Here is a 47,194-nt window from a genome sequence, read left to right as displayed (position 1 = left end):
GGTCTGTTTTCGGACCGGGCCTGTCCAGGGGGGGGAACTCCCCGGTGGTGGCCCGTCCTCCTTCCTCGTTCGCCGCGTGGGGGGACGGGACTCCCCCCCCCCCCGCGGGGGGGGCCGGGCCAGTCCCGGTGGTGACGCGGATCAGGCGTCGACGTCGGCGGACGGAGCGGGCTCCGCCGAGGCGGCCTTCTTCGTCGCCTTCTTGGCCGTCGTCTTCTTCGCCGTCGTCTTCTTGGCGACGGTCTTCTTGGCCGTCGTCGTCTTCTTCGCGGCGGCCTTCTTCGCCGGGGCCTTCTTGGCCGCCGTCTTACGGGCCGTCTTCTTGGCCGGAGCGGCCTCCTCGGCCGGGGCTTCCGCCTCGGCCTCGGGCGCCGCGGACGGCTCGGCCGCAGCCGCGGGCTCGGACTCGGCCGGGGCCGCCTCGACCACCAGCACCGCAGCCTCCGCGCCCGCCGGGGAACCGGCCGGAGCGGTGGCCTTGCGGGTGGCACGGCGCCGCGGACGGGCCGGTGCGGCCTCCGCCGCCGGAGCCTCGGCAACCGGGGCCTCGGCAACGACCGGGGCCTCGACCTCGACGGCCTCCGCCTCGGGGGCCTCGACCGACGCGGCCTCGGCGACCGGGGCGACCGGCTCGGGCTCGGCCACGACGGCCGGCTCCGGCTCGGCGGCCGGCTGCGGCTCCACGGCCGGGGCGGTCGCCTTGCGGGTGGCACGGCGACGCGTACGGCCCTTCGGCGCTGCCTCCTCGGCCACCGGAGCGGGGGCGGCCTCGACCGTCTCCGCCGCGGCCACGGCCTCGGCGACGGCCTCGGCGGCCGGCTCCAGGACCGTGTCGGCCGGCTCGGTGACCGGCTCGGCCTCGACCTCGACCACCGGCACCGGGGCCGGGGCCTCGACCGGGACGGCCTCCACCGCGGCAGCGGCACGCGGGGCGCCCGCCGCTGCGGTCGCCTTGCGGGTGGCGCGGCGGCGGTTGCGACGGCCGCTGATGCCGGATGCCGCGGCCTCCGCCTCGGCCGCGCTGCCGTAGAGCTCCTCGTCCGGGGCGAACGCCGGCTCGGGCAGCGCCACGGGCGCAGCCAGCTCGGCGGCCACCTCGGCCTCGGTCTCCACCTCGGTAGCGGCCTCGACGACCTCGACCTCGTGCTCGTGCTCGTGACCGCGGCCGCCGCGGCGCTTGGCCCGCTTGCCGCCGTTGCCGGCCGTGGTGGCCGTGTCCATGTGCACGATCACACCGCGCCCGTTGCAGTGGACGCAGGTCTCGGAGAAGGACTCCAGCAGGCCCTGGCCGACCCGCTTGCGGGTCATCTGGACCAGGCCCAGCGAGGTCACCTCGGCGACCTGGTGCTTTGTACGGTCGCGGCCCAGGCACTCCAGCATCCGCCGCAGGACCAGGTCGCGGTTCGACTCCAGGACCATGTCGATGAAGTCGACGACGACGATGCCACCGAGGTCGCGCAGCCGCAGCTGGCGCACGATCTCCTCGGCCGCCTCCAGGTTGTTGCGGGTGACCGTCTCTTCGAGGTTGCCGCCCTGACCGGTGAACTTGCCGGTGTTGACGTCGATGACGACCATCGCCTCGGTCTTGTCGATCACGAGGGAGCCACCGGAGGGCAGCCACACCTTGCGGTCGAGCGCCTTGGCGAGCTGCTCGTCGATCCGGTACGTCGCGAAGACGTCCACCTCGGAGGTCCAGCGCTGCAGCCGGTCGGCCAGGTCCGGGGCGACGTGCGAGACGTAGCCGTGGATGGTCTCCCAGGCGCTGTCACCGCTGACGATGACCTTGGAGAAGTCCTCGTTGAAGATGTCGCGCACGACGCGGACGGTCATGTCCGGCTCGCCGTACAGCAGGCTCGGCGACGAGGTCGTGATCTGCTTCGACTTCTTCTGGATGTCTTCCCACTGCGCCTGCAGGCGCTCGACGTCGCGGCGCAGCTCGTCCTCGCTCGCGCCCTCGGCGGCGGTGCGCACGATGACGCCCGCGTCCTCGGGGACGATCTTCTTGAGGATGCTCTTCAGACGCGCGCGCTCGGTGTCGGGCAGCTTGCGGCTGATGCCGGTCATCGAGCCCTCGGGCACGTAGACCAGGTAGCGGCCGGGCAGCGAGACCTGGCTGGTCAGGCGGGCGCCCTTGTGGCCGATCGGGTCCTTGGTGACCTGGACGAGCACGGACTGGCCGGACTTCAGGGCGGACTCGATGCGGCGCGGGCCGTTGGCCAGGCCGAGCGCCTCGAAGTTGACCTCGCCGGCGTACAGGACCGCGTTGCGGCCCTTGCCGATGTCGATGAAGGCGGCCTCCATCGACGGCAGCACGTTCTGGACCTTGCCCAGGTAGACGTTGCCGACGTACGAGGTGGCCTCTTCCTTGTTGACGTAGTGCTCGACGAGCACGTTGTCCTCGAGGACGCCGATCTGGGTGCGCTCGCCGGACTGGCGGACCACCATCACGCGCTCGACGGCCTCACGACGGGCCAGGAACTCGGCCTCGGTGATGATCGGCACGCGGCGGCGGCCCTGCTCGCGGCCCTCGCGGCGGCGCTGCTTCTTCGCCTCCAGGCGGGTCGAGCCCTTGATGGACTGGACCTCGTCGGAGGACTCGGCCTTCTCGCGGGCCGGGCGCGGCTCGCGGACCTTGACGACGGTGCGCACGCCGTCCTCTTCGGCGGCCTCGGCCTCGACGACCGCGTCACCGGTACGACGGCGACGGCGACGGCGACGGCGGCTGGAGCTGGTGCCGAGGGCGCCGGCCTCGTCGGCCTCCGACTCGTCCTCGTCCTCTTCCTCCTCCGCCTCGGCGGCCTCGGCCTCTTCCTCGGCGGTCTCGTCGAGGTCGGCGGCCTCACCGCGGCGGCGGCGACGGCCACCACGGCGGCGGCGGCGCGAGGGGCGCTCACCGGACTCGTCGGTCTCGTCCTCGTCGAAGTCGGCGGCCTCGGCCTCCGGCTCCTCCTCGGCGGGCTCCGCGGCCGGCGCCTGCGGCGCGGCCTCGTCGAACTCGGCGGCCTCACCGCGGCGGCGGCGACGGCGACGGCCGGACGGACGCTCGGCAGGGGCCTGGACGGCCTCGGCCTCGGCGGCGAGCTCGTCCTCCTCCTCGGCCTCCTCTTCGGCGAGGGCCTCGGCGCGGGCGGCCGCGGCGGCGAGCGCGGCGGTCTCCGGGGTCTGGAACATCGGCTCGGTGAAGACCGGGGCCTGGAACACGGCCACGGCGGGGCGCGTGGCGCGGCGGGAGCGGGCCGGGGCGGCGGGCGCCTCGGCCTCGGCGGGGGCCTCCGGCTCGGCGGCCGCGGCCGGGGCGGCAGCGCGGGTGGCGCGGCGGCGGCCGCGCCTCGGGGCGTCGATGGCGTCGGCGACGGTGAAGGCGGCGGCCTTGGGAGCCTCGGCCTTGGGAGCTTCGGCCTGGGGGGCCTCCTCCTCGACCGCGGTCTCGGCAGCCGGAGCCTCGACGACCGGCGCGGCAGCGGCACGGGTGGCACGGCGGCGGGTACGCGGCGCCGGAGCAACCGGCTCCTCCGCAACCGCAGCTGCCTCTACGACGGGGGTCTCGGCAGCCTCGGCGGCCGGAGCCTCGACGACCGCGGCGGCCTCGACCGGGGCGGCCTCGGCGACCGGGGCGGACACGGCACGGGTGGCACGGCGACGGGTGCGCGGCGCCGGAGCAGCCGGCTCCTCCACGACCGCAGCGTCCTCGGACACCGCAGCGGCCTCGACGGCCGGGGCCTCGGCGACCGGAGCGGCAGCGGCGCGGGTCGCACGGCGGCGGGTGCGCGGCGCCGGAGCAGCCGGCTCCTCCGCGACCGGAGCCTCGACCGCGGCGGCCTCGACGACGGCCGGGGCCTCGGCGACCGCAGGGGACACGGCACGGGTGGCACGGCGGCGGGTACGCGGCGCCGGAGCAGCCTGCTCCTCGGCGACCGGAGCCTCGACCGGGGCGGCCGCGGCCTCGGCGACCGGAGCGGCAGCGGCACGGGTGGCACGGCGGCGGGTACGCGGCGCGGGAGCAGCGGCCTCCTCCGCTACCGGAGCGACCGGAGCGGCCGGGGCCTCCACGACGGCCGGGGCGGCGGTCTCGGCCGGGACCTCGGCGGTGGGGGCGGAGACGGCGCGCGTCGCGCGGCGGCGCGATCGGGCGGGGGCGGCGCTCGGGGCTTCCGCGACGGAGGCGGCGGCCGGGGCGGTCTCGGCCGGAGCCTCGGTGGCGGCTTCGACGGCGGTCGCGCCGGGCGGGCCGGCCGGCCGCGACGCGGCGCGGCGACGCCTGCGCGGGGGCAGGTTGTCGCTCGGGCTGCCGTTGTCGATGCCATCGGCGGTGGTCTTGTTTTCGTTGTCGAGCATGCGGGCGGTTCTCCCGTCACGCTCCCGGGCGCCGCGGCTGACGTCCGGTCCGGCACGGCTCCGCACGATCAGCGCGGAGCCGGCCTCCGGGGCGCGTTCGCCACACGGGAGCTGTAGTCCATGGCCGCCGGTTCCGTACGCCTTGTCCGTACGGCCTGGCGGAAGTCTTCAGGTGGGTGCGCTGCCCGACCCAGGTGGCTCCCGAGTGCCAGGGCGGCGCGGCGACGGCGTTCCCTACGCGGCGGGACCTTCCGGCGCCGTCGCGTCGGCGGTCACGGCGGCCGTGGGTGCAGCGGCCGTGTCAGCCTCGCGGTCGGGCGCGAGCGGGTCGGTCACCGTGCCGGACTCCTCGTCGAAGAGCCCCTGCGCCAGCCTGGTCACCGCTGCGGGGACCGGCGGCGCCAGGTCGGCCACAGCTCGGAGACCGGACAGGACGTCGTCGGGTCGTACGGCAGGTGTCAGATGCCGAACAACCAGCCGCAGTATCGCACAGGCATTGTCCGGCGTCCTATCAGCCGGGACCGGAAGGACCTCCAGGTGCGCGACGGCCCCGCGGGTGTCGAAGGTGCGCATGCCGTTCTTGGTGCGGCGCTGGACCTCGACCGTGTCGGCGGCGAGGTAGGTCTCGACCGCACGGGCGGCCTCGGCGCTGTCCACGCCGTCGAGGCGCAGCTCCCACACGGAGGCGGTGAGCCGGTCCGCCAGCCCGGCGGTGCGGGCCTCGACCGCGTCGATGATGTCGAGGCCGACGGGCATCGACTCGTCGAGCAGCTCACGGAGCTTCACCGGGTCGCGGTGAGCGGTGAGCGCGATCTCCAGGTACTCGGCCTCGCTGCCGGTGCCGGTCGGCGCGGCGTTCGCGTACGAGACGCGGGGGTGGGGCGTGAAGCCGGCCGAGTACGCCATGGGCACCTCGGCGCGGCGCAGGGCGCGCTCGAACGCGCGCTGGAAGTCCCGGTGGCTGGTGAACCGGAGGCGGCCGCGCTTGGTGTAGCGCAGTCGGATGCGCTGTGCCACCGGTGCGGGGGGCGGGCCTTCGGGCTGTCGCTTGCCCAGTGGTTCTTCTCCTTGTGCGGGGCGGCGCGGCTCGCGCGCCGCCCTGAGGTTCGGGGGGCCTGTGGGCGGTGCCGCGCCCTCCGGCTCGTCCCTGCCGGGTGTGCAGGGAGCGCTCGGGGGCGGCATGCGGCCCAGGCTGTCGTACTACCCAGAGTACGCGCCCGTGACCTCCGTGGTTCCCGGGGCCGGTCACCCCAGGAGGGCCCGCCGCACCTCGGCGCGGACCTGCCGCACGGTGGCCCGGACCGTGCGCCAGGCGTCCCGCAGGACGTGCCCGACGGGGGTGAGGACGTGCCGGTAGGCCTGCGCGCAGGGCCACACGATCAGGGCCCGCCACACCAGGGCGATCCCCCGCCCCAGGGCCTTCACGATCCGCCCGGCCACGTGCCAGGCCCAGAGCAACAGCCTCCCGACCGGTGTGAGCAGGTACGCGTACACCCCGCGCGCCAGCCGGACGAAGGCGCTGCCCACGGGCACGAACACCCACCGCCACACGGCCGCGGCGGTCCACGCCAGGGCCCGCCCCACCGGCACGGCCCCCCATCGCCACACCGCGACGACGACCCACACCGCAACCCGCCCGACGGGCACGAACACCCACCGCCACACCGCCGCGACGGACCACACCACAGCCCGCCCCACCGGCACGAACACCCACTGGTACGCGGCCCGGGCCACCCACGCGACGCCGAGCCCGAGCGGCACGAGGCCGTACCGGTGCACGGCGGTGACCAGCCAGGCCGCACCCTGACCCACCGGCCGCAGCAGCCACTGGTAGACCGCCGAGGCCAGCCACCCCAGGCCGCGCCCGACCGGCACGAGCAGGTGCGCGTACGCGCCCCGGGCCAGCCACGCCGCTCCCTGCCCGGCGGGCCGGAGCACGTACCGCCACAACCCCACCCAGGGCCAGACGAAGACCAGCTTGAACAGGACGGCCAGTACCCATCCGATCCCGCGGAGCAGCGGTTCGAGGACACGGGTCCACAACGGCCCGAGGACGTGTCGGTGCGCGGCCCGGCCGAACGCGGCGAGCAGGTCCCAGACCACCCGTACGGGCAGCACGACCAGCACCGCCACGATCTTGACGGGGACCCGGAGCACCCCGGTGAGGCAGCCTTCGCCCTGGCCGGCGCGCTGTTCGTCGAGTTCCATGCCCTTAAGGACACACAAAGGCCCCGAGCCGTTGCGGCGGGGGCCTTGCGGGTTCAGTCGATGGAGCCGGGCTCGGCGAGCCAGCGGGTGCGCAGGTCGATGTGCTTGGCGAGCGTCTCGAAGTCCCGGTCGTAGTGCAGCACCGTGAGCCGGTGCCGGACGGCGGTCACGGCCACGACGAGGTCCACCACGCCCGCCGAACGTAGGCACCCGGCTTCGGCCAGGACGCCCTGGGCCTCAAGGACCCTGGCCCACACGTCCTCGGGGATCTCGTGCCACACGTACAGGTCTGCGAACGCCTGCCGCATCGCGGAGTACTGGGCGGAGGAGCGCGCCGAATAGAGCGCCTCGGCCTCGGTCACCGCGCACATGCCGATGCGGCCGGCAGCGAGCGCCGGGCGCCACACCGCAAAGGGGCCCGGCAGCGTGATCCTGTGCGCGGCAGAGGTCTCGATCAGAAAGGCGCCCTCGTTCACCGGCGTACTTCTCCCTTGAAGCCGGCCTCGCGCCCCTTGTCGAAGGCGCCTTCTTCATCGAGCTTGACGAGGGCGGCAAGGGCACGTTCGCGGAGGACGCGGGCTCCTATCTCCTCCAGGGCGGCGTTGACCGTGTCCTTCTTCGTCGTGGTTCCGAGCGCTTCTGCGGCGAGCGCGAGCGCCTCTTCGTTGATGTCGATCACGGTCTTGGCCATGAGCCGCCTCCCGGCACCACGGCAGGAGGATTCACCTGCCACTCTCCTCAGGATATCCACCGACGCCACATGCAGAAATATTTCTGCCGAAACCAGAAGTACATTCGCCCACCTGCCGGATCGGTGGACGTATTCCGGCACCGCACGCCGGCAGGGCCGCGGGAACGCAGCAGGCCCCGGCGGATGCCGGGGCCTGCTCGTACGGGATCACCTGCGGGCGATCCCGCTCACGTCACCCGTGTGCGTGCGCGGCCTTCGGGGCGGGCGCAGCGTTGACCACCGACAGCGGCAGCAGCTTCTTGCCGGTGGGGCCGATCTGGATGTGCGTGTCCATCTGGGGGCAGACGCCGCAGTCGAAGCACGGCGTCCAGCGGCAGTCGTCGACCTCGGTCTCGTCGAGGGCGTCCTGCCAGTCCTCCCAGAGCCAGTCCTTGTCCAGGCCGGAGTCCAGGTGGTCCCAGGGCAGGACCTCCTCGTACGTGCGCTCGCGCGTCGTGTACCAGTCGACGTCCACGCCGTACGGGGCGAGGGCCTTGTCGGCGGACTGCATCCAGCGGTCGTAGCTGAAGTGCTCGCGCCAGCCGTCGAAGCGGCCGCCGTCCTCGTACACGGCGCGGATGACGTCGCCGATGCGGCGGTCGCCGCGGGAGAGGAGGCCCTCGACGATGCCCGGCTTGCCGTCGTGGTAGCGGAAGCCGATGGAGCGGCCGTACTTCTTGTCGCCGCGGATCTTGTCGCGGAGCTTGGCCAGGCGGGCGTCGGTCTCCTCGGCCGAGAGCTGCGGCGCCCACTGGAACGGGGTGTGCGGCTTGGGCACGAAGCCGCCGATCGACACCGTGCAGCGGATGTCGTTCTGGCCGGAGACCTCGCGGCCCTTGGCGATGACGTTGACGGCCATGTCGCCGATCTGGAGGACGTCCTCGTCGGTCTCGGTCGGCAGGCCGCACATGAAGTACAGCTTCACCTGGCGCCAGCCGTTGCCGTAGGCGGTGGCGACGGTGCGGATCAGGTCCTCTTCCGAGACCATCTTGTTGATGACCTTGCGCATGCGCTCGGAGCCGCCCTCGGGGGCGAAGGTCAGGCCGGAGCGGCGCCCGTTGCGGGTGAGCTCGTTGGCCAGGTCCACGTTGAAGGCGTCGACGCGGGTCGACGGGAGGGACAGGCCCACCTTGGCGTCCGTGTAGCGGTCCGCGAGGCCCTTGGCGATGTCGGCGATCTCCGTGTGGTCCGCGGAGGAGAGGGAGAGCAGGCCCACCTCCTCGAAGCCCGTCGCCTTCAGGCCGCGGTCGACCATCTCGCCGATGCCGGTGATGCTTCGCTCCCGCACGGGGCGCGTGATCATGCCGGCCTGGCAGAAACGGCAACCGCGGGTGCAGCCGCGGAAGATCTCGACGGACATCCGCTCGTGGACGGTCTCGGCGAGCGGGACGAGCGGCTGCTTGGGGTACGGCCACTCGTCGAGGTCCATGACGGTGTGCTTGGAGACCCGCCACGGCACGCCGGACCGGTTCGGCACGACGCGGCCGATGCGGCCGTCCGGCAGGTACTCGACGTCGTAGAAGCCCGGCACGTAGACGCCGCCGGTCTTGGCGAGGCGCAGCAGCAGCTCCTCGCGGCCGCCGGGGCGGCCCTCGGCCTTCCAGGCGCGGATGATGTCGGTGATGTCGAGGACGGCCTGCTCGCCGTCGCCGATGACGGCGCAGTCGATGAACTCCGCGATCGGCTCGGGGTTGAAGGCCGCGTGGCCGCCCGCGAGGACGATCGGGTGGTCCTCGGTGCGGTTGCGGGCCTCGAGCGGGATGCCCGCGAGGTCCAGCGCCGTGAGCATGTTGGTGTAGCCCAGCTCCGTGGAGAAGGACAGGCCGAACACGTCGAAGGCACCGACCGGGCGGTGGCTGTCGACGGTGAACTGCGGCACCTGGTGCTCGCGCATGAGCTCTTCGAGGTCGGGCCACACGCTGTACGTGCGCTCGGCCAGGACGCCCTCGCGCTCGTTCAGCACCTCGTAGAGGATCATGACGCCTTGGTTGGGCAGCCCGACCTCGTACGCGTCCGGGTACATGAGCGCCCAGCGGACGTCACAGGAGTCCCACGGCTTGACGGTGGAGTTCAGCTCACCGCCGACGTACTGGATGGGCTTCTGCACATGCGGGAGCAGAGCTTCGAGCTGTGGGAAGACCGACTCGGACATCACGCGACTTTCGTGAAGCGGGCAGGGGGCGACTCTCAAGCGTAACCCGAGCCGCCCTCGACCCCGGACGTCGTGATCTTGCCTAGGGTGCGAGGGCCTCCCGCAGGGCCGGGTCGGAGGCCTCGTCCCAGATTTCCGGAAGCTCCCGTTCGTGTGACGCGGCCAGGGCCTCCTCGCGGCCGTACAGCACGCCCCAGCTGAATGCGGATTCACCGGCCGCGGTCGCCTGTTCGGCGAGGGCGCGCAGCGCCTCGCGGGCGACGACGCTGTCCTGGTGGTCGCCGAGCAGGGTCTGGACGGACTTCATGGCCTTGGCCTGGCGGTCGGCCGGCTTGCCGAGCGCGGGTGCGGCGGCCTCGGCTGCGTACCGGGCGCGCTTGGCGGCCTTGCGGGCGTCGTGCAGGGCGTGGTCGCGGGGTTCGCCGGGCTCCATGGCGAGGGCGCGTTCGATCCGGCCTGCGAGCCGCTCGTAGTCGCGCAGCACGGCCTTGGGCAGGGCCTTCTCGGCGGGCTTGGCCGCGCCGGGCAGCAGCGGGGGCTCGGCGAGCAGGGCGTCGAGGGAGTCGAGCAGGGCCAGGTGGACCGGGGAGTCGAGGAAGGCGAGGGCGCGGCGGCGGGAGGCGGCGCGGCGGCCGTTGTTCCAGGTGCGCAGGCGGCCGCGGACGGGGCCGTGGCGCAGGGCGCGCGGGAGGGCTTCGACGCCGTCCTGGAAGCGCTCGTGCAGGACCTCCTGGTCGCGGTCGACGCCGAGTTCCTGGCCGAGGAGGCGCAGCTGGTCGCCGAGGGCGTCGGTGACCTCGCGGTCGAGGACCTTGCGGTAGGTCTTGAAGGCGCTGCGCATCCGGCGGGAGGCGACCCGCATCTGGTGGACGGAGTCGGGCAGGTTGCGGCGTACGGCGGGGTCCTGGGCGACGAGGGCGTCGCGCTGCTCGCGCAGGTACGCGAGGACGTACGCGCCCGCGGTGCCCTCGGCGGGGCCGGGCTCGGGGCGGGGGGCGGGCTCGGTGCCGGTCTCGGCGAGGGCCCGGGCGAGCTTGGAGGGGGCGTCGCTGACGCGGATCCCGGCCTTGCGGAACTTCTTCTCGACGGCGTCGAGGAGGGCGGGGTCGACGCCGTCGGCGAGTTCCACCTCGACCTCGGTCCAGGTGGCGACGGTCCCGGCGGCCCCGGCGGCGGCTTCCACCGCCTCGGCCGGCTCGCCCGCCGCCACCGCCTCGCCCGCGTCGCCCGGCCCGGCGGGCCCGGCCTCGGCGCGGACGCTGTCGGTGGAGAGCTCGGCGAGCAGGGCGCCGTCGGCGTCGAGGAGGTGGCTCACCCGGCGGGAGGAGAGCAGCCGGACCTGCGGCCGCAGGCCACCGTCGCGGACGCGGGAGCGGACGAGGGCGGCCAGCGAGCGCGGGACGGTGTCGCTGAGCGGGGCGGCGACCTCGTCGCGGACGCCGGGCGAGACGGGCAGTTTGAGGTGCCAGCCGGCGTCGGAGCCGCCGGTCCGGCGCCGCAGGGTGAGCCCGTCGGCGGCGAGCCGCTGGTCAGAGGTGTCGTAGTAGACGGCGTCGAGGTCGACCGTGCCCTGGTCGGCGACGACGGCGATCCCGGCCGTGCCCGTCAGGTCGGGCACGCCGCGCCGGGCCGCCTTGCCCGTCTCGAACTCGAATTTGCGCTCGATCTCCCGCTTCGTATCCGCCATGCTTCGAACTTAATCCTGAACGGATCACGGCGGGAGGGTGAACGACTCCGGGACGCCCGATCGGCTGCCGAATCGTCCGAAGAACGACCCCGCTAGGCCGACATCGGCCGCTGCACCTTGATGGACTGCAACAGCCCGATGGCCACCCACACGGCGAACATCGACGACCCTCCGTAGGACACGAAGGGCAGCGGCAGGCCCGCCACCGGCATGATCCCGAGGTTCATCCCGATGTTCTCGAAGGCCTGGAAGGCGAACCACGCGATGATCCCGGCGCAGACGATCGTGCCGTACAGCTCGGTGGTCTCCCGGGCGATCACGCAGGCCCGCCACAGGATCACGCCGAGCAGGACGAGGAGCAGTCCCCCGCCGACGAAGCCCAGCTCCTCCCCGGCCACCGTGAAGACGAAGTCGGTCTGCTGCTCGGGCACGAACTGTCCGGTCGTCTGCGAGCCCTTGAACAGCCCGGAGCCGGTCAGGCCTCCGGAGCCGATCGCGATGCGGGCCTGGTTGGTGTTGTAGCCGACGCCGGCGGGGTCGAGGTCGGGGTTGGCGAAGGCCGCGAAGCGGTTGATCTGGTACTCGTCGAGGATGCCGAGCTGCCAGATCAGGACGGCGCCGGCCACGCCCGAGCCGAGCAGGCCGAGCACCCAGCGGTTGGAGGCGCCGGAGGCGAGGAGCACGCCGAGCACGATGACGACCATGACCATGACGGAGCCCAGGTCGGGCATCAGCATGATGATGCCCATCGGGGCGGCGGCCAGGCACAGGGCCTTGACCACGGTGCGGTGGTCGGGGTGGGCGACGTCGCCCGCGTCGACCCGCGCGGCCAGCAGCATCGCCATGACCAGGATGATCGTGATCTTCACGAACTCTGAGGGCTGGAGCGAGAAGCCGCCGCCGATCACGATCCACGCGTGGGCGCCGTTGATGGTGGCGCCGAGCGGGGTGAGCACGGCGATGATCAGCACGAGCGAGATCCCGTACAGGATCGGCACGGCGCCGCGCAGGGTGCGGTGGCCGAGCCAGATCGTGCCGATCATCAGCACCAGTCCGATGCCGGTGTTCATGGCGTGGCGGACCAGGAAGTAGTACGGGTCGCCCTGGTTGAGCTGGGTGCGGTTCCGGGTCGCGGACCACACCAGCAGGCTGCCCAGGCAGGACAGGGCGAGGGCGGAGAGGATGATGGGCCAGTCGAGCCGGCGCAGCACGGAGTCGCGCGAGGTCAGCTTGGCCATCGCGCCGCGCTCGGGCGCGTAGCGGGGTACGGAGAACTTGTTGGCGGTCTGCATGGTCGCTCTTCGGCTCAGTCGTGCCACGACGGGGGCTGGGCGGGGGGACCGGCGAGCGCGGGCGTCTCGGGGTCCTCCGGGGACGGGGGCACGTACGGCTTGATCTCGGGTGCTGCGATGGAGCCGTCGGGCTGGATGCGGGGCAGTGCGGACTCCGGCCGGGGCAGCAGGGCCCTGGTGGCGTCGAAGTCGCCGGCCATGTCGTATCCGTACATGGCGTTGTAGATGTTGCGCACGGCGGGGCCGGAGGCACCGGAGCCGGTCCCGGCCTGGGAGATCGTCATCACGATCACGAAGTCGTCGGTGTACGTCGCCAGCCACGAGGTGGTCTGCTTGCCGTAGACCTGGGCGGTGCCGGTCTTGGCGCGCATAGGGATCTTGTCCTGCGGCCAGCCGGTGAACCGCCAGGCGGCGGTGCCGCCGGGCTCGACGACCATGCGCAGGCCCTTGTCGAGGTCGTGGAGGGTCTTGGCGTCGACCGGCAGCCGGCCGTGCGGGGTGGGCCTGATGACGTCGACCCGCTTGCCGTCGGGGCTGATCACGGCCTTGCCGATGGTGGGGTCGAAGAGGGTGCCGCCGTTGCTGATGGCGGCGTAGGCGGTGGCCATCTGGATGGGGGTGACGAGGACGTCGCCCTGGCCGATGGCGAAGTTGATGCTGTCGAAGGCCTTCAGCTGGTTGCCTTCGAGGCAGCTCTCGTAGGCGATCTGCTCGACGTAGGTGCCGCCCTTCTTGCCCTGCTTGCACCAGGCGTCCTTGTTGGCCTTCCAGAAGTTCTTCTTCCACTGGCGGTCCGGGATGCGGCCGGTGACCTCGTTCGGCAGGTCGACGCCGGTCTCGGAGCCGAGTCCGAACTCGCGGGCGGTCCGGTAGAACCAGTCGTGGGCGTCCTTCTTGGGCTTGAGGCCGCCGTCGCGCTGCCATTCCTTGTGGCCGAGGGCGTAGAAGACGGTGTTGCAGGAGAACTTGAGGGCCTCGCCGAGGGTGATCGGGCCGTGGCCCTTGGACTCGAAGTTCGCGAAGCTCCGCCCGCCGAGGCTGTAGGAGCTGCTGCAGTTGTACTTGCTGTCGAAGGGGTAGCCGGCGCGGACGGCCGCGCTCGCCGAGACCACCTTGAAGATGGAGCCGGCCGGGGCCTGGCCCTGGATGGCCCGGTTCAGCAGCGGGTAGTTGGAGTCCTTGCTGGTGAGCCGGGCGTAGTCCTTGCCGGAGATGCCGCCGACCCAGGCGTTGGGGTCGTAGTCGGGCTGGGAGGCCATCGCGACGACCCGGCCGGTCCTGGCCTCCATGACGACGACGGCGCCGGAGTCGGCCTCGTACTTGCGTCCGGTGATCTTGTCGGTCTCGTTGCGGACGGTCTTCATCGCCTGCTGGAGCTCGTACTCGGCGACGGCCTGGACCCGGGCGTCGATGCTGGTGACGAGGGTGGCTCCGGGGATGCCGGCGTCGGACCTGGTCTGGCCCATGACCCGGCCGAGGTTGTCGACCTCGTAGGAGGTGACGGTGGCCTTGCCGCGCAGCTGCTTGTCGTACGTGCGCTCGATCCCGGAGCGGCCGACCTGGTCGGAGCGCAGGTGGGGCGAGTCGGTGTCCTTCGCCTTCTGGATCTCCTCGTCGGTGACCGGCGAGAGGTAGCCGAGCGCCTGCGCGGTGCGGGCCCCGCCGGGCGCCGGGTAGCGGCGAACGGCGGTCGGCTCGGCGGTGATGCCGGGGAACTCCTCGGGACGCTCGCGGATCTGCAGGGCCTGCTGGGTGGTGGCCTCGGAGGTGACCGGGATGGGCTGGTAGGGCGAGCCGTTCCAGCAGGGCTTGGGGGTCTGGGAGTCGCAGATGCGGACCTTCTCCACGACCTCCTGGGGGGACATGTCCAGGACGGCGGAGAGTCGGGTCAGGACGCCCTTGCCCTTGTCCTTCATCTTCATCAGCGCGGTGCGGCTGGCGGACACCACGAGCCGGGTCTCGTTGTCGGCGAGGGCGACGCCGCGGGCGTCGAGGATGGGGCCGCGGACGGCGGGCTGGACCACCCGCTGGACGTGGTTGTTCTTCGCCTCGTCGTAGTACTCCCCGCCGTTGCGGATCTGGAGGTACCACAGGCGCCCGCCGAGCGTGCAGAGCATGGAGAAGACGAGGACCTGGATGATGACGAGCCGGATCTGCACCCGGGGGATGCGGCCGGTCGCGGGGGTGTTGGTCACGGGCCCTGCCCCTTCACAGCTTCTTGACGCTCTTCACGCTCTTGACGCCCTTCACCCCCCTTATCCGGCCGGCGCGGTTGGCCCGGTTGCGGGCCGTCATCAGGCGCAGGCCGCCGCGCTGGCTGCCGATGCGCAGACCGGTTCCGCCGGCCAGCCAGCCGGAGGAGACGTCGGTGGCGGCGGCCTGGCCGCCGCCGGCCTCCACGGCCATCGGGTCGTTCTCGGCGCGCCGGGCGAGGGCCATCACGAACGGCACGGCGAACGGCGCGAGCAGCAGGTCGTAGAGGGTGGCGGTGAACAGCAGTCCCGTCAGGCCCACATGGCGGGCGGCGGTGTCCCCGACGAGGGCGCCCACGCCGGCGTACAGCAGGGTGGAGCCGATCGCGGCGGCGACGACGGTGAGCAGCGGGCCCCAGGCGGAGCGGAACCGCCCGGAGTCGGGGCGGACGAGGCCGGCGGCGTACCCGATGACGCACAGGACGAGCGCGTACCGCCCGGCGGCGTGGTCGGCGGGCGGGGCCAGGTCGGCGAGGAGGCCCGCGGCGAAGCCGATGAGGGCGCCGCCGACGTGCCCGTAGACGAGGGCGAGTGCGACGACGGTCAGCAGCACCAGGTCGGGCACGGCGCCGGGCAGTTGGAGCCGGCCGAGCACACTGACCTGGACGACGAGGGCGACCAGGATGAGGGTGGAGGCGAGCAGGATCCGGTTGAAGCGCATGGCGGTCTGCTCCTACTCGTCGGCCGAACCGGCGGCTCCGCCGGCGGAAGCGGACGGGGACGGGGTCACCGTGACGGTGACCGTGGGCGTGGGCGTGGCCTGGGGCTTGGGCGGCAGGACGGTGTCGCGCGGGTCCTCGCGCGGCGGTACGACGACGACGCCGACGATGTCCAGGCGGGAGAACCCGACGAACGGGCGGACCCAGACGGTGCGGGTCAGGTCGCCGCGCGCGGGGTCGACCTTGACGACCTCGCCCAGGGGAACGCCCGGTACGAAGGGCTTGTTGCCGCGGGAACCGAAGGTGACGAGCCGGTCGCCGGGGCCGATCTTGGCCTTGCCGTTGAGCATCTGGACGGACAGGGCGCGGTCGCCCTGTCCGGTGGCGAAGCCGAGCTCTCCGGTCTTCTCCAGCCGGGTGCCGACGGTGAAGTCGGGGTCGTTGGCGAGCACGACGGTGGCGGTGTCGGGGCCGACGGTGGCGACCCGGCCGACGAGGCCGTCGCCGTTGATGACGGTCATGTCGCGCTCGATGCCGTCCTTGCTGCCGGCGTCGATGGTGACGGTCCAGGAGAAGCCCTGGGCCGCTCCTATGGCGATGACCTCGGCACCCTTGATGCCGTACTGTCCGGCGCCGGCCCGCTTGAGCATCTCGTCGAGCTCGCGGATCCGGCTGTGGGTCTGGTCCTCGCTGCCGAGCTTGGCCTTCAGCGCGGCGTTCTCGCGCTCCAGCACCGCGATGCGGCTGTGCCGTTCGCCGGAGTCGCGTACCGCCCCTATGGCGTTGGCGACCGGATCGACGGCCGTTGCGACGCCCTTCTCGACCGGTCCGAAGACCGCCGCGGCGGCCTGGCGCGCGCCGTCGACCGGAGACTCCTCTCCTGCCCTGATGTCCACCGTGATCAGTGCGAACGCGATGGCGATCAGGAGCACCAGGAGCAGCCGGCTTTCTCGTGTGTCCCTCACGTGCGGCGGCCGTGCCTTCCTCTGTAGATAGCCGTGCGGCTGAACGGCTCCGGTGGAGCCGGGGCTTGCACCGGACTGTTGCCTGTATATCAACGATCCGCCGCACGGGCGCGGCAGCACCCATACGGCGGATCCTTGTGTTCCGCTTGTCCCCCGGGCGGCCGGGGGAGCAGGTCAACGCCGGGGCTGGGCGTCCAGGACCTGCTGGAGCGCCTCGAACTCCTCCACGCACTTGCCGGAGCCCAGGGCGACGGAGTCCAGCGGGTCCTCGGCGATGTGGATCGGCATGCCGGTCTCCCGGCGCAGCCGCTCGTCGAGGCCGCGCAGCAGGGCGCCGCCGCCGGTCAGGACGATGCCGCGGTCCATGATGTCGCCGGAGAGCTCCGGCGGGCACTTGTCGAGGGTGGTCTTCACCGCGTCCACGATGGCGTTGACCGGCTCCTCGATGGCCTTGCGGACCTCGGCCGCGGAGATGACCACCGTCTTGGGCAGGCCCGAGACGAGGTCGCGGCCCCGGATCTCGGTGTGCTCGTCCTGGTCGAGGTCGTAGGCCGACCCGATGGTGATCTTGATCTGCTCGGCGGTCCGCTCACCGAGGAGGAGGCTGTACTCCTTCTTGATGTGCTGGATGATCGCGTTGTCGAGCTCGTCGCCGGCCACCCGGATGGACTGCGCCGTGACGATTCCGCCGAGGGAGATGACCGCCACCTCGGTGGTGCCGCCGCCGATGTCCACGACCATGTTGCCGGTGGCCTCGTGCACGGGGAGGCCCGAGCCGATGGCCGCGGCCATGGGCTCCTCGATGATGTGCACCTGACGGGCACCGGCCTGGGTGGACGCCTCGATGACGGCGCGGCGCTCCACCCCGGTGATACCGGAGGGGACGCAGACCACGACGCGCGGACGGGCCAGGTAGCGGCGCTTGTGGATCTTGAGGATGAAGTACCGGAGCATGCGCTCGGTGATCTCGAAGTCGGCGATGACGCCGTCCTTGAGGGGCCTGACGGCGACGATGTTGCCGGGCGTGCGCCCGATCATCTTCTTCGCCTCGGAGCCGACCGCCAGAATGCCACCGGTGTTCGTGTTGATGGCGACCACGGACGGCTCGTTCAGGACGATCCCCCGGCCCCTCACGTACACCAGCGTGTTGGCGGTCCCGAGGTCGATCGCCATGTCACGGCCGATGAACGACATGTTGTTCCCCTTGTTCCCCATGAGGAGCGTCTGGCCTTCCAGTTGATAGCGGCTGCTGTCAGGTCGGCGAGGTGGGTGGGTGGGTGGAGGCCCCATCGTAGTGCCGAGGGTACGGACATCGCGCGACGGGACTCCGGCGATCCCGCCGGAACGGATACCCGCCCCCTTAGTGGTGACGTCGTGTCCTGCACATGCGTTCCCGCACGCGCTCGGCAATACCGAAGGGCGACCGAAATTACTTCGGTCGCCCCAGGTCATGAGCGCTATTCGGCTGATGTTGCGTCAGGACGCGCCCGTTGGGGCGACCCGTCGGGGAGACCCGTCAGAGGGCGGGGAAGAACAGCTTCAGCTCGCGCTCCGCGGACTCCTCGGAGTCCGAGGCGTGGATCAGGTTCTCGCGGGTGACGGTGCCGAAGTCGCCCCGGATGGAGCCGGGCGCGGCGGCGATCGGGTCGGTCGGGCCGGCCAGCTGGCGGACGCCCTCGATGACGCGCTCGCCCTCGACGACGAGGACGACGACCGGGCCGCTCGCCATGAAGCCCATGAGCGGCTCGTAGAAGGGGCGCCCGACGTGCTCCGCGTAGTGCGCCTCCAGCGTCTCGCGCTCCAGGGTACGCAGCTCCATCGCCGGGATGGTCCAGCCGGCCTTCCGCTCGACACGGCCGATGATCTCGCCGACCAGCCCGCGACGGACCGCGTCGGGCTTGAGGATGACGAGCGTGCGCTGGGACATGGGTCTGACTCCTTGCGGCATACGGGTGCGGTCTGAAGAGGCTACAGGCCGCACCCGGACCGGCCGACAGCTGGACCGCCTCCACCCCCGCAGTGGGCGGGGAGCACGCAACCCGGTAAGGCGGGCACAAGGGCAAGCCGGGGTCACCCCCGCACGGGGCGGGGAGTCCGTCCGCCGGTCGGAACCAGGAAACCACCGAGGCTGGACGGGCGCAGCCTCAGGCCTGGGCCTCGCTCTGCGCCGCCCAGCGGGCCTTGGCGGCGTCGATCTTGCGGCCGTAGTGCACCGAGCACCACCACAGGCCCGCGAACACGGCCCCGAGGAAGAACATCATCGGCACCACGAGCCCGCTCGCGATCAGGCCGATCTGCAGGGCCCAGCCGATCTGCACCGCGCCCGGCCGGGACAGCATCCCGCACAGCAGCACGGACAGCAGCATGGCGATCCCGCAGACCGTCCAGACCGTGGCCTGGGTCAGGTCCGGGTTCTTCATGGCCACCAGGCCCGCGAAACCGATGACGAAGACCTCGCCGATCAGCGTCGAGGCACACAGCGTGCGCATCCGTCAGCCCCTCTTCAGCAGCAGGCGGGCCTCGCCCACCGTGATCACGGAGCCGGTCACGAGGACCCCGGCCCCTCCGTACTCGGCCTCTTCCTCCGCCAGGGTGATCGCCGCCTCCAGGGCGTCGTCCAGCCTCGGCTCCACCTGCACCCGCTCCGCGCCGAAGACCTCGACCGCGATGGCGGCCAGCTCGTCCGCGGACATGGCCCGGTGGCTGGTGTTCTGCGTGATCACGACCTCGGCGAAGATCGGCTCGAAGGCCTCCAGGACCCCCCGCACGTCCTTGTCGTCGCTCACGCCGACGACGCCGACCAGCCGGCTGAAGCCGAACGCCTCGGTCACCGCCTCCGCCGTGACCAGCGCGCCCGCCGGGTTGTGCGCCGCGTCCAGGATCACCGTGGGGCTGCGGCGCACGACCTCCATCCGGCCCGGCGAGGTCACCGAGGCGAACGCCCGGCGGACCGTGTCCACGTCCAGCTCGCGGGCCTGCTGCGCGCCGACCCCGAAGAACGCCTCCACCGCGGCCAGCGCCACGGCCGCGTTGTGGGCCATGTGGGCCCCGTACAGCGGCAGGAAGATCCCCTCGTACTCGCCGCCCACGCCGCGCAGCGTCAGCATCTGCCCGCCAACGGCCACCTCGCGCGAGACGACGCCGAACTCCATGCCCTCGCGGGCCACGGTCGCGTCCACCTCGACGGCCTTCTTCAGCAGCACCTGCGCCGCGTCCACCGGCTGCTGCGCCAGGATCACGGTGGCGTCCTGTTTGATGATGCCGCCCTTCTCCTGGGCGATCTCGGCGGGGGTGGAGCCGAGCCGGTCGGTGTGGTCCAGGCTGATCGGGGTGACCACCGCGACCGCGGCGTCGATCACGTTGGTCGCGTCCCAGCTGCCGCCCATGCCGACCTCGACGACGGCCACGTCCACGGGCGCGTCCGCGAAGGCCGCGTACGCCATGCCGGTGAGGACCTCGAAGAAGGACAGCCGGTAGTCCTGGGAGGCGTCGACCATCTCCACGTACGGCTTGATGTCCCGGTACGTGTCGACGAACCGCTCGGCGGTGATCGGCGCCCCGTCCAGGCTTATGCGCTCGGTGACCGACTGCACGTGCGGGCTGGTGTACCGGCCGGTGCGCAGATCGAAGGCGTTCAGCAGGGCCTCGATCATGCGGGCGGTGCTGGTCTTGCCGTTGGTGCCGGTGACGTGGATGGAGGGGTACGCGCGCTGCGGCTCGCCCAGGACGTCCATCAGCGCGGCGATGCGGCTGACGGAGGGCTCCAGCTTGGTCTCGCCCCAGCGGGTGGACAGCTCCTGCTCCACCTCCCGCAGCGCCTGCGCCACCTCGGGGTCGAGGGGCTCCGCGGGGACCGGGTCGCCCTGGGGCGGTCCGGCCTGGGCGCGCAGGGTGCGGCTGCCGGCCTCGATCACCGCCAGGTCGGGGTCGCGGTCGGACTCCTCCGCCACGATCTGGTCGAACATGTCGAGGGTGTCGTCGCGGTCGTCGGGGCCGTGGCTCTCGGGCTGCTGCTCACTCACAGGGCCAGTCTACGGACGGGGGCCGGAAGGGCCGCGCGGCCCTCGGCTCCGGCCGGTTCCGCGCCTCGGCTCCGGCCCGTGCGCGCGGGCCCGGACGGGCTAGCCCCGGGGCAGGGTCGCGACCACCAGGTACGCGTCCCCGGTCCGGGTGGCGGTCAGGGTGCCGCCGAGGCTGTGCACGCGCTCGGCCATGCTCGCCGTCCCGGAACCCGCCGAGACGGGGGCGCGGGCCGGGCCGCGGGTGGGCAGGGCGTTGCCGACCGAGATCCTCAGCCGGTCGCCGTCCGCCTCGATCCGGACGTCCACGGTCTGGCCGCCGGCGTGCTTGGCGGCGTTGGTCAGGCATTCCTGCACCACCCGGTAGACGGCGGCCTGCCGCAGCGGCGACAGGCCGTGGACCTGCGGGTCCAGGCTGAGCCGTACGGGTGAGCCGGCGCGGCCGGACTGCTCCGCGAGGGCCGGCAGCCCGTCCACGCCCGGGGTGGCATCGGGTTCGCCGCGCTGGACGATGATCTCGTTGAGGACGAGGTGGGCCCGGCGGGCCGTGTCGGCGAGCTCCTCGAAGTCCTTCGCGTGCGCGGTCTCGCGGGCCCGCACCGACAGCACCTCGGAGCGCACGGTCAGCAGGGTCAGCTCCCGTCCGACGAAGTCGTGGACGTCGCGGGCGACGGAGGTGCGCTCCTGCTGGACCGCCTGGAGGACGGCGGATTCGGCCTCCCGGGCTTCGAGCTCGCGGACCAGGTCGTGGCGGTAGGCGGCGATGCCGACGGCCGAGGCCAGCACGCCGATCGGCACGACGAGGCTCAGGAAGGAGCTCAGGGTCCGGGCCTGCGGCTCGGGCCAGCCCGGCACGCTGAACACCGCCAGCGCGAAGGCCACGTAGCCGAGCGTGGCGAGGACGGCGGCCCGCCGCCCGCGGTACCGGCCGACGGAGTAGAGGGCGAACTGGATCAGCGTCAGCTCGTGCAGCCAGCCGATGAACAGCAGCGCGGTGAGGTACGGGATCCAGGGCGCCCGGCGGCGCACGACGAGGGTGGCGGCCCCTGCGGTGAGGACGACGGCGGCCATGGGGCCGGTCAGCGAGTTGTCCGCGGCGGCGAGGCCCGGCAGGTCCAGGGCCATCAGGGCGAGGCAGCCGAGCGCGGTGAGCACGTCGGACGCCCGCTGCGTCCCGGACCAGCCCTCGGCGAGCCGGCGGCCGGTGGCCACGGCCCACTGGTACGCCGAGACGACGGGCTGGACGCGCATGCCTTCCATCATCCGTGGTCACCACCGGGGATCTAACCGGTCAACCCGGACAAAAAAGTGAGAATCGGCACGTCGGTGGCGGCGGGGGCGGGCGGCGAAGGCGAAGGCGAAGGCGAGAGTGCAGGCCGAGGCGAAGGCGAGAGTGCAGGCCGAGGCGAAGGCGAAGGCCCCCACACCGGCGGTCGGTGCGGGGGCCTTCGTACGGCGGTGGCGCGGCCTGCCGCCTGCGGCTGCTAGGCGGCGGGCAGGGCCGCCAGCTGGGCCTGGATGCGGGCGATGTCGGCCTCGGCCTTGGCCAGGCGGCCCTTGATCTTGTCGACCACGTTGTCCGGCGCCTTGGCCAGGAAGGCCTCGTTGCCGAGCTTGGCCTCCGCCTGCTGCTTCTCCTTCTCGGCGGCGCCGAGGTCCTTCGTCAGCCGCTTGCGCTCGGCTGCGACGTCGATGGTGCCCGACAGGTCGAGCGCGACCGTGGCCCCGGCGACCGGCAGGGTGGCGGTGGCGCTGAAGCCCTCGCCCTCCGGCTGGAGGCGCAGCAACTGGCGGATGGCCGCTTCGTGCGCGGCCAGCTCCGTACCGGCCAGGTCGAGCCGGGCCGGGACCTTCTGGCCCGGCTGCAGGCCCTGGTCGGCGCGGAACCGGCGGACCTCGGTGACGACCTGCTGGAGGTTCTCGATCTCGGCCTCGGCGGCCTCGTCGCGGAAGCCGCTGTCGGCCGGCCACTCGGCGACCACGATGGACTCGCGGCCGGTGAGGGTGGTCCACAGGGTCTCGGTGACGAACGGGACGACCGGGTGCAGCAGGCGCATCAGGACGTCCAGCACTTCGCCGAGGACCCGGCCGGAGGCCTTGGCGCCCTCGCCGCCCGCGAAGAACGTGGTCTTCGACAGCTCGACGTACCAGTCGAAGACCTCGTCCCACGCGAAGTGGTAGAGCGCCTCGCTGAGCTTGGCGAACTGGAAGTCCTCGTAGTACGCGTCGACCTGCGCGACCGTCTTGTTCAGGCGGGACAGGATCCACCGGTCGGTGGCGGACAGCTGCTCGACGGGCGGCAGCTCGCCCTCGACCGTGGCGCCGTTCATCAGCGCGAAGCGCGTGGCGTTCCAGATCTTGTTGGCGAAGTTGCGGGAGGCCTGGACCCAGTCCTCGCCGATCGGGACGTCGGTGCCGGGGTTGGCGCCCTTGGCCAGGGTGAAGCGGACGGCGTCGGAGCCGTACTTGTCCATCCAGTCCAGCGGGTCGACGACGTTGCCGAAGGACTTCGACATCTTCTTGCCGCGCTCGTCTCGGACGAGGCCGGTCAGGGCGATGGTCTTGAACGGGACCTCGCCGTCCATCGCGTACAGGCCGAACATCATCATCCGGGCGACCCAGAAGAAGATGATGTCGTGGCCGGTGAGCAGGACGTCGGTGGAGTAGAACTTCGCCAGGTCCGGGGTCTTCTCCGGCCAGCCGAGCGTGGAGAACGGCCACAGGCCGGAGGAGAACCAGGTGTCGAGGACGTCTGTGTCCTGGTGCCAGCCCTCGCCCGTCGGCGGCTGCTCGTCGGGGCCGACGCAGACGATCTCGCCGTTCGGGCCGTACCAGATCGGGATCCGGTGGCCCCACCACAGCTGGCGCGAGATGCACCAGTCGTTCATGTTGTCGACCCAGTCGAAGTAGCGCTTCGACATGTCGGCCGGGTGGATCGCGACGCGGCCGTCGCGGACGGCGTCGCCGGCGGCCTTGGCCAGCGGGCCGACCTTGACCCACCACTGCATGGACAGGCGCGGCTCGACGGTGGTCTTGCAGCGCGAGCAGTGGCCGACGGAGTGCATGTACGGGCGCTTCTCGGCGACGATCCGGCCCTGGGAGCGCAGGGCGCCGACGACCGCGGAGCGGGCCTCGAAGCGGTCCAGGCCGAGGAAGGGGCCGTGGACGGTGATCACACCGTGCTCGTCCATGATCGTCATGGAGGGCAGGTCGTGGCGCTGGCCGATGGCGAAGTCGTTCGGGTCGTGGGCGGGCGTCACCTTGACGCAGCCGGTACCGAACTCGGGGTCAACGTGCGTGTCCGCGACGACCGGGATCGAACGGTCGGTGAGCGGCAGCTTGATGAGCTTGCCGATCAGGTGCTTGTAGCGCTCGTCGTCCGGGTGGACGGCGATGGCCGTGTCACCGAGCATCGTCTCGGCGCGGGTGGTGGCGACGACGAGGGTGTCCTCGCCCTCGCCGTACTTGATGGAGACCAGCTCGCCGGCGTCCTCCTGGTACTCCACCTCGATGTCGGAGATGGCGGTCAGGCAGCGCGGGCACCAGTTGATGATGCGCTCGGCGCGGTAGATCAGCTCGTCGTCGTAGAGCTTCTTGAAGATGGTCTGGACGGCCTTGGACAGGCCCTCGTCCATGGTGAACCGCTCGCGCGACCAGTCGACGCCGTCACCGAGGCGCCGCATCTGGCCGAGGATCTTGCCGCCGTACTCCTCCTTCCACTGCCAGACGCGCTCGACGAACTCCTCGCGGCCCAGGTCGTGGCGGGACTTGCCCTCCTCGGCGAGCTGCTGCTCGACCTTGTTCTGGGTGGCGATGCCGGCGTGGTCCATGCCGGGCAGCCACAGGGACTCGTAGCCCTGCATGCGCTTGCGGCGGGTCAGGGCGTCCATCAGCGTGTGCTGGAAGGCGTGGCCCAGGTGGAGGGAGCCGGTGACGTTCGGCGGCGGGATGACGATGGTGTACGCGGGCTTCTCGCTCGCGGCGTCGGCGGTGAAGTACCCACGCTCTACCCAGCGCTCGTAGAGCTTCCCCTCTACCTCGGCCGGCGCGTACTGGGTCGGCAGTTCGGAGTTGGGGGTGCTGGGTGTCTGCGTGTTATCGGTCACGGGCACAGTTTAGAGGCGTAACGGTCCGGTACTGAAACCGGTAATCCGGGGGCCCGGGGCCCTGTGCCCCTCGGCCGTGGGACAGGATGTGTGGAACGCATAAGCATCCTGAAGGGGGACGCGGGTATGAGCTTCAACCAGCCGGGACCGTACGGAGGCCCGCCGCCGCAGCAGCCGGGACCGTACGGTGCCCCGCCGCCCCCGCCCCCCGCTCCGGCCCCCGGCCCGTACGGCCAGCCCGCGCCGCAGCCCGGCTACGGCTACCCGCAGCAGCCCCCGCAGCCCGGCCCGGGCTACCCCCCGCAGCCGCCGACGGCCCCGATGGGCATGCCGCAGCAGCAGCCGCAGTACGGCTACCAGCAGCCGGGCATGCCGCCGCAGCCGTACGGCACCCAGCCCCCGAAGAAGTCGAAGGCGGGCGTGGTCATCGCCGCGGTGGTGGCGGTAGCGGTCATCGCGGGCGGCGGCTGGTACCTCCTGGGCGGCGGCAGCGCCGGCTCCATCGACGAGGCCACCAAGGGTTACAAGCTCGTCGCCCCTGAGACGGTGAACGACTTCAAGAAGGACCCCAAGTACCAGCAGAAGACGATGTCCGACAAGGACCGCCAGGAGGCGGAGACTGCGGGCATCAAGAACCCGAGCCAGGTGGGCATGACCTACCAGTCCGGCGACCCGAGCAACCCGCTCTCGGCGAAGGGCCTGAACTTCTCCGGCCTCTACGGGACCATCGCGGACCCGGAGAAGTCCGTCGACGCCTACTTCTCCATGGCCAAGCTGAACGCCGGCAAGGAGAAGAACACAACGGTCGAGCTGATCGGCAGCCCGCAGGCGATGACCCCGGCGGGCTTCAAGGGTGCGGTGATGAAGTGCCAGGAGATGAAGTTCACCTCGACGAGCACCACAGCCACCAAGGGACCCAAGGAGTTCACGCTCCCGGTCTGCATCTGGGGTGACTACAGCACCCTGAGCATGGTGAGCGCGAGCGACGTGGGCAGCCTGCTGGCCGGCAAGAAGGGCTTCACCATGGAGCAGACCGCCGAGTTCACCGCCAAGCTGTACAACACGGCCCGCGTCAAGGGCTGATCGGGCCTGTGGCCGGCACAGCCACGAGGCACCGTGCCGGCCGCGGCTGGATCAGGCCTGCCCCGCCGCAGAACACGCCTCGCTGGCGTCGCCGTTCCTGACCCCGATGTTGGTCAGGCTGAGGTAGCAGCCGGGGTATGCGCCGATGTCGGAGCTGGCACCGAAGCGGCAGGCGGCCTCCACCTTGGGGCCGACGTTGTAGCCCGCCTCGTGCAGCGAGTACTGGCAGTCGCCCTGGTCTGCCGATGCGGGCGAAGCCGCAACGAGCGGCAGCGCGGCGGCGGCGAACGTTGCGGCCAGGACGCCCATGGCGCGCTTCTTCATGATCATGTGTCCCGTTCTCCTGACAAAGGTGGTTCGGGGCAAAGTTGATCAAGAACCCGCCCGCCAGGCCAGGCAACGCGAACCATCTGTCCGATAATCGGTCAATCTGGTCCGGAAAACGAGGAGGGGCGCCCCCATGGTGGGGGCGCCCCTCCTCGTGCACGGTGGGGTGGCGGCTAGGCCGACTTCTCCTGGGGGCCCTGGTCCTTCGGGACGATGCGGGGGACCAGGGTCGGGTTCACGTTCGAGCGGACCACGTCGGCGGTGATGACCACGCGGGCCACGTCCTTGCGGGACGGCACCTCGTACATCACCGACATCAGGACCTCCTCCATGATGGCGCGCAGGCCACGCGCACCCGTCTGGCGGAGGATCGCCTGGTCGGCGATGGCTTCGAGGGCCTCGCGCTCGAAGTCCAGCTCGACACCGTCGAGTTCGAACAGCCGCTGGTACTGCTTCACCAGCGCGTTCCGCGGCTCCACCAGGATCTGGAGCAGCGCCTCGCGGTCCAGGTTGTGCACCGAGGTGATGACCGGCAGGCGGCCGATGAACTCCGGGATCATCCCGAACTTCACCAGGTCCTCCGGCATGACCTCCTGGAACTGGTCGCTCGCCTCGATCTCCCGCTTCGAGCGGATCGTCGCGCCGAAGCCGATGCCCTTGGCACCCGCGCGCGACTCGATGATCTTCTCCAGGCCGGCGAAGGCACCGCCCACGATGAACAGCACGTTCGTCGTGTCGATCTGGATGAACTCCTGGTGCGGGTGCTTGCGACCGCCCTGCGGCGGGACCGACGCCGTCGTCCCCTCCAGGATCTTCAGCAGGGCCTGCTGGACGCCCTCGCCGGAGACGTCGCGCGTGATCGACGGGTTCTCGCTCTTCCGCGCGACCTTGTCGATCTCGTCGATGTAGATGATGCCGGTCTCGGCCTTCTTGACGTCGTAGTCGGCGGCCTGGATCAGCTTCAGCAGGATGTTCTCGACGTCCTCACCCACATAGCCGGCCTCCGTCAGCGCCGTCGCGTCGGCGATGGCGAACGGGACGTTCAGCATGCGGGCGAGCGTCTGGGCCAGCAGCGTCTTGCCCGAGCCCGTCGGGCCCAGCAGCAGGATGTTGGACTTCGCGAGCTCGATCGCGTCGTCCCGGCCCTGCGCGCCGCCGTTCTCCCCGGCCTGGACGCGCTTGTAGTGGTTGTAGACCGCGACGGAGAGCGCCTTCTTCGCCGGCTCCTGGCCGACGACGTAGCTCTCCAGGAACTCGTAGATCTCGCGAGGCTTGGGGAGTTCCTCCCACCGCACCTCGGAGGTCTCGGCGAGTTCCTCCTCGATGATCTCGTTGCAGAGGTCGATGCACTCGTCGCAGATGTACACACCGGGTCCTGCGATGAGCTTCTTCACCTGCTTCTGGCTCTTTCCGCAGAACGAGCACTTGAGCAGGTCGCCGCCGTCACCGATGCGTGCCACGAGGTGCTTCCCCTTCGCCTGGGAGACGCTTGGTTCAGCGGCTCCTGGTGCCTCATATCCGACGGTACCTTGCCGGGGGCCCCGTACGGGGCCCCCTTGACGCGGTTCACATCCCGGAATTCCGGGACGCGTCCGCGCCGAGTGGCGGCAAGGATCAGACCGCGTTCATCTTGCGGGTGGAGACGATCTGGTCGATCAGGCCGTACGCCAGGGCGTCCTCGGCCGTCAGGATCTTGTCGCGCTCGATGTCCTCGCGGATCTTCTCGATCGGCGTGGAGGAGTGCTTGGCCAGCATGGTCTCCAGCTGGTCGCGCATGCGCAGGATCTCGTTGGCCGCGATCTCCAGGTCCGAGAGCTGCTCGCGGCCGGTGCCGCCGGACGGCTGGTGGATCAGCACGCGCGCGTTCGGCAGGGCCATGCGCTTGCCGGGGGTGCCCGCGGCGAGCAGGACGGCGGCGGCGGAGGCCGCCTGCCCCATGCAGACCGTCTGGATGTCGGGCTTCACGAACTGCATCGTGTCGTAGATGGCCGTGAGCGCCGTGAAGGAGCCGCCCGGGCTGTTGATGTAGATCGAGATGTCGCGGTCCGGGTCCATCGACTCCAGGCACAGCAGCTGCGCCATGACGTCGTTGGCGGAGGCGTCGTCGATCTGCACGCCGAGGAAGATCACGCGCTCTTCGAAGAGCTTCGCGTACGGGTCGTACTCGCGCACGCCCTGCGAGGTGCGCTCGACGAAGCGCGGGACGACGTAGCGGTTGTCCACCTGCGGGCCGGTGTAGAGGCCGCTCGCGGGAGAGAGGTTGTTCATGTGCATCTGGGGGTTCACCATCCTGGTGCCGTTCTGCGGGCTGGGGCTTGCCTGGTGGGGCGGGCGTACGGGGCCTCGGACGAGGTCCCGCGCGCCGGGGCCGGGATCAGGCCCCGGTGCCGCCGCCGCCCGGGACCAGCGACGCGGCGGAGATGATCTCGTCGATGAGGCCGTAGTCCTTGGCCTCCTCCGCGGTGAACCAGCGGTCGCGGTCGCCGTCGCGGATGATCGCCTCCACGGTCTGGCCGGAGTGGTGGGCGGTGATCTCGGCCATGCGCTGCTTGGTGCGCAGCAGGTACTGGGCCTGGATCTTGATGTCCGAGGCGGTGCCGCCGATGCCGGCGGAGCCCTGGTGCATCAGGATGTCGGTGTTCGGGAGCGCGAAGCGCTTGCCCGGGGCGCCGCCGGTGAGCAGGAACTGGCCCATGGAGGCCGCCATGCCCATGCCGATGGTGACGACGTCGTTCGGGATGTACTGCATGGTGTCGTAGACCGCCATGCCGGCCGTCACCGAGCCGCCGGGGCTGTTGATGTACAGGTAGATGTCCTTCTCCGGCTCGGCGGCCAGGAGGAGGAGCTGCGCCGTGATCTTGTTGGCGATGTCGTCGTCGACCTGCTGGCCGAGGAAGATGATGCGCTCGCCGAGCAGCCGGTTGTAGACATGGTCGCCGAGGCCGCCACCGATGGACGGCTCACCCGCGGCGTAAGGCTTCAGATTCGTCACGTATCCACCTGCTCGTCTCCGACGGCCACATGCCGTCTCAGCGTCTTGTCCTGGGGCGCGGCCCGTTTGGCGCGGTGTGTCCGCCGTCGTCCGGGTACTCCCGTGCCCTCGTATTCATGGACCCTAACGCGCAGGTCGGACAACGCCATCCCGGTTCCCGAACTGTTCGCTCGGAGCGCAAGGTTCCCGGGGGCCACGGGGATACACGGAAGGGCCCGCACGCGGCTGCGTACGGGCCCTCCAGAGACACTGCGCGGTACTGCCGGGCCGGTGGGGGCCCGTCGGCCTTACTTGGCCTCGTCGGCCTCGCCCTCGGCCTCGCCGTCGACGGCGGCCTCGACGGTCTCGGCGGCGGCCTCGACCTCGTCCTCGTCGTCGGACAGGTCGATGACCTCACCCTTGGTGTCGACGACCTTGGCGGCCTCGACGACCAGCGCGAGGGCCTTGCCGCGGGCGACCTCGCCGACCAGCATCGGGACCTGGCCGCCCTCGACGACCGCCTGGGCGAACTGGTCGGGGGACATGCCGGAGGAGGCGGCGCGACGCATGAGGTGCTCGGTGAGCTCCTCCTGGTTCACACCCAGCTTCTCCTTGTTGACCAGGGCGTCCAGGACGAACTGGGTCTTGATGCCCTTGACCGCCTGCTCCTTGGTCTCGGCGTCGAACTCCTCGACCGTCTTGCCCTGGAACTCCAGGTACTTCTCGATGGTCAGGCCCATCTGGCCGAGCTGGTGGTGCTCCAGGTTGTGCTTGCGGGTGTTGACCTCGTCCTCGAGGAGCTTCTCGGGGATCGGGACCTCGGCGAGCTCCAGCAGCTTCTCCAGGACGCGCTCCTGGGCCTGCGTGGCCTGGTCGTACTGCTTCATGTTCTCGAGGCGCTTGCGGCTGTCGGCCTTCAGCTCCTCCAGGGTGTCGAACTCGCTCGCCATCTGGGCGAACTCGTCGTCCAGCTCCGGCAGCTCCTTGGCGGAGACCTTGGAGACCTTGACGGTCACCTCGGCGTCCTTGCCCTCGGCGGAGCCGCCCTTCAGCTGCGAGGTGAAGGTGGCCTCGCCGCCGGCCTCGAGGCCCGTGACGGCCTCGTCGATGCCGTCGAGGAGCTCGCCCGAGCCGATGGTGTAGGCGACGTCGTTGGCGACGCCGTCCGGCAGGACCTCGCCGTCGACCTTGGCCTCGAGGTCGATGGTGACGACGTCACCCTCGGCGGCGGCGCGCTCGACGTCCTTGGTGGACGCGAAGCGGTTGCGCAGCTGCTCGACGGACTTCTCGACGTCCTCGTCGGTCACCTCGACCGCGTCGACCTCGACCTCGATGCCGGAGAAGTCCGGGATCTCGATCTCGGGGCGCACGTCGACCTCGGCGGTGAAGGCCAGCAGCTCGCCGTCCTTCAGCTCGGTGATGTCGACCTCGGGCTGACCCAGCGGGTTCAGGTCGGCCTCGTTGATCGCCTCGGTGTAGAACTTCGGGAGCGCGTCGTTGACGGCCTCCTCCAGCACGGCGCCGCGGCCGAAGCGCTGGTCGATGACGCGGGCCGGGATCTTGCCCTTGCGGAAGCCCTTCACCGTGACCTGCTGGTTGATCTTCTTGTACGCCGCGTCGAGGCTGTCCTTGAGCTCCTCGAAGGGCACCTCAACAGTGAGCCGAACCCGAGTCGGGTTCAGGGTCTCCACGGCGCTCTTCACGGTTCGGTCTCCTTGTGGCTGACTGCTGGGGGTTCTGCCGTCTCGCTGGAATTCAGCGGCCCGGCGGACTTCGGCCCGGTACATCAGACACACGGGCACGCAGCTTGCATAGTAACCGCAAGCGGCAATCTGCCCACAACGCGATCTTGGCGATGCGCAGGTGGTGGTCGGGGTGGCCGGATTCGAACCGACGACCTTCCGCTCCCAAAGCGGACGCGCTACCAAGCTGCGCCACACCCCGTCGGTGCGACACGTAGGGTACATGGCCGGAGACCCTCCGACACGCGGCGTTTCGACGAAGCTTTCCGGCCGCCCGCGGGCCCGTCGTGGCCGAGCACGATATGCGGTGTGACTCCCCCGGCCCGACCCGCTAGGATGCTCTCCGTGCCGCAGCCTTCGGACCTGCGGCGCGCGTACTGCGGGTGTAGCTCAATGGTAGAGCCCTAGTCTTCCAAACTAGCTACGCGGGTTCGATTCCCGTCACCCGCTCCACACAGCTCAGGGCCAGGTCAGGGGAAGATTCCTCCGCCTGGCCCTGAGTCGTTCCCGGGGCTCGGAGACGACGGACAGGTAGCGCTCACTCCCGGGCGGTCGAGGCGGGGAGGACGGCTTCGCCGGAGTATGGCCGTGGCCGATGTACCGCCAGGAGCCGAGGACGAGGACGTCGTCCGGGTAGACCGGGTCGAGGTCGAGGCGGGCGGCGATCAGGCGGCGGGGGTGTCCCGGCGGGCGAGGACGTCACGGTCCCGGACGGGCCGGTCAAGGGTGCCGGTGTTCTCCGCGGCCTTGGTCGCGTATTCGGGATGTACGGGGCCACGGCCAGTTCGGTGAGCTCGGAGCCGTCCCCGGAGGCCTTGCTCACGCGGGGAGGTGCCAGGGCTCCTGGTGGCTGCTTTCGAGGCCGGGTGTCCGGCTGGCGGGCTCACGCAGCAGTCGGCAAGGTCTCGTGGTGATGCCAGACGAGGTAGCGGTCCTCTCGGCGTAGTTCCGCAGAGCCCCATTCGATGCGCATCACGCCGCGGTCCATGGCGCATGCGTAGGCGACCAGGACCAGGCGGGCGTCCTCGGGCAGGAGGGCGAGGTCGGGGTGGACCTCGGTGTCTTCGAGTTCATCGAGGCCCAGGTCGAGGGCTTGTTGCATCGGCTCTGGGCCGTGTCGCCGGATCAGGTCTGCGCGGAGTCCTGTCGCCCGGCGGAGGCGAGCGGCCGTTACCGGGACGTCCTTCTTCGCGTATCGGATCGGATAGATCACGCGATCAGCGAGGAGGACCACCGTTCGGCCCTGCAAGCGCACGGGAGTGGCGCCCTCCACCGGCTCCAGGCCGGCGGCGAGCTCCTCGTACTGAGCTGCGTAGAGTCCGTGGCCGTATGCCTCCAAGGTCTGCGTGTGGACTCCCTCATGGCCGTTGCGCGCCCTCTCGTGAGCCCGGATGAGGCAAGCCGGGATGATGTCCACCAGCTCGCCCGCAACGTCTCCGAAGACTTCACGCGCCCATGCAGTTGCAGACCCCATGGCACCGCCCTCCCCCTAGTGATGCTCAAGCGCCGAGCGGCATCGAGAAAACGGTGCTTCCTGCGAACGAAGCACGCAAGATGGCATGCGGCGCGCACGAGGGCGTGCTGGATGCGGTCATGAGCCACTCATGACCCCGGAAGCTGGGGCTGTGGCTGGTCAGGGTGGTGGGGGTGGGTGTGCGAGCCTTCGGGCTGGCCGCGCGGGTTCGGTTTCCGTCACCGGCTCCACACGGCTCAGGGCCCGGTCAGAGGGTGTTCTCTGCGCCTGCTCCTGAGGTGATTTCGGTGCCGCGGGGTGGGGGTTAGATCTTGATGCCGGCGATGGTGTCGGCGAGGGAGTTGAGGAAGCGGTTGACGTCCGGGGCGATGGAGCTGGACGCCAGGAAGAAGCCGAAGAGGACCGCGATGATGGCGGGGCCGGCCTTGATGTGATTGCCTCGGATCATCACCACCAGGATGATCGCCAACAGAACCACCACTGACAGCGAAATCGCCACTTCTGATCACACCTTCGGTCGTTCCCGGTCGGCTTCGGGCACGCGGCCGTGCGTACCCCCACATGGACCATCCTCCCACCAACGGGCCTTGGCTATCCGTCGCGTGACGATTCGCCCGTGGCGGGGGCCGGGCAACGGCGTTCCGGTCAGGGTGCGGTCAGGCCGAGGAGGGAGCGGACTCGGGCGTATTTCGCGGTCAGGCGCTGCCGGGTGGGCCCGTCGAGGACGGACAGGCGCGCGGGGTCCGCGTTGTGCGCGAGGTCGGCCTCCTTGACCAGGAGGGCGCCCGGGGTGGCGAGGATCCGGGCCGTGTACTCCTCCACCGGCTCCCCCGGGCGCTTGGTCACCGCCAGGACCATGTCCTTCACCGCCTGGGGCAGAGGGGCGGAATCCAGCCATTCCCGGCTGAGGGCGTCGTCCTCGACGGCATCGTGCAGCCAGGCCGCGGCCTGCTGTTCGGGGCTGCCGCCGCGGGTGCGGACGCCCTCGGCCACCGCGGCGAGGTGCTCCGCGTACGGCCGGCCGGCCTTGTCGGTCTGGCCCTCGTGCGCGGTGCGCGCCAGGGCCTCGACCTCCGCGAGGGTCAGTGACTGCTGCGTCATGCGGATCCCTTCGTCGTCCTGAGCGCCGCGGCGCGGAGCGCCCTCGCCGCTCGGTGCACATCCGCCTCCGTGGTGCGCCAGTTGGAGAACGCGGCGCGCAGCGCGGGGGTTCCCGCGTAGACGGTCGGGGTGACGAACACCTCGGCCGCGGCGGCCTCCCGCAGGGCCGTGAGCCGGGCTGGCGAGGGGTCCTCGGCGAGGGTGAAGCAGACGACGTTGAGGCGGACGGGCGCGAGCAGGCGGAAGGCGGGGTCGCGGTCCAGTGCCGCGCCGAGGGCCCGGGCGCAGTCGACGTCGCGCTCGACGATCTCCCGGTGGCCCTCGCGGCCGTACGCGCGCAGCGTGAACCAGGCGGCGAGCGCGCGCAGCCGGTGCGAGTTCTCGGGGGTGAGGTGCACCAGGTCGGGCGTGTCGCCGAGGGGGCCGAGGTAGGCGGCGGCGTTCTGGAAGACGCGGGCCTGGAGGTCGGGGCGGCGGGTGAACTGGACGGCGCTGTCGTAGGGGACGTTCAGCCACTTGTGCAGGTCGACGCAGACGGAGTCGGAGGCGTCGAGCCCGTCGGTGAGGTGGGCGTGGCGCGGGGAGAGGGCGGCGAAGGCGCCGAACGCGGCGTCGGTGTGCAGCCAGAAGTCGTGGCGGTCCTTCAGGGCGGCGACGGCGCGGAGGTCGTCGAAGTCCACGGTGTTGACGGTGCCGGCGTTGGCGACGACGACGGCCGGGCCGGGCGTGTCGGCGAGGGCGCGGTCGAGGGCGGCGGGGTCGACGGCCTCGCGCCCGGGCAGGGTGGGCACGGGGACGAGGTGGGCACGGCCGAGTCCGAGGACGGACAGGGCCTTGGCGATGGAGGAGTGCGGGGCGCCGGACAGCACGCGGACCGGGCCGAGGGCGGCCGCCCCGTCCTCGGCCGGGGAGACGCCGAGCCGTTCGCCGAGCCATTCGCGGGCGATGGCGAGGCCGGTCGTGTTGGACATGGTGGCGCCGCTGACGAAGGTGCCGCTGTGGGCGGGGCCGAGGTCGAACAGCTCGCGGAGCCAGCCGACGGTCTCGCGTTCGAGGTCCTGGCCGGCGCCGTCGAGGGCGGAGTTGGAGTTCTGGTCGTGGGCGGCGGTCAGCCAGTCGCCGGCCAGGGCGGCGGGGGTGGCCCCGCCGGTGACGAAGCCGAGGTAGCGGGGGCCGGCCGAGGCCGACAGGCGGGGTGCCCAGCGGTCGGCGAAGGCGGCGAGGGCGGCCTCGGTGCCGGTTCCGCGTTCGGGGAGCGGCTCGGGGGCCGGCGGCCCGGCGGGCGGCGGTACGACGGGGCGCTCGCCGAGGGCGGCGAGGGTGTCGGCGGCGGTGCGGCGGGCGGCGTCGAGGAGGTCGGGCAGGCGGGCCAGGTCGGCGGCGAGGGTGCGGTCCATGCGCGGCACGGTAGGGGCCGGCGGGCGGTGGCGGACCGGCCAATCGGGGGAGAGTGGCCGGGATCGGCCGACGGGCGGCCCGTACGCGGCGGAGCAGGGCCCACGGGACCGGGGAGGGGGCGGGCGGGGTGCCGTAGGGTCGGGGGATGGGGGCAATGCGCTGGACGGTACGGGTGGTCGGGGTCGCGGCGGCCATGGCGGCGCTGGCGGGATGTGACACCCCGCCCGCTCCCAGGCCCGCGCCGGGCCCTACAGGAGCGGCCCGGCCGGCCGCGACACCGTCACGGCCGGCCGCGGCGGCGCCGACCTCGCCCGCGGCACCTTCGACACCCCCCTCGGCAGCCGCCGACGAGCCGTGCCCGGCGGGCGGGGTGCGGGTGCGCCAGGTGGGCGGGGACTCCGCCATGGGGGTGCGCATCATGTCCGTCGAGCTGGTCAACTGCTCCGCCGAGCCGTATGCGCTCGAAGGCCACCCGCAGATCAGGCTGCTGGACCGGAAGCGCGCGCCGCTGGAGGCGGAGGTCCGGCACGGCTCGGGAGACATCGCCGGCGGGGTGCCGAGCATGGACCGGGCCGCCGAGCCGGTGACGCTGCAACCGGGGCAGCGGGCGTCCTTCGCCATGCTGTGGCGCAACCTCGTGACCGACCCGAGTGTTCCGGCAGCGGAGGGGTGGGCGGTGGAGGTGACGCCGAAGCCCGGCGCGCCCGTGGTGACGGCCGAGCTCAGGGACTCGGTGGACCTCGGCAACACCGGCAGGCTCGGCGTCAGCGCCTGGGGGCCCTCCAGCAGCTGATCGTCCGACCGTCTGACCGCACGTGCCGTCCGGGCCGTCCGGGCCGTCCGGGGCCCCGCGGCCGGGCAGCGGCGCTGCCCGGGAGCGGGGTCGGCGGCGGGTCAGCGCCGTTCGGGGCGCAGGGCCCAGTGGGCCGGGAGGGTCGTGGCGGTCAGACCGAGGCCGAGGGCGGCCGCGGCGAAGGCGGCGTACAGGGCGGGCGGGATGTGCGGGGGCGCCCCGGTGACGGCCCTGGTCAGCGGGATCAGGGTGGTCAGGGCGATCGCGGTGCCGAGGACGGTGCCCGCGCTGCCGATCAGCAGCCCCTCCCAGCGCACCATGCGCAGCACCTGGCGGCGGGTGGAGCCGACGAGGCGCAGCATCCGCAGCTCGCGGCGGCGGTCGAGGACGGTCATGACCAGGGTGTTGGTGGCGGCGACGGCCGCGAAGCCGCCGAGGACGGCCGCCATGACGGTGTTGGCCCAGGCGTTGACGGCGCGGTCCGTGGTCTGCTGCGCGGTCCACTGCGCGGCAGGGACAGCGGGGCCGGCGTCCGCCGGGGCCGGGCCGCGGACCAGGAGCTCGGTGGGCCGCCCGGCCGTGGTGCGGCCGGCCAGGTCGGCCGCGGGGAGGGTGACCTGGCCGAAGCCGAGGCCGCGGGTGTAGACGGCGACGACCTCGGGGCGGACCGGGGTGCCGTCGGGCAGGCTCAGCGCGATGCGGCCGCCGACCGGGACCCGGGCCGATTCGGCGAGGGTGCGGTCCAGGGCGACGGTGCCCGGGGCGAGCCGGTCGAGGCTGCCCTCGCGCACGCCGAGGTCGAGGACGGCGGCCGGGTTGCCGGAGACGCCCAGCGCGGACGCGGTCTGCAGGTGGCGGTCCCCGCCGGAGCCGAGCTCCGCGATGACGGCGGTGCGGGTGACGCGGAGGCTGCCGGGGGCGCTGCCCGCGGCGTCGGCGGCGTCGCCGGACGGGTCGGTGACCACGTGGTCGGCGAGCAGGCCGGCCTCCTGCTGCTGGCGGGTGGCGCGCTCCTCGCTGGTATGGAGGAACACCAGCGTCGAGGAGAAGGCCATGGCGAGCACGATCGGGGTGATCGCGGAGGCGAGCCGGCGGGCGTGGGTGCGGGAGTTGGCCGCGGCGAGAGCGCCGGGGGCGCCTCCGGCGCGCAGCGGCAGGCCGAGCACGGCGGTGCAGGCGCGGGCGACGAACGGGCCGAGCAGGGCCACGGCGAGCATGAAGAGCATGACGACGCCGAGGGCCGCGTTGGCGGCGTCCTCCCCGCCCGCGGTCGCGGCGAGGCCGGCGCAGGCGATGCCGCCGGCGAGGGCGGCGAGGCCGAGCGGGGTGCGGATCCAGCCGGGCCGGAGCCGTTCGACTGCTGCCTCGGCGAGGGCCCGGGAGGGGCGGATCCGGGCGGGGCGGCGGGAGGCGGCCCAGCCGGCGAGCAGGGCGGTGCCGAGGCCGATGGCGACGGCGGAGGCGAGGGGGATCCAGGAGACGGCGAGGTCGACGCCGGCCGGGATCGCGCCTTTCTCCTTGAGCTGCCCGAACCACCAGGCGGCCAGGGCGCAGCCGGGTACGCACCCGAGCACTCCCGCGGCGGGTGCGACGAGCAGGGCTTCGGTGGCGACCGTGCGGCGGACCTGCCGCGGGGTGGCTCCGAGGGCGCGCAGCAGGGCGAACTCGCGGGAGCGCTGCCCGACGGAGAGCGCCACGGTCCCGGCGGCCGTGAAGACGGCGACGAGGGTGGCGACGCCGCCGAAGGAGCCGCCGAGGCCGGCCAGCAGTTCCTTGGCGCCGTCGAGCTGCGGGTCCATGGCGCGATCGGGGCCGGTGAGTACCCGGGCGCGGCCGTCGAGGGCGGCGCGGGCCCGGTCGGCGAGGGCCTCGGGGTCGCCGGGGGCGAGCAGGACGACGGCGTCGAGGGCGTCGGGGTGTCCGGACAGGGCGCGGGCCTCGGCGTCGGAGAACCAGACGCCGGTGCCTCCGGCGCGCCCGACGACGCGGAACTCCCGCTTCCCGACGGGGGTGTCGAGCACGAGCCGGTCCGCGGCGGCCGCGGGGTCCGTGGGGTCCGTGGAGCCGGCGGCGGCGCCCGTACCCGTGACGACCTCCCCCGATGCCTGCGGGGCCCGGCCGGCGCTGAGCTGCGTACGCGTGAAGGCGGCGGAGCCCCACCCGGACGCCTCGACCGCCGGCCCGCGGCCGCCGGCGCCGCCGCCGGGGGCCGTGGCGCGGACGGGGAACACCACGTCGGGCACGGCCCGGCCGAGCGGGGCGAGCCGCTCCAGCAGGGCGGCGTCGACCCGGGCCCGGTCCGGGATCCGGGCGGTGACCTCGTAGGTGCCCTCGCCGCTGCCCACCCGCAGCCGGGCCTCCTGGTCGGCGGCGACCACGACGGGGGCCGCGGCGTACCGGGCGGGCGGCAGTGAGGCCCGTACGCCGGTTTCCAGCAGGATCCCGCAGGCGCTGACGACGGCGACGGTCAGGAGGAGGGCGAGGAAGGTGCCGGCGAAGGCCGCGGGGCGGAAGCGCACCGCCGCGCGGGCCAGGCCGTTGGGGCGGCGGAGCATCAGGCGGCCGCTCCCGTGTACGCCGGCGCGGTGAGCGCGGTCATGCGGGCGGCGATGGTCGCGGCGGAGCTGCGCGGCAGCCGGTCGGCGATCAGCCCGTCGGCGAGGAAGAGCACCTGGTCGGCGTGGGCGGCGGCGGCCGGGTCGTGGGTGACCATGACGACGGTGGCGCGCAGGGAGTCGACGGCGGCGCGGAGCAGTCCGAGGATCTCGGCGGCGGTGGTGGTGTCGAGGGCGCCGGTGGGCTCGTCCGCGAAGACCACGTCGGGGCGGGTGACCAGGGCCCGGGCGATGGCGACGCGCTGCTGCTGGCCGCCGGAGAGCTCGGCGGGGCGGCGGCGGCCCTTGCCTTCGAGGCCGACGCGGGCGAGCAGGTCGGCGGCCCGGGCGTGGTCCTGGCGGGCGCCGGCGAGCCGCATCGGGAGCAGCACGTTCTGCTCGACGGTGAGGGAGGGCAGCAGGTTGAAGGCCTGGAAGACGAAGCCGAGGCGGCTGCGGCGGAGTTCGGTGAGCTGGTTCTCGTTCATGCCGGTGATCTCGGTGCCGCCGAGGCGGACGGATCCGGCGGTGGGCAGGTCGAGTCCGGCCGCGCACTGCAGGAAGGTGGACTTGCCGGAGCCGGACGGGCCCATCACGGCGGTGAAGCTGCCGCGCGGCAGGCTGAGGTCGATGCCGCGCAGGGCGTGGACGGTCGCGGCGCCGCGCCCGTACTCGCGCCGTACGCCGCGCAGTTCGACGGCCGCCGCGCTGCCATGACCGCCCTGGCCGCCCCGGCCGTCGTACGCGGTCTGCTCGTCCTCGCTCTGCCGCCTGCTGCGCCGGAACCCCATGGTGTCCCCCTCCGTGGCCGGTGCTCCGGCTCTGCCGTTGCCGTGCCGTGTCCGTGGTCGATGGTGTCCTCGACGCTACGGACGGGGCGGGGGCGGCGGCCATGGCGCAGCCCGGCGGGTCCCGGGTGGGGGAAACCCCACCGGCGGCGGGGTGCAGGGGCGTAGGCGTGGGGCGGGGGGCTGCTCAGGGCGAGCGGCGGATGAGCAGCAGCGCGCGGTCGTCGTTGACGTCCTTGGCGACCTTCTCGATCAGGTGCCAGGCGGCACCCTCCCAGCCGGCCGCGACGTAGCGGTCGGCCTCGCCGGTGAGCCGGTCGATGCCCTCGCTGATGTCGCGGTCGGCGGTCTCCACCAGGCCGTCCGTGAAGAGCATCAGGACGTCGCCGCGGCGGAGGTTGCCGCGGGCGGGCTCGAACTCGGCGCCGTCGTAGACGCCGAGCAGCGGGCCCTCGCCGGACTTCTCCTGCCAGCGGCCGGTGCCCGCGGAGAGCTGGAGGGCGGGCAGGTGGCCGGCGGAGAGGAGCTCGTAGTCACCGGTCTGCAGGTCGAGGACGAGGTGGACGGAGGTGGCGAAGCCCTCGTCCCAGTCCTGTCGGAGGAGGTAGCCGTTGGCGGCGGGCAGGAATCCGTGCGGGGGCAGCGCGCCGAGCAGGCCGCCGAAGGCGCCGGAGAGCAGCAGGGCGCGGGATCCGGCCTCCATGCCCTTGCCGGAGACGTCCGTGAGGACGATCTCCAGGGTGCGGCCGCCGTGGGTCCGGGCGGCGACCACGAAGTCGCCGGAGAAGGACTGGCCGCCGGCGGGCCGCAGGGCCATCTCGCGGTGCCAGCCGCGCGGCAGTGCGGGCAACTGGCTCTGGACCCGGATGCGTTCGCGGAGGTCGAAGAGCATGGTGCCGCCCCGCCGCCAGGGCACGCCGACGCGGCTGCGGAACTGGGCGATGACCAGTCCGAAGAACCCGCAGGCGGCCACGACCAGGACGGTGCCCGGGGTGACCCGGGCCGGGCCCTGGGTGTAGGGGCCGAGGACGAGGGCCTCGACGATCAGTGCGGCCGCGGAGGCGGCGTACAGGGCGAGCAGGCTCGCCGGGCGCAGCAGCAGGCCGCCCGCGACGATGGGCAGGACGAGGGCGGCGGGCGAGAACCACACCGGCAGCATCAGCGTGCCGCAGGCGATGGCGGGGACGGTGGCGAGGAGTCCGGCGAAAGCCAGCCAATCGGAGGCGTCGCCGCGGAAGTAGTCGACGGCGGATTTGCGCAGGGTGGTGCGGGCCCGGTGCCACATCAGGCGTGCCCGGGCCATGAGCGTCTCCACACGTGCTCCGGCCATGTCCTTCGGGACCCTATCCATCCTGGCTGTGCGTGCGCAGGGGGACCCCCGGACCGGCGGGGTTCCGCCAGCTCCGAGGTCGTCCGAAATCCCGTCGACCGGGGCGGATTGCCCTGGTAAGGATGACCTTATGGCTCTTGAGATGCGTGTATTGCAGTCTGATGAGTGGGATGCCCTGTACGACCACCTGGAGTTGGCGTTCGGCGGTGTGCCCGATTCCGCCGAGGCGCGCGAGCTCTACCGGTCGCTGACGGAGGTCGAGCGGTCGCTGGCCGTCTGGGACGGGCAGGCGTGCGTCGGCTCGGCCTCGGCCTTCAGCTTCCGGCTGTCGGTGCCGGGGGGTGCGCTGGTGCCGGCGGCGGGGGTGACGATGGTGGGCGTCGCACCGACCCACCGCCGTCGGGGGATCCTCTCCTCCCTGATGCGCCGCCAGCTGGACGACATCCGCGCCGGGGGCGAGCCGCTGGCCGTGCTGACGGCCTCCGAGCCGGCGATCTACGGGCGGTTCGGGTACGGCGTCGCGACGTACGCCCTGTCGCTGGAGATCGACACCGCCCGGGCGGGCCTCACCGGGCCGCCGGGCGCGGAAGAGCTGCGGCTGCGCATCGCCGATCCGGCCAAGGCGCTGGGCGACTGCGAGCGGGTGTACGCGGAACTGGTCGCCCGGCGGCCCGGCATGCCGGCGCGGCAGCCCGGCTGGGAGCGGCTGCCGCTGCTGGACCCCGAAGCGGACCGCCAGGGCGCGTCCCGGCTGATGTGCGTGGTCGCGGAGCGGCCGGACGGCGAGGTGGCCGGGTACGCGCGCTACCGGGTGAAGCCGGACTGGGACGCGGCCGGGGCGCGGGGCACGGTCGAGGTGCGCGACCTCGACGCGCTGGATCCGGCGGCGGCGGCCGCGTTGTGGCGCTACCTGTTCGGGATCGACCTGACCTCGACGGTACGGGCCGGCGGGCGGCCGGCGGACGATCCGGTGCTGCACCTGGTCGGTGACGTCCGGCGGTCGCGGCCGGGCCTGCGCGACGCCCTGCACCTGCGCGTGGTGGACCTGCCCGCGGCGCTGCGGGCCCGCGGGTACGGGGCCGCGCTGGACGTGGTGCTGGAGGTGGAGGACGCGTTCTGCCCGTGGAACGCGGGCCGGTGGCGGCTGGTCTGCGACGGTCCGGGCGGGGCCGTGTCCTGCATCCGTACCGCGGATCCGGCGGATCTGGCGCTGTCGGCCCGGGAACTGGGCGCGGCCTACCTGGGCGGGGTCGCGCTGACCTCGCTGGCGGGGGCGGGGCTGGTGCGCGAGCTGTGCCCGGGCGCGCTGGCGGCGGTGTCGCGGGCGTTCGCCGGCGACGTGGCCCCCTGGCTGCCGCACGGCTTCTGAGTCCGGCCGCGCCCGGGGCGGCCGGCGGCGGCCCCGGGCGGGCTCGGCGGGCTCGGCGGGCTCGGCGGGCTCGGCGGGCTCGGCGGGCTCGGCGGGCTCGGCGGGCTCGGCGGCCGGCCCCGCGAGCTCGGCGGCCGGCCCCGCGGGATCGACCGCCGGCCCCGCGGGACCGGTGGCCGGCGCCGCGGGCTCAGCGGGTCTGGCAGGCCGGGCACCAGAAGAGGTTGCGGGCGGCGAGGTCGGCGGTGCGGATCTCGCCCCCGCAGATGTGGCAGGGCAGGTGGGCGCGCCGGTAGACGTAGACCTCGCCGCCGTGGTCGTCCACGCGCGGCGGGCGCCCCATGGCCTCGGGCAGGTGCTCGTCCCGGACGGTGTCGATCCGGTTCTTCCGCACGCCCTCGCGCATCAGCACGGCCAGGTCCGCCCACATCGCGTCCCACTCGGTGCGGGTGACGTCCTTGCCCAGCCGGTAGGGGTCGATGCCGTGCCGGAAGAGGACCTCGGCGCGGTAGACGTTGCCGATGCCCGCGACGACCTTCTGGTCCATGAGGAGCGCGGCGATGGTGGTGCGGGAGCGGGAGATCCGCTTCCATGCGCGGTCGGGGTCGTCGTCCGGCCGCAGCGGGTCGGGGCCGAGCCGGTCGTGTATCGCCTTCTTGCCGCCCCCGTCGATCAGGGCGCAGGCGGTCGGGCCGCGCAGGTCGGCGTAATGCTGCTCGTTCAGCAGGCGCAGCCGGACGGTGTCCGCGGCCGGCGGGGCCGGGGCGGGGCCGAAGCCGAGCTTGCCGAAGAGGCCGAGGTGGATGTGGATCCAGGCGTCGCCGAGCTCCAGGAACAGGTGCTTGCCGTGGGCTTCGGCGCTCTCCAGCTCACGGCCGTCGAGCAGCGCGGCGCTCTCGGCGAACCGGCCCTGGGGGCTGCTCACCCGGACGGGGCGGGCGGCGAACCGCTCGGTGTGGTCCTGGGCGAGGCGGTGGATCGTATGCCCCTCGGGCACGCTGCTCTCCTCCTGGTGACGCCGGGCGGCCGGCCGGGCCGGCGGACTGCCGGTGCCGTCCGTGCTGCCGGGGCCACCGTCCGTCCGGTTGCGGGAACGGCAGTGCCGCCGGACCCGGCGGGTCCGGCGGCACGGGGCGTCCTACTGGTCCTGCGGGTGGTGGGCCGGGATCGGGGGCAGCTCGCCGGTCTGCTCGTACGCGGAGAGCATGTCGATGCGCCGGGTGTGGCGCTCCTCGCCGGAGTACGGGGTCGCCAGGAAGGCCTCGATGAAGGAGGTGGCCTCGTCCTGGGTGTGCATGCGGCCGCCGACGGAGATCACGTTGGCGTTGTTGTGCTCGCGGCCGAGCTTCGCGGTCTCGACGCTCCAGGCCAGGACGGCACGGACGCCCTTGACCTTGTTGGCGGCGATCTGCTCGCCGTTGCCGGAGCCGCCGATGACGATGCCCAGGCTGTCCGCGTCGGCTGCGGTCTTCTCCGCGGCGCGCAGGCAGAACGGCGGGTAGTCGTCGACGGCGTCGTAGATGTGCGGCCCGCAGTCGACGGGCTCGTGGCCGTTGTTCTTGAGCCAGTCCACAAGGTGGTTCTTCAGCTCAAAGCCGGCGTGGTCGGATCCGAGGTAGACGCGCATGGGACGAGTGTGTCACGAGCGGCCCCGACAACCTGCCCCGGGGTGTCGCGTAAGTCACGTCTAAAGCTCAAGTAAACCCAAAGAACGCAGATGAGACACGGTGGGACCAAGGTCCCGGACCTTCGTCCTTGGCAACGATCCGGATGCAGCCCTTCCGCCGGCGTTCATCTCGGGTTTGAATGCCGGAACTCGCAACCCGGGAACCTAAGGATTCGTCCATGAGCACCACGACGACCCTTCAGAAGGCAGGCGACCCCACCGGTAACCCCGGCGGCGCCACGCCCAACGATGGTCTCAAGGCCGGTCTCAAGAACCGCCACCTGTCCATGATCGCCATCGGCGGTGTCATCGGCGCCGGACTCTTCGTCGGCTCCGGCGGCGGTATCGCCAAGGCGGGCCCCGCCATCCTCATCTCCTACATGCTCGTCGGCGCCATGGTCGTCTTCGTCATGCGGATGCTCGGTGAGATGGCCGCCGCCAGCCCGAACTCGGGCTCCTTCTCCGCCTACGCCGACCGCGCGCTCGGCCGCTGGGCCGGCTTCTCCATCGGCTGGCTCTACTGGTTCTTCTGGGTCGTCGTGCTGGCCGTCGAGGCCACCGCCGGCGCCGTGATCCTGGAGGGCTGGGTCCCCGCCGTCCCGCAGTGGGCCTGGGCCCTGATCGTGATGGCCGTCCTGACCATCACCAACCTCGGCTCGGTCGCCTCCTACGGCGAGTTCGAGTTCTGGTTCGCCGGCATCAAGGTCGTCGCCATCGGCGCCTTCGTCGTCATCGGCATGCTCGCCGTCTTCGGCGTCCTGCCGGGCTCGGACAACCCGGGCGCGGGCTTCGCGCACCTCACCGACGCCGGCGGCTTCATGCCGAACGGCTGGGGCTCCGTCCTCACCGGTGTGCTGATGGTCGTCTTCTCCTTCATGGGCAGCGAGATCGTCACGCTGGCCGCCGGCGAGTCCGAGGACCCGCGCCGCGCCGTCACCAAGGCCACCAACTCGGTCATCTGGCGCATCGCCGTCTTCTACCTGGGCTCGATCTTCGTCGTCCTGACCCTGCTGCCGTGGAACGACGAGTCGATCGTGAAGAAGGGCTCGTACGTCGCCGCCCTCGACTCCATCGGCATCCCGGCCGCCGGCCAGATCATGAACGTGATCGTCCTGACCGCCGTGCTGTCCTGCCTCAACTCCGGCCTGTACACCGCCTCCCGCATGGCGTTCTCGCTGGGCGAGCGCGGTGACGCCCCCAAGGCCTTCGCCAAGGTCAACAAGCGGGGCGTGCCGATGGCCGCCATCCTGGGCTCCACGGTCTTCGGCTTCGTCGCCGTCGTCTTCAACTACACCAACCCGGACACCGTCTTCAGCTTCCTGCTGAACTCCTCCGGTGCGATCGCGCTCTTCGTCTGGCTGGTCATCTGCCTGACCCAGCTCCGCATGCGCAAGATCCTGGTCGCCGAGGCGCCGGAGAAGCTGACGGTCAAGATGTGGCTCTTCCCGTATCTGACCTGGGCCACCGCCGCGATGATCGTCTTCGTCCTGGGCTACATGCTCTACGACGAGGGCAACCGCGAGACCGTGATCCTGTCGCTGCTGGTCGCCGCGGTCGTGATCGCGATCGGCGTGGTGCGCGACGTCCGCCGCCGCAAGGCCTCCGTCGAGGCCTGACCCGTAAGGGCTCCTGACGGCAGCAGCCCCGGACCGCACATCGCGGTCCGGGGCTGCTTCGCTTCGGGGGCTGATCGCTCCGGGGTTGCCCGCTCGGAAGCTGCCCGCTCCAGGGCTGCCGGCTGCTACGAGCGGCCGGCCAGCTTCCAGGCCGTCGGCAGCAGGCCCATGGCCAGCGCCGCCTTGAGCGCGTCGCCGATGAGGAACGGGGTCATGCCCGCCGCGACGGCCGCGCCGAAGGACATCCCGGTGGACAGCGCCAGGTACGGCACGCCCACCGCGTAGATCACGGCGGAGCCGAGCACCATCACACCGGCCGTGCGCAGCACCGAGCGGTCGGCGCCGCGGCGGGCCAGGGCGCCCACGACGGTGGCGGCGAGCAGCATGCCGAGGACGTAGCCGAAGGACGCGCCGCCCGCACCGGAGGTGCCGTCCGCGAACCAGGGCAGGCCGGCCGCGCCGAGGAGCGCGTACAGGCCGAGCGAGAGGAACCCGCGGCGGGCGCCGAAGGCGGTGCCGACGAGCAGCGCCGCGAAGGTCTGGCCGGTGACCGGGACCGGGGAGCCGGGGACGGGCACGGCGATCTGCGCGGCCAGGCCGGTCAGGGCGGCTCCGCCGATGACGAGCGCGATGTCGCGGGCGCGGCTCGCGGGCAGCAGGTCGGCCAGGACGGCGCCGGGGCGGGAGGAGACGGAAGCAGAAGCGGTGCTCATCGGGACTCCGCGGGATGAGGGGTGACGGGACGATCACCGACGCTAGTGCGCGGGCCCGCGCCGCCCCACCGCTGCCCGGGACAAAGCGCTGCTCCCCCCTTTGGTCGGAAGTGCACAAAGTCCTCGGTTCACACCCGAGGCGCCGTGATGCTCATCACGAGTCAGATCAGTCAACACATCCTTTTTGCGCGGAAGGGCGCCCTCCGGTGAGACTGTAGGGTCCCGCCAACTACTGCGGAGCCCACCGCCGCTGCCGAGCACGAGAGTACGAGCCTCCACTCATGCGCGACCCCCAGACCGAGACTCCTCCGGGCGGCCCCGAGCTGCCCGCCGAACCCCTGAGCCACAGCCTCAAGCAGCGCCACCTGACCATGCTGGGCCTCGGTGGCGTGATCGGCGCCGGCCTGTTCGTCGGCTCCGGCGCGGGCATCGGCATCGCCGGCCCCGCGATCATCTGCTCCTACCTGCTGGCCGGCGCCCTCGCCATGCTGGTGATGCGGGCGCTGGGCGAGATGTCCGCCGCGCTGCCCGCCTCCGGTTCGTTCTCCGTGTACGCGGAGCGGGCGCTGGGCCGCTGGGCGGGCTTCTCGGCGGGCTGGCTGTACTGGTTCCTGCTGGTCGTGGTGCTGGCCGTGGAGGCCACCGGCGCGGCGAAGATCGCGCACGGCTGGCTGCCGGCCGTCGACCAGTGGCTGTGGGTGCTGCTCTTCATGGTGGTCTTCACCGTCAGCAACATGGCCGCGGTGAAGAACTTCGGCGAGTTCGAGTTCTGGTTCGCCGCCCTCAAGGTCGGCGCGATCGTACTGTTCCTGGTCCTCGGCACCCTGGCGATCTTCGGTCTCCTCCCCGACACCGACCCGGTCGGCCTGGACAACCTGACCGGCAACGGCGGCTTCTTCCCCGCGGGCGCGGCCGGTGTGATCGCCGGCATGCTGGCGGTCATCTTCGCCTTCGGCGGCCTGGAGGTCGTCACCATCGCGGCCGCGGAGTCGGACGACCCGGCCCGCTCGGTGGCCCGCGCCGTGCGCAGCGCGGTGTGGCGCATCCTCTTCTTCTACGTCGGCTCCATGCTGGTCATCGTCACGCTGCTGCCGTGGGACTCGCTGAAGCCGGGCCAGAGCCCGTACGTGGCCGTCCTCGACTCCATCGGCATCCCGGGGGCCGGGCAGATCATGAACATCGTGGTGTTCGTGGCCCTGCTGTCGGCGCTCAACGCCAACCTGTACGGGTCCTCCCGCATGGTCTTCTCGCTGGCCGAGCGCGGCGAGGCGCCAACGGCGCTGCTGAAGGTGTCGCGGGGCGGGGTGCCCCGCCGGGCCGTCGTCGCCTCGGTGGCCTTCGGGTTCGTCTCGGTGGTGCTGAACCTGCTGTGGCCGGACACGGTCTTCCTCTACATGCTCAACGCGGTCGGTGCGGTGCTGCTCTTCGTGTGGGCGCTGATCGCGGTGTCGCAGCTGCGGCTGCGCCGCGAGCTGGAGCGGGACATGCCGGAGCGGCTGACGCTGCGGATGTGGTGCTTCCCGTACCTGACGTGGGTGGCGCTGCTGGCGATGGCGGCGGTGCTGGTGCTGATGCTGTTCGACGACGGGGCGCGGCCGCAGCTGCTGTGGTCCTCCGGCGCGGCGGCCGTGGTGCTGGTGGTGGCGTGGATCCGGGAGGTGCGGACGCGCCGCTCGGAGGAGGCCTCCGCCTGACGCACGAAGGTGTGGGGTGAGCGGGGGCGGGGAGGTGGGTTTCTGGCCTGCTCCTTTCTCTTTTCTTTTTCCCTCTTTTCCCTACCTGGTTCTTTCGGCGGGTAATTCCTTTTTTTTTTTGGCACCATTC

General features: G+C 72.2%; 37 protein-coding genes and 2 tRNA genes. 6 read left to right on the top strand and 33 right to left on the bottom strand.

The features are described from left to right. Positions 1-141 precede the first annotated feature (141 nt). From ACZ4VL_RS31080 to ACZ4VL_RS31000, 17 genes are all read right to left on the bottom strand, one after another. Positions 142-4,335, bottom strand: a complete 4,194-nt coding sequence (locus ACZ4VL_RS31080; protein ID WP_468206548.1) for an Rne/Rng family ribonuclease — start codon at positions 4,333-4,335, stop codon at positions 142-144. A gap of 234 nt (positions 4,336-4,569) precedes the next feature. Further along, the gene (locus ACZ4VL_RS31075; protein ID WP_468206546.1) at positions 4,570-5,352 is read right to left on the bottom strand and encodes a TIGR03936 family radical SAM-associated protein; all 783 of its coding nucleotides are present in this window, start codon (positions 5,350-5,352) and stop codon (positions 4,570-4,572) included. A gap of 228 nt (positions 5,353-5,580) precedes the next feature. Further along, positions 5,581-6,543 carry a hypothetical protein gene (locus ACZ4VL_RS31070; protein WP_468206543.1) on the bottom strand — a complete coding sequence of 321 codons (963 nt, stop codon included), beginning with the start codon at positions 6,541-6,543 and terminating at the stop codon, positions 5,581-5,583. A gap of 53 nt (positions 6,544-6,596) precedes the next feature. Continuing rightward, the gene (locus tag ACZ4VL_RS31065; RefSeq protein WP_468206540.1) at positions 6,597-7,019 is read right to left on the bottom strand and encodes a PIN domain-containing protein; all 423 of its coding nucleotides are present in this window, start codon (positions 7,017-7,019) and stop codon (positions 6,597-6,599) included. Further along, a complete protein-coding gene (locus tag ACZ4VL_RS31060; protein ID WP_468206537.1) occupies positions 7,016-7,234 on the bottom strand; it encodes a type II toxin-antitoxin system VapB family antitoxin in 219 nt (72 codons plus the stop codon). The genes ACZ4VL_RS31065 and ACZ4VL_RS31060 overlap by 4 nt, the downstream gene beginning before the upstream one ends. Before the next feature lie 232 nt (positions 7,235-7,466). After that, positions 7,467-9,428 (bottom strand): TIGR03960 family B12-binding radical SAM protein, encoded by a 1,962-nt coding sequence (locus ACZ4VL_RS31055; protein ID WP_468206535.1) that lies wholly within the window; start codon positions 9,426-9,428, stop codon positions 7,467-7,469. 79 nt (positions 9,429-9,507) lie between these two features. Then, entirely contained in the window at positions 9,508-11,112 is a 1,605-nt protein-coding gene (locus ACZ4VL_RS31050) for a CYTH and CHAD domain-containing protein (RefSeq protein ID WP_468206532.1), read from the bottom strand. A 92-nt stretch (positions 11,113-11,204) separates the two neighbouring features. Further along, positions 11,205-12,404 (bottom strand): rod shape-determining protein RodA, encoded by a 1,200-nt coding sequence (rodA, locus tag ACZ4VL_RS31045; protein ID WP_468206529.1) that lies wholly within the window; start codon positions 12,402-12,404, stop codon positions 11,205-11,207. A gap of 14 nt (positions 12,405-12,418) precedes the next feature. Beyond that, on the bottom strand, positions 12,419-14,599 hold the full coding sequence (mrdA, locus tag ACZ4VL_RS31040; RefSeq protein WP_468206526.1) for a penicillin-binding protein 2: 2,181 nt from the start codon (positions 14,597-14,599) through the stop codon (positions 12,419-12,421). A 13-nt stretch (positions 14,600-14,612) separates the two neighbouring features. Next, positions 14,613-15,317 carry a rod shape-determining protein MreD gene (gene mreD / locus ACZ4VL_RS31035; protein ID WP_404237796.1) on the bottom strand — a complete coding sequence of 235 codons (705 nt, stop codon included), beginning with the start codon at positions 15,315-15,317 and terminating at the stop codon, positions 14,613-14,615. A 12-nt stretch (positions 15,318-15,329) separates the two neighbouring features. After that, entirely contained in the window at positions 15,330-16,280 is a 951-nt protein-coding gene (gene mreC / locus ACZ4VL_RS31030) for a rod shape-determining protein MreC (RefSeq protein WP_468206525.1), read from the bottom strand. Positions 16,281-16,454: 174 nt separating this feature from the next. After that, entirely contained in the window at positions 16,455-17,474 is a 1,020-nt protein-coding gene (locus ACZ4VL_RS31025; protein ID WP_360622546.1) for a rod shape-determining protein, read from the bottom strand. 322 nt (positions 17,475-17,796) lie between these two features. Then, positions 17,797-18,207 carry a nucleoside-diphosphate kinase gene (ndk, locus tag ACZ4VL_RS31020; RefSeq protein WP_468206522.1) on the bottom strand — a complete coding sequence of 137 codons (411 nt, stop codon included), beginning with the start codon at positions 18,205-18,207 and terminating at the stop codon, positions 17,797-17,799. A 217-nt stretch (positions 18,208-18,424) separates the two neighbouring features. Beyond that, complete coding sequence (locus ACZ4VL_RS31015) at positions 18,425-18,769, bottom strand: DUF4233 domain-containing protein (protein ID WP_468206520.1); 345 nt, start codon at positions 18,767-18,769, stop codon at positions 18,425-18,427. 3 nt (positions 18,770-18,772) lie between these two features. Next, a complete protein-coding gene (folC, locus tag ACZ4VL_RS31010; RefSeq protein ID WP_468206551.1) occupies positions 18,773-20,245 on the bottom strand; it encodes a bifunctional tetrahydrofolate synthase/dihydrofolate synthase in 1,473 nt (490 codons plus the stop codon). 156 nt (positions 20,246-20,401) lie between these two features. Beyond that, positions 20,402-21,550, bottom strand: a complete 1,149-nt coding sequence (locus tag ACZ4VL_RS31005; RefSeq protein ID WP_468206519.1) for a sensor histidine kinase — start codon at positions 21,548-21,550, stop codon at positions 20,402-20,404. 233 nt (positions 21,551-21,783) lie between these two features. Next, positions 21,784-24,405, bottom strand: coding sequence for a valine--tRNA ligase (locus ACZ4VL_RS31000; protein ID WP_468206517.1), 2,622 nt, complete (start codon positions 24,403-24,405; stop codon positions 21,784-21,786). Positions 24,406-24,531: 126 nt separating this feature from the next. Between ACZ4VL_RS31000 and ACZ4VL_RS30995 the strand changes: the two genes are divergently transcribed. Further along, positions 24,532-25,488: a hypothetical protein gene (locus tag ACZ4VL_RS30995; protein ID WP_468206514.1), complete on the top strand. Its 957-nt coding sequence runs from the start codon at positions 24,532-24,534 to the stop codon at positions 25,486-25,488. Between the two features lie 51 nt (positions 25,489-25,539). On the opposite strand, the gene ACZ4VL_RS30990 is transcribed toward ACZ4VL_RS30995, so the two are convergent. The 6 genes from ACZ4VL_RS30990 to ACZ4VL_RS30965 form a co-directional block, all read right to left on the bottom strand. Next, on the bottom strand, positions 25,540-25,818 hold the full coding sequence (locus tag ACZ4VL_RS30990; RefSeq protein ID WP_468206511.1) for a hypothetical protein: 279 nt from the start codon (positions 25,816-25,818) through the stop codon (positions 25,540-25,542). A gap of 170 nt (positions 25,819-25,988) precedes the next feature. Further along, entirely contained in the window at positions 25,989-27,275 is a 1,287-nt protein-coding gene (gene clpX / locus ACZ4VL_RS30985; protein WP_030297265.1) for an ATP-dependent Clp protease ATP-binding subunit ClpX, read from the bottom strand. Positions 27,276-27,429: 154 nt separating this feature from the next. Next, positions 27,430-28,104 (bottom strand): ATP-dependent Clp protease proteolytic subunit, encoded by a 675-nt coding sequence (locus ACZ4VL_RS30980; protein ID WP_468206508.1) that lies wholly within the window; start codon positions 28,102-28,104, stop codon positions 27,430-27,432. An 85-nt stretch (positions 28,105-28,189) separates the two neighbouring features. Further along, positions 28,190-28,807: an ATP-dependent Clp protease proteolytic subunit gene (locus ACZ4VL_RS30975; RefSeq protein WP_053786842.1), complete on the bottom strand. Its 618-nt coding sequence runs from the start codon at positions 28,805-28,807 to the stop codon at positions 28,190-28,192. A gap of 287 nt (positions 28,808-29,094) precedes the next feature. Then, positions 29,095-30,489 carry a trigger factor gene (tig, locus tag ACZ4VL_RS30970; RefSeq protein ID WP_468206505.1) on the bottom strand — a complete coding sequence of 465 codons (1,395 nt, stop codon included), beginning with the start codon at positions 30,487-30,489 and terminating at the stop codon, positions 29,095-29,097. A 164-nt stretch (positions 30,490-30,653) separates the two neighbouring features. Next, positions 30,654-30,730, bottom strand: a tRNA-Pro gene (locus ACZ4VL_RS30965). A 177-nt stretch (positions 30,731-30,907) separates the two neighbouring features. Between ACZ4VL_RS30965 and ACZ4VL_RS30960 the strand changes: the two genes are divergently transcribed. Then, positions 30,908-30,981, top strand: a tRNA-Gly gene (locus ACZ4VL_RS30960). Positions 30,982-31,411: 430 nt separating this feature from the next. On the opposite strand, the gene ACZ4VL_RS30955 is transcribed toward ACZ4VL_RS30960, so the two are convergent. From ACZ4VL_RS30955 to ACZ4VL_RS30940, 4 genes are all read right to left on the bottom strand, one after another. Beyond that, complete coding sequence (locus ACZ4VL_RS30955; protein ID WP_468206503.1) at positions 31,412-32,002, bottom strand: hypothetical protein; 591 nt, start codon at positions 32,000-32,002, stop codon at positions 31,412-31,414. Positions 32,003-32,306: 304 nt separating this feature from the next. Next, the gene (locus ACZ4VL_RS30950; protein WP_403560475.1) at positions 32,307-32,501 is read right to left on the bottom strand and encodes a hypothetical protein; all 195 of its coding nucleotides are present in this window, start codon (positions 32,499-32,501) and stop codon (positions 32,307-32,309) included. A 146-nt stretch (positions 32,502-32,647) separates the two neighbouring features. Beyond that, positions 32,648-33,103, bottom strand: coding sequence for an HD domain-containing protein (locus ACZ4VL_RS30945; protein WP_468206500.1), 456 nt, complete (start codon positions 33,101-33,103; stop codon positions 32,648-32,650). Continuing rightward, entirely contained in the window at positions 33,100-34,500 is a 1,401-nt protein-coding gene (locus ACZ4VL_RS30940; protein WP_468206497.1) for a pyridoxal phosphate-dependent decarboxylase family protein, read from the bottom strand. The genes ACZ4VL_RS30945 and ACZ4VL_RS30940 overlap by 4 nt, the downstream gene beginning before the upstream one ends. A gap of 146 nt (positions 34,501-34,646) precedes the next feature. On the opposite strand from ACZ4VL_RS30940, the gene ACZ4VL_RS30935 reads away from it, so the two are divergent. Next, on the top strand, positions 34,647-35,294 hold the full coding sequence (locus ACZ4VL_RS30935; protein ID WP_468206494.1) for a DUF4232 domain-containing protein: 648 nt from the start codon (positions 34,647-34,649) through the stop codon (positions 35,292-35,294). Positions 35,295-35,395: 101 nt separating this feature from the next. Here ACZ4VL_RS30935 and ACZ4VL_RS30930 read toward each other — a convergent pair whose 3' ends face one another. The 3 genes from ACZ4VL_RS30930 to ACZ4VL_RS30920 form a co-directional block, all read right to left on the bottom strand. Beyond that, positions 35,396-37,849 carry an ABC transporter permease gene (locus ACZ4VL_RS30930; RefSeq protein ID WP_468206492.1) on the bottom strand — a complete coding sequence of 818 codons (2,454 nt, stop codon included), beginning with the start codon at positions 37,847-37,849 and terminating at the stop codon, positions 35,396-35,398. Next, a complete protein-coding gene (locus tag ACZ4VL_RS30925) occupies positions 37,849-38,679 on the bottom strand; it encodes an ABC transporter ATP-binding protein (protein WP_468206490.1) in 831 nt (276 codons plus the stop codon). Before ACZ4VL_RS30925 ends, ACZ4VL_RS30930 begins: the two co-directional genes overlap by 1 nt. 184 nt (positions 38,680-38,863) lie before the next feature. Then, positions 38,864-40,006 (bottom strand): SpoIIE family protein phosphatase, encoded by a 1,143-nt coding sequence (locus ACZ4VL_RS30920; protein WP_468206487.1) that lies wholly within the window; start codon positions 40,004-40,006, stop codon positions 38,864-38,866. A 130-nt stretch (positions 40,007-40,136) separates the two neighbouring features. On the opposite strand from ACZ4VL_RS30920, the gene ACZ4VL_RS30915 reads away from it, so the two are divergent. Beyond that, on the top strand, positions 40,137-41,375 hold the full coding sequence (locus tag ACZ4VL_RS30915) for a GNAT family N-acetyltransferase (protein WP_468206485.1): 1,239 nt from the start codon (positions 40,137-40,139) through the stop codon (positions 41,373-41,375). 190 nt (positions 41,376-41,565) lie between these two features. Here ACZ4VL_RS30915 and ACZ4VL_RS30910 read toward each other — a convergent pair whose 3' ends face one another. Both ACZ4VL_RS30910 and ACZ4VL_RS30905 read right to left on the bottom strand, forming a co-directional pair. Next, positions 41,566-42,372 (bottom strand): Fpg/Nei family DNA glycosylase, encoded by an 807-nt coding sequence (locus ACZ4VL_RS30910; RefSeq protein WP_468206482.1) that lies wholly within the window; start codon positions 42,370-42,372, stop codon positions 41,566-41,568. A gap of 141 nt (positions 42,373-42,513) precedes the next feature. Further along, a complete protein-coding gene (locus tag ACZ4VL_RS30905) occupies positions 42,514-43,002 on the bottom strand; it encodes a ribose-5-phosphate isomerase (protein ID WP_356850596.1) in 489 nt (162 codons plus the stop codon). A 218-nt stretch (positions 43,003-43,220) separates the two neighbouring features. On the opposite strand from ACZ4VL_RS30905, the gene ACZ4VL_RS30900 reads away from it, so the two are divergent. After that, the gene (locus tag ACZ4VL_RS30900) at positions 43,221-44,657 is read left to right on the top strand and encodes an amino acid permease (protein ID WP_468206481.1); all 1,437 of its coding nucleotides are present in this window, start codon (positions 43,221-43,223) and stop codon (positions 44,655-44,657) included. Positions 44,658-44,782: 125 nt separating this feature from the next. Here ACZ4VL_RS30900 and ACZ4VL_RS30895 read toward each other — a convergent pair whose 3' ends face one another. After that, complete coding sequence (locus ACZ4VL_RS30895) at positions 44,783-45,370, bottom strand: biotin transporter BioY (RefSeq protein ID WP_468206478.1); 588 nt, start codon at positions 45,368-45,370, stop codon at positions 44,783-44,785. Positions 45,371-45,651: 281 nt separating this feature from the next. Between ACZ4VL_RS30895 and ACZ4VL_RS30890 the strand changes: the two genes are divergently transcribed. After that, on the top strand, positions 45,652-47,064 hold the full coding sequence (locus tag ACZ4VL_RS30890; protein WP_468206476.1) for an amino acid permease: 1,413 nt from the start codon (positions 45,652-45,654) through the stop codon (positions 47,062-47,064). Positions 47,065-47,194: the final 130 nt, after the last annotated feature.

The organism is Streptomyces sp. NPDC029014 (assembly GCF_055564695.1).
This window is presented reverse-complemented; position numbering and strand designations above follow the sequence as displayed.

Excerpts from the sequence above, each read along its gene's own strand:
- mreD (WP_404237796.1), bottom strand. The coding sequence starts at position 15,317 with ATGCGCTTCAACCGGATCCTGCTCGCCTCCACCCTCATCCTGGTCGCC.
- ACZ4VL_RS31050 (WP_468206532.1), bottom strand. The coding sequence starts at position 11,112 with ATGGCGGATACGAAGCGGGAGATCGAGCGCAAATTCGAGTTCGAGACG.
- ACZ4VL_RS30920 (WP_468206487.1), bottom strand. The coding sequence starts at position 40,006 with ATGGCCGGAGCACGTGTGGAGACGCTCATGGCCCGGGCACGCCTGATG.
- ACZ4VL_RS31005 (WP_468206519.1), bottom strand. The coding sequence starts at position 21,550 with ATGCGCGTCCAGCCCGTCGTCTCGGCGTACCAGTGGGCCGTGGCCACC.
- folC (WP_468206551.1), bottom strand. The coding sequence starts at position 20,245 with ATGTTCGACCAGATCGTGGCGGAGGAGTCCGACCGCGACCCCGACCTG.
- ACZ4VL_RS31015 (WP_468206520.1), bottom strand. The coding sequence starts at position 18,769 with ATGCGCACGCTGTGTGCCTCGACGCTGATCGGCGAGGTCTTCGTCATC.
- ACZ4VL_RS30995 (WP_468206514.1), top strand. The coding sequence starts at position 24,532 with ATGAGCTTCAACCAGCCGGGACCGTACGGAGGCCCGCCGCCGCAGCAG.
- rodA (WP_468206529.1), bottom strand. The coding sequence starts at position 12,404 with ATGCAGACCGCCAACAAGTTCTCCGTACCCCGCTACGCGCCCGAGCGC.
- ACZ4VL_RS30990 (WP_468206511.1), bottom strand. The coding sequence starts at position 25,818 with ATGATCATGAAGAAGCGCGCCATGGGCGTCCTGGCCGCAACGTTCGCC.
- ACZ4VL_RS30915 (WP_468206485.1), top strand. The coding sequence starts at position 40,137 with ATGGCTCTTGAGATGCGTGTATTGCAGTCTGATGAGTGGGATGCCCTG.
- ACZ4VL_RS30895 (WP_468206478.1), bottom strand. The coding sequence starts at position 45,370 with ATGAGCACCGCTTCTGCTTCCGTCTCCTCCCGCCCCGGCGCCGTCCTG.
- ACZ4VL_RS30945 (WP_468206500.1), bottom strand. The coding sequence starts at position 33,103 with ATGACGCAGCAGTCACTGACCCTCGCGGAGGTCGAGGCCCTGGCGCGC.
- ACZ4VL_RS31070 (WP_468206543.1), bottom strand. The coding sequence starts at position 6,543 with ATGGAACTCGACGAACAGCGCGCCGGCCAGGGCGAAGGCTGCCTCACC.
- ACZ4VL_RS31060 (WP_468206537.1), bottom strand. The coding sequence starts at position 7,234 with ATGGCCAAGACCGTGATCGACATCAACGAAGAGGCGCTCGCGCTCGCC.
- ACZ4VL_RS30925 (WP_468206490.1), bottom strand. The coding sequence starts at position 38,679 with ATGGGGTTCCGGCGCAGCAGGCGGCAGAGCGAGGACGAGCAGACCGCG.
- ACZ4VL_RS30940 (WP_468206497.1), bottom strand. The coding sequence starts at position 34,500 with ATGGACCGCACCCTCGCCGCCGACCTGGCCCGCCTGCCCGACCTCCTC.
- ACZ4VL_RS30935 (WP_468206494.1), top strand. The coding sequence starts at position 34,647 with ATGGGGGCAATGCGCTGGACGGTACGGGTGGTCGGGGTCGCGGCGGCC.
- ACZ4VL_RS30930 (WP_468206492.1), bottom strand. The coding sequence starts at position 37,849 with ATGCTCCGCCGCCCCAACGGCCTGGCCCGCGCGGCGGTGCGCTTCCGC.
- ndk (WP_468206522.1), bottom strand. The coding sequence starts at position 18,207 with ATGTCCCAGCGCACGCTCGTCATCCTCAAGCCCGACGCGGTCCGTCGC.
- ACZ4VL_RS30905 (WP_356850596.1), bottom strand. The coding sequence starts at position 43,002 with ATGCGCGTCTACCTCGGATCCGACCACGCCGGCTTTGAGCTGAAGAAC.
- ACZ4VL_RS31025 (WP_360622546.1), bottom strand. The coding sequence starts at position 17,474 with ATGTCGTTCATCGGCCGTGACATGGCGATCGACCTCGGGACCGCCAAC.
- ACZ4VL_RS30900 (WP_468206481.1), top strand. The coding sequence starts at position 43,221 with ATGAGCACCACGACGACCCTTCAGAAGGCAGGCGACCCCACCGGTAAC.
- ACZ4VL_RS31080 (WP_468206548.1), bottom strand. The coding sequence starts at position 4,335 with ATGCTCGACAACGAAAACAAGACCACCGCCGATGGCATCGACAACGGC.
- ACZ4VL_RS30890 (WP_468206476.1), top strand. The coding sequence starts at position 45,652 with ATGCGCGACCCCCAGACCGAGACTCCTCCGGGCGGCCCCGAGCTGCCC.
- ACZ4VL_RS30980 (WP_468206508.1), bottom strand. The coding sequence starts at position 28,104 with ATGGTGAACCCCCAGATGCACATGAACAACCTCTCTCCCGCGAGCGGC.
- ACZ4VL_RS30955 (WP_468206503.1), bottom strand. The coding sequence starts at position 32,002 with ATGGGGTCTGCAACTGCATGGGCGCGTGAAGTCTTCGGAGACGTTGCG.